Origin of the sequence: Prauserella sp. PE36 (assembly GCF_003311655.1) — a bacterium.
Taxonomy (GTDB): domain Bacteria; phylum Actinomycetota; class Actinomycetes; order Mycobacteriales; family Pseudonocardiaceae; genus Prauserella_A; species Prauserella_A endophytica.
In genome coordinates, this window is the sequence record NZ_QEQT01000046.1 from 1 (window position 1) to 56,254 (window position 56,254).

Here is a 56,254-nt window from a genome sequence, read left to right on the forward strand (position 1 = left end):
ATCTCGCCCTTGACGCGTTGGAGATGGGGATCTGGGCCAGGAAACGAGCCGGGCAAGACGTGACCGGACTTGTACATCATTCCGACCGTGGAGTTCAATATCGTGCGATTCGTTATACTGAGCGCTTGGCCGACGCAGAAGTGGTCGCCTCCGTTGGTTCGCGTGGGGATTCCTACGATAATGCGATGGCTGAGGCATTCAACTCGTTGCTCAAGGGCGAGTTGATCCATAACCCGATCGTTCTTGGTCGCGGATGGCAATCGATTCGGGATGTTGAGCTCGCCGTGGCCGAATACGTCGACTGGTACAACCACCGCCGCCTCCACGGCGAGCTCGGCCAACGCACCCCGGCGGCCATCGAGGCCGCCCACCGCACGTCAAGCTACGATCAACCCGTCCAGCCCGCCCGGGCTGGGTGACAGACAACAAGACCTGCACCAGACCCGGGGCGTATCAACCGATCGCTTGCAGGAAGCCGGGGCCCACTTCAGCCCAGCCGATCAGGAGTAGCGGGCCGACCGCGCGTCGAAATCGGCCGTTCTATATAAGACAGTTCGTCTGCGTCGCGACGACCAGGCCGCCTCACCCGGCGGAGACGGCCGACCCTAGGGCGCGCCGGGGAAGGCTGTGAGCGTGGCCAGGGCTTGTGGCTGTCGGGCTCGTGGAGTTCGTCGGACCAGTGTTCCGGCGTTGAAGCGGGCGGTAGCGGCTGCCGGTCCTCCCTTCATCGAAGCTGGTGCGGCAGCACGCTGGGGAGCCCGTGGAACCGACGAGGGATTGTTGTCCATGGTCCTGTCCATGAACTGGTTCCGAACTGTGCCCCCGGATGCGACAGCACGGCCAACCCTCGGCGCTCCTACCTGCGGCTTCTACTCCTGACGGGTGATTTTGCGGCCTCATAATCCCTTGGCCGCGGGTTCGAGCCCCGCCCGGCCCACCCTTCTGACCAGGCGAAATTGGTTGCGGGACGTTCGTGGTGCGATAGTCTCGGCTCGTGAGCATAAGGTCGGCCAGACGTTCCGGTTGTGCACCCGACAACGCCTCGCCTACATCTCCCAATGAGTCGATCATGGCATAGATCTCTGCGTCCGTGATGACGTCCGGCCGTGACGATCCGTCCAGCTCCGCACGCGCCGCCGCGCGTTGAGCCTGCGCCTCGTTGATCGACTCGACCAAGGCGACTGGATCAACCCCGGCCTCGATCGTCCTCGAACGACCCGAGCATCCGGTAGCAGTGCACGTGCAGCTCCCGCCGGTGCCGCTCCGCCAGCCCCGAGAACGCCGGCTCGTCGACCTCGTTCAGACCGCTCACGCCCAGCTCCTCCAGCCGCATGTCCGCACTCATCACGTCATCCTCCCGCCTCGTCGTGTCCCGTCGTAGGTGCGACGGATGCGGGCGCGACTCCCAGCGCGGCGAGGACGGTTCGGCGGGACGGTGTCGCGTGTTCGGTCATGCTGTTGGCTTCCTTCCACAGATCACGGTCGGTCGGGAGTCTGCGGTTGGCTGGTCAGGATCTGGTCAGGATTCGCATCGCCGCCCTCTTGGCTGACTCACAGGTCGCACGGCTGGTTCACCGGCTCAGGACTCTCATGACCGGTGATGATCCCCCGCGAGCGCGTCGACGGCCCGCGTTGGTCCTCGTGCTTGCTGAGGACCGCGGCAAGAACCAGGCCCGAGCCGCCCGCGAACCTGACGGCGCCGGAACCGCTCAAGGCACGATGGGCGACGAGGCGGCAGCCTCCGTGCCCCAAGAGGGAAGTGATGTTGTGGCGTTCGGGGTTCACGGGTCCAGCTGGACAGAGCTGGCGGGCCGAGCTCTCGGGTGGGTGAGCTCGCGGAAGCAGCTGGCCTCCATGCGCCTCTCGGGTACGTGGAACGTCGGCAGAGTCCGGCGCGATCAGATTCGGTCCGGGGCGCGCTCGACGCCGAGCAGCACTCGGCGTTCCGCGGGACAGCACGACGTTGCCCAGTCGCAACCCGCGGCCAGGAGCTCAGGGCACGCACGCCCGAGACAGGTTCCTCGCCATGACTGCGCGACACCACGGTTGTGATGAACAGGCGCCGGCCGCCGAAGGTGGGCTCATACGCCCACCGGGCACCGGTCCCATCTCCCGGCACCCTGATTTCGGGACGCGTCTAGCGCGGGTGGCTCAATGCGCCGTCCATCCTCCGTCGACGTAGACGGTGCTCCCGGTGACGTAGGACGACGCGTCGCTGGCGAGGAAGACGGCGGCGCCTCCGAGCTCGGCGGGCTCGCCGGTTCGGCCGAGGGGCACCGAGTGGCGGATCTTCTCGCCCCAGTTGCTGTTCATCAGCGGACCCGCCAGATCGGTGTCGAAATAGCCCGGTGCGAGGGTGTTCACGCGGACCCCGCGCCCGGCCCATTCGACGGCGAGTACACGGGTGAGCGCCTCCACCGCGCCCTTGCTGGCCGCATACGGTGCGATCCGTTCGAAGCCGGTGGTGGCGTGCACGGAGGACACGTTGATGATGCTGCCCCCGCCCTGTTCCAGCATCCGCTTCCCCGCAGCGCGCGAGCAGTACCAGGTGCCGTCGAGGTTGACCCGCAGGACCTGCTGCCACTCCTCGTCGGTGACCCGCTCGCTGCGTTTGAAGACCGGGCTGATCCCGGCGCAGTTCACGAGGACGTCGAGCCTGCCCAGCCGGTCGACCGCCTCCTCGGCGAACCCTGGGTCGCTGACGGAGCCCGGGAGCACCACCGTGCCCTTCCCGAGTTCCGCGGCCAGGTTCTCCAGGTCGTCACGGGTGCGCGAGGTGACCGCGACGGTGGCGCCGGCCGAGGCGAGTGCCACGGCGATGGCCCGTCCCAGTCCTTTGCCGGCACCGGTCACCCAGGCGGTCGTGCCGGTGAGGTCGAAGTCTTTCATGCGATCACCGGAAGCGTCCGCAGGTCTCGCTTGAGCACCTTGCCCGACGGTGTGCGCGGTAGCTCGTCGATGAATTGGATCTCGGCCGGAACCTTGAACTTCGCGAGCCGTTCGCGGCAGAAATCCCTCAGGTCCTCGGCGTCGAGCGCGGCGCCAGTGCGCAGGACGACGAAGGCCTTGGGGACCTCGCCCCACCGCGAGTGGGGCATGCCCACGACCGCTGCCTCCACCACGTCCGGGTGCTCGTAGAGGACGCGTTCGACCTCCGGGGTCGCGATGTTCTCGCCGCCCGAGACGATCATGTCCTTCTTTCGGTCCTCGACGTAGAGGTAGCCGTCCTCGTCGAGCCGGCCGATGTCGCCGGTGTGGAACCACCCATTACGCAGGGCTTTCGCCGTTGCTTCGGGATCACGCCAGTACCCTGCGAACACCTTGGGACCGGAGAGGGTGATCTCGCCGAGCTGCCCCCGCGGCACTTCCTCACCGAGGTCGTCGACTATGCGCACCCGCAGGTGCACGACAGGCCTGCCCACCGATCCGACCTTCGAGAGCATGTGCTCGGCATCGTTGAAGGTGTCGCCGGAAACGGTCTCGGTGAGTCCGTAGGCGTCGGCGAACCAGGCCGACGGGAACGCGGCCCGGATCCGTTCGACGAGGGGAACCGGCATCTTCTCACCGCCGCCGATGATGAACCGGATCGAGGAGGTGTCGCGTTCGGTGATGCCGGGGAGGTGCAGCAGAGCGTTCATCATGGACGGTGCGAGCCAGATGTTGGTCGGGCGTTCGCGCTCGATGGTGTCGACGACCTCGTTCGCGTCGAACTTCCTGGTCAGGATCAGCGAACCGCCGGCGTGCAGGGTGGCCAGAGCGGGCAGGTCGAGTCCGCCGACGTGGTAGAGCGGACCGCACACCAGCGTGGTGTCGGAACTCGTGATGCCGAACTCCACGATGTGGCCGAGGTTCTTGTGAAGCAGGTTGGCGTGGGTGATGCACACGCCTTTGGGCCGCGACGTGGTGCCGGAGGTGTACATCAGGCGCTGGAGCGCGTCCGGGCCGACCTCCTCCAGCGGCACCGTCTCGCCGAGGTGCCGGGCGACGATGTCGTCGTAGGAGTGCCACCCGTCCTGCCCGCCGCCGAGGATCAGCCGGTGCCGCACCGGCATTCCGGCCGCTGCATCGGCGAACTCGGGCTCCGTCAGCACCGCGCTCGCCTCGGCGTTGCCGAGGATGAACTCCCACTCGGTGGGGGAGAGACGGTAGTTGAGCGGCAGGAAGGCGGCACCGAGGTGGTTGAGGGCGAGCACCGTTTCGAGGAACTCGATGTGGTTGTACAGCAGCAGGGCCACGATGTCGCCGCGCCCGATCCCGAGTTCGCGGAGGCCGGCCGCGAGGGCGTGGACCCTGGTCGACAACTCGCGGTTGGTCAGCCTCCGCTCGCCCTGGGTGAGGACGACCTTGTCCGGGTACCGGCCCACGTTGTGTTCGAGTACCGCGGCGAAGTTGTGCATCAGCGGTCCTCCGAGTGGAAGCTGTGCAGCTCTGCGCCCGCCTTGCCCCAGTGGATCGTGCTGATCATGCCGCCGTCGGCGACGAGGTCGGCACCGGTGACGAAGTCGGCCTCGGGGCCGGCGAGGAAGGCGACGACCCGTGCGATGTCGTCCGGTTCGCCGAGGCGGCCGAGGGGGATGTTGTCGACGGTGGCGGTACGGATGGCCTGGTTGCTCAGGGTGTCCCGGTTCAGGCCGCTCTCGACCACGCCGGGGCTGACCGAGTTGATGCGGATCCGGTGTTCGGCCAGTTCGGCCGCGAGCTGCTTCGTCAGTGCGAGCACCCCGCCCTTGGCCGCCGTGTAGGAGGAGAACCCGTAGCCGGTGTGGCCGGCGATCGACGCGATCTGCACGATCGATCCTCCGCCCGCGTCTGCCATGGCCGGGATGACGTTGCGGAGCAGGACGAAGTATCCGGTGAGGTTGACGTCGACGACCCGTCGCCACTCCTCGACCGAGCAGTCCAGCAGCTTCTTGCGGACGATGATGCCTGCTGCGTTGACGAGTACCCGCGGGGCGGCTGGCAGGCGCCCGATGACCTCGCGGACCGCGTTGTCGTCGGTGACGTCGACCGCGTACTCAGCGGCCTTGCCACCTCGCTCCTCGACCTCGCGGCGGGTGTCCTCGGCCCCGTTGACGTCCAGTAGCGCCACGGTCGCCCCTGTCGTGGCCAGGCGTAGCGCACAGGCGCGTCCGATGCCGGATGCGGCGCCGGTGATGACAGCACAGTCCATTGTGTTCTCTCCTCAGGCCATCGCGTATCCGCCGTTGACATCGATCACGGCGCCGGTCATGTAGCTCGCGGCGGGTGAGGCGAGGAACGCCGCCACCCGTGCTATTTCTTCAGGCTGGGCGAGCCGGCCCAGCGGGCAGTAGTCGGGCCGGTATCCACGGCCGGTGACCATCTGGGTGTCGACGACGCCGGGAGCGATGGCGTTCGCGGTGATCCCGTTCCCGGCTTCGGTCTTGGCGAGCCACTTGACGATCGCGTGCACGGCTCCCTTGCTGGCCACGTAGTGCGGCCCGGCCAGCACTCCGCCGACCTTGCCGGCGACGGAGCCGATGCAGACCACCCGCCCCCCGCGCTGTCGCAACAGCGGCAGCGCGGCCTTGATCGTCCACAGGGTGCCCTTCACGTTGACGCCCAGTACGAAATCGACCTCCGGCTCGTCCAGCTCGTCGATCGCGACGGTGTCGCCGTAGACCGCTGCCGACGTGACCAGCACGTCGAGCGCGGGCAACGCCGAGAGGATCCGGCGGACGGCGGCGAGGTCCGTCACGTCCACCGCGTGCCCGGAAGCGACCCCGCCCTCTTCCGCGATGGCCGCGACGGTCTCACCGGGATCGTTGACGTCGAGCACCGTCACGGCGGCGCCCGCGGAGGCCAGTTCCCTGGCGATCCGGGCGCCGATGCCGCGGGCGGCGCCGGTCACGACGGCCTGCTGGCCGTGCATCCCGGCAGGTCCGCCCGCGGCGAGAACGCCATTCACGAGTTCTGACCGTTGCGCTGCTCGTGGGCTTCCAGTTCCTCCATCAGCACCGGCACACCGAGGGTGCAGGTGTGGATGCCGAGCACGCTGGTCAGCTCAAGGACCTCCATGATCTCTTCTTTGGTCGCCCCGTAACCCAGTGCGTTGCGGATGTGCTGGCGCAGCCCCGGCTCGTACAGATGTGTGGTCGAGGCGTCGATGGCGGTGTAGATCAGCTCCCGCACCTTGGGTTCGAGAACACCCTTGCGCCACGGCACGGCGGAGAAGTTGAGATACGCCTCGAAGAACTCGGGGTCGAGGCTGAGCAACCCCTCCCAGAACTGGTTCCAGTACCCGCGTTCGGACAGGAACTGCTCGCGTAGTTCACGCTGACGCTCGGTCAGTTCGACGGAAGTCATGCGATTCCTCCTCCTTACCGAGCGGCCATCTCGGCCCGCCGCTTGCGCGTGGCGGCCTCGTCGACCTGCAGACCTTCTGGATCGGTGAGCGGATCGCCCGTGATGACGACCCCGTAGTCGCGGTAGGCACCTTCGATCGTGACGTACTCGTCGCGCACGTCCCTCTTGACTCGTTCAGGGTCACGTTCGGTCGGGTCGCCCCAGCCTCCGCCGCCGTTGGTGAGGTAGCGGAACACGGCGTGTGGCTTGGTGTGCCAGACCGGCGTACTGGCGAAGTAGAAGTACTTCCCGTCCGGGTCGATGCATTTCGTGTCGGGGTTCAGCATCCCGGCGACCGGGGTCGCCTCGGCGTAGACCTCGTCGGCGGTCCCGATGAGTTCCTTGCGTCGCACGACGTCGCCGCGGTCGGCGTGGAAGACCCACGTCGCACCCAGGCCACCGCTCTTGCCGCCGTAGACGCCCAGTCCGCTGGGGCTCTTGGTGTGCAGCGGGCTGGACCAGTGCTCGGCGGCGGTCAGGTACAGCGTGTCCTTGAGGACGGCCGCACCGCCGCGGTTGGTTCCCGCGCCGCCGCTGTCCGGTGTGTACTCCTTGCGCAGCACGACGGCCGGCAGCTCGGACTCGATGGCCTCGGTCGCCGGGTCGAGGTTGTTGGCCTGGTACACCACGGAGTAGCTGTCCGCGTCGCCGGCCTCGGTCGCACCCCACGGGCCGTGCTCGCCTCCACACTGGGCGGTAGTGACCCACGGAGTGCCGTCCTCGAGGACGCCGTTGGCGTTGTGGATGTTGAGCGAGCCGTAGTCGCCGCCGACCGCCTTGCGGCCGAGTGCCTTCTCCAGCGCCCGGAACACCGCCAGCAGGACGGGCCCGGTGCTCTCCCAGTAGAGGAACACGGCGCCGTCCGGTGGGGTGGCGCTGATGAACGTGCCCGCGGGCAGCACGATGTCGATGTCGCGGTAGGCGCCGGAGGTGAACGGTGTGGCCGGGTCGATGAGGAACTTCAACGCGACCCCGACGGCGGTCTTGGTGTCCAGGATGCCCGCGTTGATGCTGGTGCGTGCCTGCGGCGAGGTGCCGCTGAAGTCCAGTTCCATGCGGGGTCCGGACTTGGTGATCTTCACTTTGATCCGGTAGTCGATCGTGTCGTCGATGCCGTCGCAGTCGATGCCCTCCTCGGCCTCGTACACGCCGTCGGGCAGCTCGGCCAGCGCCGTGCGCATCGCCTCCGCGGACACGTCGGTGCTGTACCGGATCGCGCCCAGGTACGCCTCGACGCCGTAGCGCTCGACGCTCTCCAGGATCAGCTGTTCGCCGAGGAGCAGGTTCGCGTAGATGGTCTTGATGTCGGGCAGCAGCAATGCGCAGTAGCGGGCGTTGTCGAAGATGAGATTGAACGCCGACTTGATCGGCTTGTTGTCGCGGTAGAGCAGTGTCGGCGCGATCACCAGGCCGTTCTCGTACACGTTGCGCTTGGTGCCGCTGAACCCGGCGGGAACGACGCCGCCCATGTCCAGCTGGTGTGCTCGCAGGGTGACGAACGAGATGAGGCGGTCGCCGGCGAAGACCGGCCGGATGAAGCAGATGTCGTTGACGTGGTTGCCCGCGCGGTAGGGGTCGTTGCAGATCACCACGTCGCCGGGACGGAGGTTCTCCGGGCCGTACTCCTCGACGGTGTTGCGCACCGCCTCGGACATCGTGCCGAGGAACATGGCGAGGCTGTTGCTCACCGACGACATCGGGTAGTTCTGCTCCGGCGGACCGGAGATCGTGGCCGCGAAGTCGTACCAGTCGCGCAGGATCAGCGAGAACGCGTTGTTGAGCAGGCCCGTGCACATGTGCTGCACGATGTAGCGCATCCGGCTGGCGAGGACGGTCGCGGTGAACCGGTCGGCGCCGTATCGCTCGGTGAACTGCCCGTCGTCGAGGTCTTTCAGCGAAACAGTCATGGGTCTTCCCTTCACGCCTTGCGGATGCGCAGCTCGCCGTGGGCACCGACGTGGGCGGCCTGGCCGGGCACGAGGAACGTGGTGGACAACGGTTCCCTGATGACCGCGGGGCCGGGGATCGTGTCACCGGCGCGCAGGTCGGCCCGCTGGTACTCGTGCGCGGGCAGGTCCTCGTCGGTGAGGTAACGGATGGTCAGCGTGCGCGTCGGTTCCGGACGCTCGCCCTCCGTCCTCTCGGGCAGCACCGGGTACTCGACCTTCTCGGCGTGCACGACCGCCTGGACCCGGTAGGTCACGCCCTGTACCGGCAGCGCTTCGAACTTGTTGCCGGATCGCTCGGCGTAGGCCTCGTGGAAGTTGGCCACCATCTGCTCGACGCCTTCGGCGGTGATCTCACCGTCGGGCACCGCGATGAACGGCGTCTCCCAGGTCTGGCCCGCCAGCCGTCCGTCGAAGCTGCGGACGAAGGTGACGTTGCCGCGGTCCTTCTCCTTCAACCGCTCGGACAGTCGCTGCTCCATCGAGCGGTAGACCTTGTCGATGGACTCGGCCGCCTCGGCGGTGAGCAAGGTGTAGGCGCTGCGGCTGTCGGCGTAGACGAGATCGGTGCTGACCAGGCCGAGCGCGGAGAACAGACCCGGGTGCGGTGGCACGATCACCTCGGCGGCGTGCACCAGGTCGAGTACGGCTGGCAGCAGCATCGGCCCGGCCGCGCCGTAGGCGACGAGGCTGTAGTCACGTGGGTCGACGCCGTGCTGGATCGCGATGTTGGTGACGCCTTCGGCGATGTTGTTGATGCCGATGTTGAACGCGTACGACACCCGCTGCTCGAAGGAGAGCTTCGTGTCGAGCGCCTCGAACGCCTGCCGCGACAGCTCCGGGTCGAGCTTCATCCGGCCGCCCGCGAACCCTTCCGGGTCGATGATGCCCATGAGCAGGCAGGTGTCGGTGGTGGCGGGCTGTGTGCCGCCGATGCCGTAGCAGGCGGGCCCCGGGTCGGCGCCGGCGCTGCCCGGCCCCACCTTCAGCTCGCCGGCCGCGTTGATAGTGACGAGGCTGCCACCTCCGGCGCCGATGCTGGAGATCTCGTTGGACAGCGCGTTGACGATCAGGTCGTGTTCGAGCTCGAACGTGGTGTTCACGAACGGTTTGCCGTCGCTGACGATGCTGATGTCGCAGGAGGTTCCGCCCACGTCCGCGCAGAGCAGGTTCTTCGCGCCGATCAGGCTGCCGAAGTGGGCACTCGAGACGGTGCCGGCTGCGGGACCGGCGAAGACGATCCGGAACGGGTGCTCCATCGCGACGTCGGAGCGCACCAGCTGGGCCGCGCAGTCGGCGAAGTTCAGGTCGCCGGTGAACTTCAGGTCGCGCAGACCGGCGTCGAGGCGCTTGGTGTAGTCGTCGTAGATCAGGCGCATGAACACGTCGACCACGGTCGTGGAGGCGCGGGCGAACTCCTTCGCCAGCGGCGAGACCTCGCTGGAGATCGACACTGGGACGTCCCCCAGCTCTTCGTGCACCAGCTGCCGCAGGCGCTCCTCGTGGTGGTCGTTGACGTAGGCGTTGAGCAGGCAGATGGCCACGCCCTCGACACCGCAGCGGCGTAGCACCGCCAGCTGTGCGCGGGCTTGCTCCTCGTCGAGCGGGATCAGCACCCCGCCGTCGGCGGTGAGCCGCTCGCGGATGCCGCGACGAAGGTAGCGAGGCACCAGGGGCCGGTTGGCGTCACCGTAGGAGCGGCGCCATGCCGGGTTCATGAGGCCCTCGACCGGCCGCCAGGTCCGTCCGATGTCGAGGATGTCCCGGTGGCCATCCGTTGTCAGAAAGGCGATCTTGGGCAGCCGGCGGGTGATCACGGCGTTCAGGCCGTGGGTGCTGGCGTGGTTGAAGACCTCGGCGGTCTCGACGCCGATCTCCCCGGCCCCCTTGAGCACGCCTCGTTCGGTGGTGCGCACGTCCGTGGACACCTTGACGGTCTTGATCTTCCCGTCCTCGATCGCCACGACATCCGTGAAGGTGCCGCCGACATCGACTCCGATCATGGTGACTTCTCCTCTCTCAGTTCACGTCGAGACCGTCGGAGGCCAGAATGATCGGGCCGAGCAGCGGACCCGGCTCGCGGGCGACCGACTCGAGCGTCCGCTGGTGCTTCACGGCGATGAACCAGCCGCCCTCGGACAGGACCGGGTACCGGCGGAAGTCGGCAGCGGTGCTGCCGGGGAAGTCCCGGGCGAGATCGACGCCCAACGCGTGCAGGTCCTCTTCGGAGACTTCCTCCCGCGGCACGGCAAGGCCTCGAGGAGCAGGGGACTTTTCATCACTCACGGGCCATCACTCCAGTGTGTTGTGCCGGTGGCGGGTTTCGTGTACCAGTCGGTCTACGAAACGGTGACGGGAAGCACTTTAAGGCTCGTGTCCTGACCTGACAAGCCCGGACCGGGTGAGAGTGGAGGAAGCGAGACGGCGGTTCGCCGAGGCACCGCGCGCGCGGCGGGGAGCGCCGCATAGGCTCTGGACTTATGCCAAGACCACCGGGGCACGGGCCGGGTTACGAGATCAAGCGGCAGGAGATCATCGACCAGGCGGCACAGCTGTTCGCGAAGCAGGGCTACGCGGCGACCGGCATCGCTGAGATCGGTCAGGTCGCCGGCCTGGCAAAGGGCGCGTTGTACTACTACATCGGGTCCAAGGAGAACCTGCTGGTCGAGATCCAGAACCGGGTTCTCAACCCTTTGCTGACCGCTGCGCGGCGGATCGCCGGCCTGGACGAGGACCCGGTGCTGCGGCTGCGTCTGCTGTCGCAGACGCTGCTGGAGCTGATCCTGGCGCGCCTGGACCACATCTGGGTCTACGAGCACGACTACCGGCACCTGCGGGGCGCCAACCGTACGCGGCTACTTCGCCAGCGACGCGAGTTCGAGAAGATCGTGCAGGACCTGCTCGTGGAGGCCATGGAGTCGGGCGCCTTCCGGAAGCTGAACGCCCGCCTGGCGATGCTGCAGTTCCTCAACATGCACAACCACACCTACCAGTGGGCCAAGCCCGACGGCGAGTGGGACGCCGAGTTCCTGTCCCGCGAGTACTGCGCGACGTTGATCTCCGGCTTCAGGAGCCCGTCCTACGACGCCGATGATCTGGAGGAGCGGGTGCGCTCTTTCCGGGAGCGCGAGGGGGCTTAGCTGCGGCCCCCGGAAGCGCGCACGCTAGCCGAGAACGGACTTCCGCACGGCTGTGGCGATCCTGTCCCGGTCGGGAAGCCAGGCACGCTCCAGAGATGGAGCGTACGGCGCGGGTGTGCGAGCCGCGCCGACACGGACCACGGGCGCGTCCAGGGTCCAGAATCCGTGCTCGGCGGCGACGGCGGCGAGCTCCGAACCGACGCCGAACGACTCGACGGCCTGGTGCGCCACGACCAGCCGGTTCGTCTTGGCCAGAGACCGCAGCACCGTCTGGGTGTCCAGCGGCGCTATGGTGCGCAGGTCGATGACCTCGACGCTGATCCCCTCCTGAGCCAGCTCCTCGGCGACCGCGACGCAGTCGTGGATCACCTTCGAGTACGACACCAGGGTGACGTCCGTGCCCTCGCGCCGTACCGCCGCCCTGCCGAGCGGCACCAGGTGACCGGGCCGCGGTCGCGGGCCCTTGCGCCCGTACAGGAGCCGGTTCTCGACGAAGACGACCGGATTGGGGTCGCGGATCGCGGACCGGAGCAGGCCATAGGTGTCCGCGGGGGTCGAGGGCATGACCACGGTGAGTCCGGGGATGTGTGCCAGCAGTGCCTCGAGGCTTTGTGAATGCTGGCTTCCCGACGACTTGCCCGCGCCGAACTGGGTGCGCACCACCAAGGGCAGGCTCACGGCGCCGCCGGTCATGAAACGCAGCTTGGCCGCCTGGTTCATCAGCTGGTCGAGGCACACGCCGAGGAAGTCGAAGTACATCAGTTCCACTACGGGACGCAGGCCTGCCATCGCCGCCCCCACGGCCGCCCCGACGATCGCGCTCTCGGAGATCGGGGTGTCGCGAACGCGGCCGGGGTACTTCTCCGCCAGCCCTCTCATCAGCCCGAAGACGTTGCCTCCCGCCGCGACGTCGATGCCGGCCAGGAACACGTCCTCATCGGCGGCCAGCTCGTGGTCGAGCGCCTCATGGACGGCGTCCATGGTGCGGAAGATCTCGCCGTCGGGTTCGGGCGGCTCTGGCACCGGCTCGCGCGGGACGCCGACGAAGTGATACAGGGTCTCCGGCGCCGGCTCCTCCGCGGCCTGCGCTTCCGTGACCGCCGCGTCGATAACCGCGTCCACCTCGAGGTCGATCTCGGATACGCGGCCGGCCTCCAGGTGCGAGGCGAGAAGGGTGAGTGGATCACGCGTCTTCCACTCTTCCAGCTCCTCGGGCTCTCTGTAGCGCTCCGGGTCGCCCTCGTAGTGCCCGTGCCAGCGGTAGGTCTCCGCTTCCAGCAGCACGGGACCGCCGCCCCGGCGAAGGTCGCGGACCAGTTCCGTGGTCGTTTCGGCGACGGCGAGCACGTCGTTTCCGTCGACGTGGGTGTAGCGGATGCCGTATCCGCGAGCCCGGTCGGCCAATGTGGCCCGGTGCTGGTCCTTCGCGGCGGAGAACTCGGCGTAGTGGTTGTTCTCGCAGCAGAAGATGATCGGCAGCTGCCAGACCGCGGCGAGGTTGACCGCTTCGTGGAACATGCCCTGGGCGACCGCGCCGTCGCCGAAGAACGCGAGCACCACTCCGCCGCGGTCGCGCAACTGCGCCGCGGCACCGGCACCGGTGGCGATGGGCAGACCGGCCGCCACGATCCCGTTGGCGCCGAAGATCCCCTTCCGGGGGTCGGCGATGTGCATCGAACCGCCCCGGCCCTGGCACGTCCCCGTTCGCCGGCCCATCAGCTCGGCGAACATGCCGGTCACGTCCAGGCCCTTGGCGATGCAGTGCCCGTGGCCGCGGTGGGTCGAGGTGATGACGTCGCGGTCGTCGAGTGGCCAGCACGCTCCCACCGCCGTGGCCTCTTGCCCGATCGACAGGTGCAGAAAACCGGGAATCTGGTTGGTGCGGTACAGCCGGGACGCCCGGTCCTCGAACTGGCGGATCAGCCGCATCCGCCGGTACATCTCGGTCTTCTCGGCGACGTCGACGCCGACGTCGCTCGCCTGAGTGGAAGTCATCGCGTTCTGCCCTTGTCTTGCTGGGGTTTCGGCCCGCCCCCTTGACATCTGGCGGGGAACCACGATTCTTGTACCGATTGTTCGAAAAAACAACTCTGACGCGAAGGTGGGTCGGATGCGATCGTTGCGGTGGCACGGCAGAGGGGACTTGCGGCTCGACGAGGTACCCGAGCCGCAGGCTCCCGGACCCGGTGAGGCGATCGTGGAGGTGTCCTACACCGGCATCTGCGGGACGGACCTGCACGAGTACACCGCGGGCCCGAACCTGATCCGGACCACCCCGCACCCGCTGACCGGGGCCACGCCCCCGCTGACGCTGGGACACGAGTTCAGCGGCCGCGTCGCAGCACTCGGCTCCCCGGTCCCGGGAATCGAAGTCGGCACACGGGTGGCGGTCGACCCGTGCCTGCGGTGCGGCACCTGCCGCTGGTGCCGCCACGGCGAGTACCACATCTGTGCGAAGGGCGGCTCGGTCGGCCTCGCGTCGCCGGGGGCGTTCGCGCCGCTGGTCACCGTTCCCACCGTCGGACTGGTACCGGTGCCCGACGGAGTGCCGGACGAGCTGGCGGCGCTCGCCGAGCCCCTCGCGGTCGGCCTGCACGCCATCCGGCGGGCCGGAGTGCGACCGGGCGACACGGCATTGCTGATCGGCGCGGGCCCGATCGGCATAGCGGCGCTCATGGCCCTCAAGCTCGCCGGCGCCGCGGGCATCTACGTCAGCGAGCCGGCACCCGACCGGGCGAAGCGTGCCGCCGAGCTGGGCGCGACGGAGGTCTACGACCCCGCTGTCACCGACGTGCGGCGCGAGGTGTTCCTGCGCACGGGAAGGGTCGGGCCGGACGTCGTCGTCGAGGCCACGGGACGGCCCGAACTGGTCGAACTCGCCATCTCGACGGTCAGGCGAGGGGGGCGCGCCGTGCTCGCGGGAATCAGCGGGGGCGCCGCCTCGATTCCGCTGACACAGATCGTGCCCTTCGAGCGGACCGTGCTCGGATCGCTCGGCTACAACTTCGACATCCCACGCGTGCTCGACCTGATCGCCACCGCGCGCCTCGACCCCACACCATTGCTGACCGGCGTGTATCCGCTCACTCAGGGGCTCGACGCGTTCCGCGAACTCGGCTCGGGTTCCCACCTGAAGATCCTGCTGGACCCCAAGGAGCACTGACATGGATTTCGACCTGCCAGCGGAAACCGTTGCCCTGCAACGAATGTGCCGCGACTTCGCCGCCAAGGAGATCGCGCCGTACGCGGCCGAGTGGTCCGAACGGTGCTACTTCCCGGCGAAGGTGTTCCGCAGCCTCGGCGAGCTTGGCCTGATGGGCATGCTCGTCGAAGAGACTTACGGTGGCGCCGACGCCGGGCTGGTGTCCTACGTGGCCGCCATGGAAGCCCTCGGCGAGGCCGACCAGTCCGTCGCCGCCGCCTGGAACGCGCACTCCACGATCGGCATCCTCCCCTTGGCGCGGTTCGGCACCGATGAGCAGAAGAAGCGCTGGCTCGTCCCGCTCGCGACCGGCGAGAAGCTCGCCGCATTCGGACTCACCGAGCCCACGGCCGGCTCGGACGCGGCGGGCATCCGCACCCGGGCGCGCCGGACCGAAGACGGCTGGGTGCTCAACGGCACCAAGATGTTCATCAGCAACGCCGGCACCGAGATGAGCCTGGGGGTGACCGTGCTCGCGGTCACCGGCACCGACGACAACGGCAGGAACAGGTACGGCACCTTCTTCGTGCCGGACGGCACGCCCGGCTACGACAAGGGCCAGCCCCTACGCAAGCTCGGGTGGCATGCCCTCGACACCCGCGAGCTCGTCTTCACCGACTGCTGGCTCCCGGACGACCATCTGCTGGGGGAGGAGGGCAACGGGCTGCGCCAGTTTCTCGAGGTTCTGGACGCAGGGCGAGTCAGCGTCGCCGCGCTCTCCCTGTCGCTCGCGCAGGCCGCACTCGACCTCGCGATCCGCCATGCCGAGGATCGCGAACAGTTCGGGCGCCCGCTGAACAAGTTCCAGGCCGTGGGGCACAAGCTCGCCGACATGGCCACCGAGGTGGAAGCCGCGCGCTGGCTGGTCTACCGTGCCGCGTGGCTGGGTGACCAGGGACGTCCCTATGCCCAGGTGGCGGCCATGGCGAAGCTGTACGCGTCCGAGGTCGCCAACCGCGTCGCCAGCGAGAGCGTCCAGATCCACGGCGGCTACGGCTTCATCCGCGAATCCGCGATCTCGCGCTTCTACGCCGACGCGAAGATCCTCGAGATCGGTGAAGGGACCAGTGAGGTCCAGCGCAACGTCATCGCGCGAAGCCTCGCGCCATCGGGAAAGGAGCTGCCGCGGTGAGCGACGAGGTACGGGTCGACGAGCAGGATCACGTTTTGATCATCACGATCAACCGGCCGCAGGCTCGCAATGCGATCAACGCGGCGGTCACCGGCGCCGTCAGCGCCGCACTCGACCAGCTGGAGGTACGCGAGGACCTGCTGTGCGGAATCCTCACGGGCGCCGGCGGCACCTTCTGCGCCGGCATGGATCTCAAGGCCTTCCTGCGCGGTGAAAGTGTCGTGATACCCGGCCTGGGTCTCGCGGGCATGACGGAACGCAGGCTGCGGAAGCCGGTGATCGCGGCCGTCGAGGGCTACGCGCTGGCCGGCGGATGCGAGCTCGCGCTGGCGTGCGACCTGATCGTCGCGGCCGACGACGCGCGCTTCGGGATTCCCGAGGTCAAGCGCGGTCTCGTCGCCGCGGCCGGTGGCCTGCTCCGACTGCCGCTGCGAATGCCCTACCAGCTGGCCATGGAACACGCACTCACCGGCGATCCGATCGAGGCGGAGGCGGCATATCACCAGGGGCTGGTCAACCGGCTGGTAGCGCCCGGGCAAGCGGTCACCGAAGCACTCGCGCTCGCGCGCCGGATCAACGCGAACGCGCCAGTGGCCGTCCGGGTGTCCAAGGAGGTCATCAGCCGGTGCCTCGACTGGACCACGGACGAAGCTTTCCGTGAGCAGGAGGCGTTGGTCCGCCCCGTCTTCGATTCCGAGGACGCACGGGAAGGTGCGCGTGCTTTCGCGGAGAAGCGAGCTCCCGTGTGGCGGGGTAAATGACCGGCGTGCGGCCACGATCCCAGTGCACTCCGGTGACCTTGCCGGAGCTGGGTGAGTCATCGACGCCGCTGCTGAGTTCTCCATCGACAAGGTCGACACCGAGGTTCCCTCGCCGGTCGCCCGCACGCCGGCCGTGATCGGTGGTACGAGCCCTCCGCTCGCCGCGCGGCACACGGTCCTTCAGCCCGCGCCGCAAGAGCGGCCCGCGAGTCGGCGCCGAGTGACGGCAACGGCCCGTACGTCGCCCCCTGGCGCGCAAGCTCGCCACCGAGTAACCCAGGCTCGTCCACGTGTCAGCGAGTTCGTAGTCGTCCCGGCATTTGGCTCGTATCCCCAAGCGTTGCGCGTGCTTCTCGGAGATCGCGTCCACCAGGGCACGGGCGACACCGGTGCCGCGGGCATCAGGTGCTACGCACCAGTGCGCCAGTGATACTCGTTGCGCGGCAACCGGCGCAGCGCATAGGCCACGACGGGCCCCGCAGCTGAGTCCCTTGCGATCAGAATCCGCCGGCCGTCGCGTGCATCCTCGAATGCAGCGTAGGGCAACTGCCCCAGGCGATCGCTGAACCGTCCATACGGCCACCATTACCGATCACTCGCCGTGTGTTCTATGGAAACAATGACTATTTCACCCGGATGGCATAGCCGACCACAATTGTGGGCTCCTCAGGGTTGTTTCAAGATCGTTTGTGTCGTGAGATGCTGTGATTCGAGCGGAGGTCAGACCGTCGTCGGCTGCCTAGAGACCCTGCCGCTGGCCGCGCTCGCCCAACGTCCAAGGCGTCGTCGACGTCACCATCGCGATCGCGGGAGCCACCGGGGGCATAACCTCCGGACTGGTCACCGCGGCCACCAGCTGCCCAGTGTGCGCCGTGCCCGCGGACTTCTCGCCCTGCCCGTACTGCCGCTGATTGCCAAGGAACGCTGACGCGCAACGGCCGGTGCCCGCGGATTGAGCTGGTGTGGCTGTCTGCCCGGATCACGCGCCCGAAGCCAGCTCGGTGAACCGCTGCAGGTAGAGCGGCCAGCCACCCTCGGAGGCCACGCCGTCGCGCCCGCGCTCCCAGCCCGGGCCGTGGCGGTCCAGGTGGCGGTGCTCGAGTTCGACCCGGGTCCGGTCCGGTCCTGTGGCGATGAAGCGCACTTCGACCTCGCTGCACCGGTCAGGGTCGCTCTCGATCTGCCACTGGGGATCGATGTCCCAGCTGATCACAAACCGGTGCGGCGGCTCGAACTCGAGCACCCGCGCCCAACGGCACACCGACCCGTCTTCGCCGCGGTCGTAGACCGAGCCGCCCACGCGGGTCTCGAACACGGTTTCGGCGATCGGCACCGCCAGCAGGTTGTGCTCACGGGGCTTGATCCGGTCGAACTTCTCGGTGAACACCGCGAAGGCGCGCTCGACCGGGACGGCGACCTCGGTCTCGCGCCGTACGGACGTTTCGGTGGACGTGCTGGTCATGGTTGCTCCGTTTCCTCTTCCACTAAGCGCTTGAAGTTCTCCAGGGCCTTGCCCCAGAACTGGTCCAGTTCCTCGCGCAGTGTGGCGAGGCCCTGAAGATCGACCTCGTAGATCCGCCGGGTGCCCTGCGGGCGGACCAGCACCAGGCCCGCCTCCTTGAGCACCCGCAGGTGCTGCGACACCGCCGGCCGGCTGATGGGCAGCTCCTCGGCGATCTCGGTGACCGAACAGGGCCGCTCGGCGAGGCGGCGCAGGATCTGCCGCCGACTCGGGTCGCCGAGGGCGGTCCACGCGTCATCTACGTAAGTGGCCACTAACGTAAGTTACGCCTTACGGAACCCGATAGTCAAGGGCACTCTCGTCGAACGATCCGGTCAGCTCAACCGGATGCGGCAGAGCGAACATGATCACCATCGTGATGATCGAGGCACCCAGTAGAACGGCTCGCCGAATGGCCTTCGCCCGCGCGATGGCAGATTCGCCCGCCGCGCGAGCGGGACTATGCGCGTGGGACTGCTCGTGATGTCGGTGGCCTCCGTCGTGGCCGTTGCCCACAACGCCGCGACGATCTTCACATCCCCGCGTTGTTCACTCGTCGGCGAGCGCGCACTTCGACCGTGCGGCGACCCGGACGTCATCCCGCGGCGACGCGGTCAACGTGCTGGATGTCGGGTAGGTGGGCGTTTGGGTTCTCGCGGTTGATCCGGTGCCGTAGTAGGCCGGCAAGGGCGTGTTCGTGGAGCGAGGCGAGGCGATACACCGAGCGCGGGTCCCCGAGGTGTTGGGGCGGCGGCGATCCCGAGTCCGATGGACAGGTGGGTCTTGCCGGTTCCGGGTGGGCCGAGCAGGACCACGTCTGGGTTTGGCGATGAACTGGGCGGTGGCCAGATGGGCGATGGCGTCGCGGGTGCAGCCGACCGCCGCGGCTCGCTCTGCATCCGGTTGGTGAGCCTCACCAGCGCTACAGACACGTAGCCGGTTACCGCACAAGGGGACAGGGGCAGCCGGACCCTGCCACGGTCCGCCTTGGTCAGTTGTAGCTGACCCCGTAGCGTGCCGGACTGGCAAAGCGTGAGCCTTCTCCGGCATGGTGTCCGTCGATTGTGACCCTGTGTGAACCACCGTGTTGCAGTCACGTGCGCACGTCGCCGTGCCTAGTCCTGCCAGTCCTTCGCGAGGCCGGTTGGGCGATGAGGAGCAGGTCGGCCTGCGGATCGCCTTCAAACGCCGGACGCCCACCCTACTGACGTCGCATGCTGCCCATGCCCCGGCTGAACAAGGCATTGGGTGCTGGGACACGTGTGCTGTCCGGCTGAGCGAGCGCGCCAGGCTTGGCTTGCCGGAGGTGGTGATGATCTGGGCGGCGTGCTTGTCTCGCGAGTGTCCTTACTCCCGAGGGGGGATGGGGCGGTTGTTGAGGTCGATGGACAGGAAGATCTCGTTGGCGACTGGTGTGTGGAGTTCTTCCGCGAGTTGGCCGATGAGTCCGGCGGTTCTGGCCAGCAGTGCGAATCCGCGCAGTAGCTCTAGCGGGAGGTTCAGGTCGGCTAGGGCGGCGCCGCAGACACCGGCGCCGTTCAGGGGCAGGGTTTTGCCGAGGACCTGTGGGTGTGTGCGGCCGATGGCCTCGAACAGCTCCAGGTGGGGGCCGAACTGGTTCTCCTCGCGGGCGATTTCGAACAGGCGAGGGGTGCGGGGGTCGCCGTTCTTGTGGACGTGGTGGCCCAGTCCGGGAATTATGCGGTTGGCTGCGCGTTCGGCTCGCACGGTCCGCAGGGCGAGCTCGTCCCAACCGGCTTCGTTGTTCGGTTGTTGGTCCGCTGCGGCGAGTACGTCGTGGAGGAACCGGCCGGTGTCCTCGGTGACGCCGAGGAAGCGTGAGCCGCCGCCGAGCAGTCCGGCGGCGAGTGCGCCCTGAATCGAGTCGGGGGCTGACAGGTGGGTCAGGCGGGTCACGATCGCGGTGGGTGTGAAGCCGTGATCGGCCAGGGCGGCGAGTACCGCTTCGAACACGCGAACTTCGCTGGGTTGGGGTTTGCGCTGGGTCGCCAGCCAGAATGCCAGCTCACCAAAGGAGGTGTTGCCCATGATGTCCTGGGCCAGGTCCTGGCCCAGCAAGGTGATCTTTTCCAGCGACGATGCGCCTAGTGCGGTCGGGTACTCAGGCATCGGTCTCCTCCAGCCACGTGCGGATCTCTGCGCCGTGTTCGTCCAGTTCCGGCGGTGGCAAGCGGTAGGACGCCGGTGTTTCGGAAAACCGGATCGGGTGCCGCGTGGTCGGCACGGCGCGCTCCCCGTCGCCGACCTCGACAATGGGGTCGAGCTCGAACCGCTCGGCCATCGCGAAGCCACCATCGATGGTGTTGATCGGCCCGCTGGGGACGCCGGCCTCGGTGAGCAGCCCGAACCACTCCAGTGCGCCGCGTTCGCTGAGTTTCGCGGTGAGGATCGGGCGCAGTTCTTCACGGTTGGCGGTGCGGTCGGCGTTGCGGGCGAACCGGGGGTCGTCGGCGACGTCGGGAATCCGGAGCACATCGCACAGCTTGCGGAACTGAGCGTCGTTGCCGGCGGCGACGACGAGATCGTTGTCCGCGGTGGGCAGCGGCTCGTACGGAAAGACGCTCGGATGTGCGTTTCCCATCCGGTAGGGCACCGTGTTGCCTGCCACGTAGGCGGAGCTGTGGTTGACCAAGCCTGTCAGCGCCGAAGACAGCAAGTTGACTTCGACGTGCTGGCCAACACTGGTCGCATCGCGGTGGCGCAATGCTGCCAGGATGCCGATGGCCGCGTGGTTGCCGGCCATCACATCGAACACCGAGATCCCGGCCCGATATGGTAAGCCGTCGGGCTCACCGGTCAAGCTCATCAGACCGGACATCGCTTGGACCATCAGGTCATAACCAGGCACGTGCTTGCCCGCACCCGAGCCGAAACCGGTGATCGACGTGTAGATAATGCCCGGATTGGACTCGCGCACGGTGTCGAAGTCCAGGCCATACTTACCGAGGCCACCCGGCTTGAAATTCTCGATGAGCACATCCGCGCGCTCGGCCAAACTTCGCGCGACCTGCGCGTCGGCCTCGTCACCCAGGTCCAGTGCGATCGACCGCTTACCTCGGTTGATGCCGAGATAGTAGGTGGACACCCCGTCGCGAACCGGAGGCATCCAGCTGCGCGTGTCGTCACCGCGTGGCCCTTCGACCTTCACCACGTCGGCACCCATGTCGGCGAGCAACATCGTCGCGTACGGGCCTGCCAAGATCCGCGAGAAATCCGCGACCAGCAGGCCCTCGAGCGGACCAGTCATCATTTCATCCTTCTTGCGTCGTTGTCTGAGGTGTGGTCAGCGCGTCGCCGTGTCCCCGGTGGGCTCGAGGACGAAGTCGTAGGTGGCGTGCAGGTAGGGTGTGTCGACCTGGCTGCCGTCCGGTGCCGTACCGGGCTGCTTGGTTTCGAACCGGACGATCAGCGCGTCCTTCACGCCGAACACCACGTCGGACTCGAGATAGTCGGTTCCTTCCTGGAACAGGTGGGTGATGAGCTTGCGGTAGCCGGGTTGGTCGATGAGGAAATGGATGTGGGCGGGCCTGAACGGGCTGATCTCGGTTTTGCCGATCAGGTCGCCTACGGGGCCGTCGAGGGGGATGGAGTAGCCCAGCGGGGCGATGGTGCGGACGCAGTAGGTGCCGTCTTCTCGTGTGCGGTACTTCGAACGAAGCCGTGCCTCGTCGATTTCGGACAGCTGGGCCTCGTAGTATCCGTCGGAGTCGGCCTGCCAGATGTCCAGCAGTGCATTCGGCACGGGCTTGCCGTCGAGGTCGGTGACGCGGCCGGTGATGAACAGGGGAGTCCCCGGAAGCCCGTCGGACATGTCCTCGCCGTAGGACAGTGCGGGCGATCCGTCGATGTGGAACGGGCCGAGCACGGTGGCGGGCGTCGCCGAGGCTGAGAACTGGTTGTTCATTTGCACGACCAGCGTGCTGAGACCGACGACGTCCGAGGCGAGGATGAACTCGTGTCGTTTCTCGTCGCTGATCCGGCCAGTCGCGGCCAGCCAGTCCATCGCCGCCTGCCATTCCTCCTCGGAGAGGTTCACCTCGCGGGCGAATGCGTGGACATGGCGGACCAACGCCGTCATCACCTGGGCGAGGCGGGGTGATTGGGCTGTGGCCCAACGCGCCGTGGCCAGTTCGGTGAGGTTGTCTTCGTTGACGAAGGCCATGGTTGGTGCTCCTCGGTTTGTGGGGTTGTGCTGAGCAGCGCGAAATACTGCTCAGGTGTGGGTGAGAAGCTCGAGGGAGTCAGCGACCTGCAACCCGTACGTATGTCCAAATTGGAGGGCATTGTCGTAGTCGAGCAACTCCGCGGAATCGGGATGCACGAGGTGGGTCAGCGCGGCGGCCGGACGCAGTCCGCTCGTGCGCACTAGTTCGAGGGCGACCGTCGCGCTCGATGGTGCCGATGGTTGGCCGCAGGAACAGCAGGAAGGCGGAACTGCGGTCGTCATGACGTGGCCGGGGCGGTGGAGGTCGTCAGGTTTGGTCTCAGGACGGCCGAGAAGTCGAACGGTGCGCGCTCGGTCAGTGGCCGAGATGCCAGTGCTGATGCCCTCTGCCGCGTCGACGGTGACCCGGCCATCGCGCAACGAGGAGTGACAGCCGGCCCCGATCATGCGCGTCAGTCCGAGACGGTCGCAGTCCTGCTCTGGAAGTGCCACGGTGAGTAGGCCTGATCCGTGCCGCACCGCGAAGGCGATCACATCCGCTGAGGCTGTGGCTGCGGCGATGACGAGAGTGGCCGCGCACTGCTCGCGGTCGTACAGCACGACGGGCTTGCCCGCGGCGAGGTCGGCGACCACCTGCAGGTCCTTGATCATCAAGGCCTCCGCGGAAGCCACGGCGGTCATCGTGACCTCCCCGCCTGGATCGTGCCTCCGGAATGGGAGACCTGCTCGGGATCCAGCCTCGTCATCCTGCCCTGGAAGTACACGAGCGGATGCCGCGAACGATCGCCCTCGCGAAGGGACATCACCTTGGCGGTCACGAGGTCGTGATCGCCGATGCGGACGACCGAGTCGTTGATCGCCTCGATGGTGATCATCGCGCCCCTGATCAACGGCGTGCCGAAATCGGAGACATCCCAGGTGAGTGCGGAGAACCTGCTTTCCGGCGGCCCACGGAAAGCCTCGGCTGCCAAGGCGTCGTCCTGATGCAGGACGCTGAAGCTCCAGCGATCGGCGGCTGTGATCTCTGTGAGCGTCTTGGAGCGGTGATCACCGAAGAAGCCCACGAGCAGCGGGTCCATGGAGATCGCTGTGAACGTGCCGACGACCATGCCGATCGGCTGGTCGCCGTTCATGGTGGCCACGACGGTTACCGTGGTGGGGACGTTGCGCATCGCACGTCGGAATTCGCTGGGGTGCACTGTATCCGGAGCGGTGTGTGAAGGGGTGTTCATGAGTCCTCCTGAGCTTGCCGCCTTTGAGCGAGTGTCGTTTCAGCGGGGCGGAGCGCTCCACAAGGGCTCGACTTGGAAGCGTTGGAACGACCACTGTCCCTCCGCTTCGATGAAGCGCGCGGAGTAGTCGCCCATGCTGAGCAGTTCGGGTTGCGGTTCGTAGCTCCACCGGGTGTATCGGCACGTCGCCGAGCAACTGATCGCGCCGGCGGTGTCCACGGCCTCCCATACCCTGACGTTGCTCACCAGGTGGCGTACGCGCGGAGCGTTCGCGAACAGGTCACCGAACAGGCTCGCCACGAACTCCGCACCTGTGCCGGCGCGGCCTGCGAAATTGACCTGAGCCTCGGACAGCAGCTCGGTCAGGGTCTCGATGTCCAGTTCGTCGGCGGCAGCGGCGTAGGTGTAGAGGAGCTGCTCCGCCACCGCCCGGACCTCCGCACGGGCCGTTGTTTCGCGGATCCGATTCATGTCGGCCGATGCCTCCCGCGTGAGTCTGAGTGCGTTTGACCAGCAGCAGATCGTTCTTCTCCTCAGATCAGAGGTGTGATCTGGTCCTGCTGGCCGAGCAGCTCGCGTCCGTAGATCTCGGCGGCGATCGAGGGGTTGACGACGGCGTGGCGGCTGCCGGTTTCCTGGTCTCGCCAAATGCGCTGCAGCGGGTTCTTCTCGCCGAACGAGCTCGCCCCTGCGATGCTCACCAGCAGGTCGATCGCCTCGCGGCAGCGCCGGGCGATGTATCCGGTGTCCATCCGAACCCTGGTGCGCGTGAGCCGGTCCATGTATTTCAGAGACGAGGCCCACTCGTCGACGTCGGATGCCGCGCGCATCGCGTGAAGGTGTGCGGTGTCGATCAGCTGCGTGGCCTCGGCGAGGTTCAGCTGCGTCGTGGGCGCCGCGGCCGAGTCCTCGTAGAAGGTGTAGGAGATCGGTTTGTGCTTGGCGAGGCTCTCGGAGACGACATCGAGCGCTGCGCGTGCCATCCCGATCTGCGGCCCGACGAGGATGAGCGCCAGGACAGGGACAAAAGCGGAGTGGTAGAGCGCCTCTTCCTTGTGCTCGGTGCCGTACTCACCGCCAAGGGCCTTACCGACCGACAGGATGCGGTGGTCGGGCACGAACAGCTCCTCGGCGACCAGGGTGTTGCTCGCGGTTCCCCGGAGGCCGGCGACGAACCAGGTGTCCTTGACCGTCAGGTCGCTCATCGAGATCAGGGCCAGACCTTGATCGACCTGCTGTCCTGAAGCATCGACGACGGGAATCCCGAGTAGCGCCCACGCCGAATGCGCGGATCCCGAGGCGAACCCCCACGATCCCGAGACGATCTGGCCGCCGTCGACGGCGCGGGTCTCCGCTGTGGGGGCGACTACGCCGCACGCACGGGCCTCGGGGTCCACGCCCCACACCTCGCGCTGAGCCTGCTCGGGGTACAGCCCGATCAACCAGCTGCACACGTTCATCAGTGCACTGACCCAAGCGGTCGAGCCGTCACCCCGGCCGATCTCTTCGCTGATCTTCATGAAGGTGGTGAAGTCGGTCTCGAGCCCGCCCCAGCGGCGCGGTTGCATGATCCGGAAGACCCCCGCCTCACGCAGGACCTCGATGTTCTCGTCCGGCACCCGTCGGTCGGCCTCCGCCTGAGCGGCGTTGGCACGTAGCAGCGGCTGTAGCTCGGCGACTCGACGCACCAATTCCTGGGTGTTCGGTTCGTCGACGCTCACCACGGGCGCGGATTCGGCAGAGGTCGTCATCAGGCTCTCCTCTTCGAGTAGCTGTGACCGGTCGTGAGGGCCGCGGTGCAGTGACCGGTGAGCTGCACAACGGGTTGCGACGTAGTACAGGGCTCCGACCCGTCCGCGGGCTTGTCCCGGGGGATCAGATTCCGGCGCGGGCGTTGTACTGCTGTTCCTGTTCGCCAGTTGACTTGAACGCGGATACAAGCGGTCGCGTGAGCTTTGAATCGGCAGACCAAGCGTGCTCGCCGGATCGCGCCCTTTACTGGGCGCCCAGCGCATCCAGGTCCAACGAGGGAGCAGGAGCCACCATGAACGCCGAGCCGTCGCTGTACGTCTTCACTCGCGGTATTCCTCCAGAGGAGGCCGGCTGGCCGGGAGCTGAGCCGAGCAGCTCGATGGAGAACGGGATGCGCATCGAGCGCAACGTCTCCGTTCCCATGCGCGATGGCCTGCGGCTACTGGTCGACCGGTACGCCCCCGCCGACTCCGACGAACCCACACCGGTGCTGATCGCCTGGTCGCCGTACGGCAAGCACGGTGCGCTTGAGTGGCGCAACTGGCCCGGTCACGACATCGACCTCGAGCGGCTCTCTCCCTACACCGCGTTCGAAACGCCCGATCCGGCGTACTGGACCGCGCACGGCTACACGGTCATCATCGCGGACGCGCGCGGCGCCTGGGGATCGGAGGGCGACGTCGAGATGTTCGGCCCCGGCGAAGCCGCTGCCTGCTACGACCTCATCGAATGGGCCGGCGTCCAGCCGTGGAGCACTGGCAAGGTGGGCATGTCGGGGGTGTCCTGGTATTCGGTCATCCAGTGGAACGTCGCCGCACTGCGCCCGCCGCACCTCGCCGCGATCAACCCGTTCGAGGGGTTCCACGACCCCTACTACGAAGTGGCTACCCACGGCGGGATCCCGGAGACCCAATTCTTGCCACTGCTCGGCCCGCTCATCGCCAAGACCCACGGCCAGGTCGAGGACGTTGCCACCAACGCCATGAATCACCCGTTCTACGACGACTACTGGAAGTCCAAGGTCGCCGATCTCGAGAAGATCGACGTGCCCGCCTACGTCGTGGCCAGCTGGTCCGATCACGGGCTGCACACCCGAGGCACCCTCGAAGGTTTCCGCCGCATCTCTTCGCCGAACAAGTGGCTTGAGGTCCACGGTCGCAAGAAATGGGCCTACTACTACTCCGAGGACAGCCTGCCTCGTCAGCTCGCTTTCTTCGACCACGTGCTGAAGGGCAATGCCACCGAGGTCGCGCAGTGGCCCACGGTCCGTCTCGAGGTCCGGGACCGGGCCTACACCGGAGAGGTCCGAGCTGAGAGCGAGTGGCCACTCAAACGCGTCGAGTACACCCCGCTGTACCTGGACGCGGACAGCGGAGGCCTGCTCTCTCACGCCCCAGCTTCGAGGGGCCGCCTCGAATACGATGCCCTCGAAGGCCGAGCCGTGTTCGACCACCGGTTCGACCAGGACACGGAACTGGTCGGCGGAATGGCACTCCGGCTCTGGGTGGAGGCCGACGGCGCCACCGATATGGACCTCTTCGTCGGCGTGGAAAAACTGGACACCGACGGCAACGAGGTCAACTTCCCCTTCTTCTCCACCTTCGACGACGGCCACGTCGCCTTGGGCTGGCTACGGGTGTCGCGGCGCGAGCTCGACGAAGCCGTCTCCACCCCCGAGCGCCCCGTGCTGCGCCACCAGCGCGACCTACCGCTGAGTCCCGGGGAGGTCGTGCCCGTCGACATCGAGATCTGGCCTTCCGGCACGCTCTTCCATGCAGGCGAGACCCTGCGCTTGGTCGTCCAGGGGCACGACCTCAACGCCTACGACGACGGCCTGTTCGCGCAGAGGCACGCTGCCCTGGTCAACACCGGCCGCCACGTTCTCCACACCGGAGGCGACCGGGCCTCACGTCTGTTGATCCCCCGCGTCCCGCCGACTGCCTGACCAGGACGCGTCCCTCCGGGCCTCGCACGAAACGATTCGACCGTTCATCGTGCGAGGTCCGGCTGTTGTCAGTCCCTGCTCCCACCGCGATTCACACGGGCGTGTAAATCGCAGCCGCCCGGTACCGTGCACCCTGTTGTAGAGAACTGACCAGCGACTCTGTCCCAGGGAAGAAACGCGCGGATGCCCGGGGAACGTGGCGCGCCTATGCTACAGCTGGTCAGGCTACGTGTTCGTGGGCGCCTGGATGAGCGGAACCGCAAGTTGGAGGCCGACATGGTCGAAACGCCCTCGGTCCAGAGAGTCTCGAAGCCATGACAACACAACGTCCTGCGGCTGGTCGGGAATGGCTGCTCGATCTGAAACCCCGCGGTCCTGACATGACCAGCGCCGCAGCGAGCTCACCCGCGACAATCGCCGAAACGATCTCGCACGTCGGCGAGTCCCCGGTCTGCTGGGCCATCGAGGTGGGCCGGGAGATGGCCACGACGATCACCCGGGAGATCCCTGCCTTCGGAGGTGGCGAAGGGCCCTTTCAAATCCTGCGCAAAGGTACCGAGTCCTCCACCCTGCGCGCAATGGTGCTACTCGCGTTCCCTGACGTACAGCTGAGCCCGATCACCGAGGAAGCCCTCGAGGGCGACCGGGAGTTCGTGCGCCGCGGCATCGCATTGGACAAGGTCCTTCGCGGGATCCGACTCGGCCACGCGGGCATGGCCCAGGCATTCCTCACCGCCTGTGAAGCACTCGTCGACCCGGACCGTGTCGCCGATGAGATGAAAGCCGTATCGGAGGACCTCTTCGGATACATCGACGCCTTCTCCGGCTCCATGGTCACCGAGTTCCTCGCCGAGCGCGACCGCTGGATTACCAGTGCCGCGGCGGCCCGCGCGGAAACCGTCAACCAGATCCTCGCCGGTGACGAGCTCGAGGTGCGCGCAGCCTCCTCGGTACTGGGCTACGACCTCGACCGCTGCCACCTCGCGCTCGTCGCCTGGGCCAACTCGCCCGGCGAGGTGTCCGCCCTGGAACGCATCGCCGAAGCCCAGCTTCGCGCTCGGGGAGCTACGGCCACGCTCGCCGTGCCGATCGGGAGCTCCGCGCTCTGGGCCTGGGGCACCATCGCCAACGACGCGGACCCGGCCACCCTGCCCGCGCCACCGATCCACGCCGACATCCGAATCGCACTGGGCCTGCCCGGGCGTGGGGTAGACGGCTTCCGCCGCAGCCACGAGCAGGCTACCCGCGCAGAGCGGCTGGCCCGGCTCGCCGGCGACCGAGCCGCCCCCGTGACCAGCTACGCGGAGATCTCTGCCATTGCCTTGCTGGCCGAGGACATCGACAGTGCCCGAAACTTCGTAGAACGCGAATTGGGTCCGCTGGCCGACTCGACGAGCCAGGTCACCGCCGCCCTACGCGAAACCCTCCTCCAGTACCTGGAGCAGGAGCGCAGCATCAGCACCGTCGCCACGCACCTACATCTAGCACGGGGAACGGTCGCCTATCGCGTCAAGAAGGCCGAGGCCATGCTCGGCCACGAAGTAGGGCAGCGGCGCTTCGAGCTACACGCCGCCCTGCTACTCGCCCAGGCACTGGGCGATGCCGTCCTGCCGGGACCGCGATGACAAGCTCGAGAACGAGCATCCAGGATGTGTTGCTATGGGGAAGGTCGCGGACGAGGATTGGCCACTGGTCTGCGCTGGCCGGCCGGTCTCCACTGTGGACATCTCGCTCGATGTCGTGCGGGAGCGAATGGCGCACCACGGAGCCGAGCCCGCGGCGGTCGAGACGGCCGTCACCGGCATGTCCTGGGCTCGCGCGGGAGGCAATGCCGTACTCACCGACGACGTGACCACGATCCTCGGCCGGCCCGCCACCACGTTCGCCGCGTGGGTGGAGGACCACCGGGACGCCTTCACTCCGGACTGATGTCCGGACGTCATCCGGCCAGGACTTCGCGGACCGCCTCGACGATCGTCTCCGGCTGTTCGTAGGGCACTTGATGGCTCGCGTGCTCGGCCACCAGAACACGTCCTTGCGGGGACCGTCCGGCCAGGGCCTCGTGATCGGCGGTCAGGTGGTCGAGCTGCGCGCGGGGCATCCGAGGCCGCTTGCCCGCGGCGATCACGCGGATCGGCACGGGCGGCAGTCCGTACTCCTCGCGTGTGCTCTTGGCCTCGGCCATCGCGTCCTGCATCCCGCCCAGTGTCACGGCCAGTTCGCGCAGCGCACGTGATTTCCGGCCCCCGAGTGCCGCCCGCGCACGCAGCAACCATGCCGCGACATCGAACGAGAGACTCCGCACCAGTGCGGAGCCCGGAGGTGTTCCGGCGGCTGTCGGGTCGACGAAGACCAGCCCCGCCACGTCGTCGGGATGCCGGGCCGCGTACACCTGGGTGACGAGCCCGCCGTACGACCAGCCCACGAACACCGCGGGCAGGCGGAGTTCCAGACCGCGAAGCATCCGGCGTAGGGCGTCGGCTTGCTCCGCGAGAGACCGCGCCTGCGTGCCGCCAGACCGGCCTACCCCGGCCCTGTCGTAGGTCACCACCGTGGCGAAATCGGCGAGCCGCTCCGGTACCGGCCCCCAAGTGCCAAGCCCCTGACCCGCTCCGCCACCGTCCAGCACCACCGTCGGCCCGGAGCCCAGGATTTGCGCACAGATCTCATGCCCACCAACGTCGACCATCTTCTCGATCACCATGATGTCAACATACGTTGACGTCGGTACGCTCGTCAACGTATGTTGACATCGGCGCGGCGCAGGGCGAGCCCGGTCGGTACCGAGGTCCTCGCCGAGCCATGTCTGCCAGCTCTGGATGTTGGCCTCACGGCTCCACATGCAATGCCACCGCGGCGCCCAGGCAGCCACCCGCGCTGGGGCCGACAACGTCTGTTCAGGACTGCGTCGACGTCGTCGACGCAGTCCTAAACTCCATTCATGCGTGCAACCGAACGGGCTACCGAGTCACCACCTGATTGCGGTGCTGCTCAACCTCCGCTACCGACAGGGTCGGAGTCGTTTCGCGACTGGCCAGGTGCTGTGCTGTCGGCGGCTCGATCAGGCGAGGTGATCTCCGAGGTTGCGTCCGGTGCCGGCCTCGGGGCGCACAGCAGGGCGAGGACCGTCAGCGCCTGGCAGGCAATGACGAAGATGATGACAAGGGTCGCCTGGCCGTCGGCTGCACTGACTAACGCCGCCGCGATGAAGGGCGTTGTGCCACCGAGAAGCATCGCCGTCGTTTCTCGGGCGGCTGCCACGCCGGTGAAGCGATAGCGCGTTGGGAACAGCTCGGTGAGGAAGGCTGATTGAGCTCCGGCCATCGCCCCGTAGCCGACCGAGTAGGCGACGGTCATGCTGACGATCACGAAGGCTGGGGTTCGGGTTCCGAGGAGCATGAAGAAGGGTGCCGCGAAGGCGGCCGCGAAGACCGCGCCACCGATGTAGACCGGACGTCGGCCGATGCGGTCCGCCAGGGCTCCGAACAAGGGAATCGTGATGAGACTGAGTCCGGCGGCGACCAGCAGGCTCACCGTTGCTGTCAGGGCCGGAAGCTCCAGCGTATCGGTGATGTAGCTCAGCGCGAACGTGTTGACCAGATAGCCCGCGTTGACCAGACCGAATCCGGAGACGATTCCGACCAGTAGTGCTCGGGGCCGCTCCCTGAGTACTTGTGTGATGGGCAACTTCTCTGAGGCGCCGTGTCGTTCGGCGGCCCTCTTGGCTGCTTTGAAGGCCGGGGTTTCTTGCACACGCCGACGGATGTACAGCGCGACCAGGAAGATCACTGCGCTGGCCAGGAAGGGCACCCGCCATGCCCAGGCGTGCAGGGTTTCGACTGGGATCAGCGAGAGGACTACGAAGGTGCCGGTGCTGAGGATGAACGACAGCGCCACCGCGGCCTGACTGATGGAGGTGAAGAAGGCTCGCCGCCCAGGAGGGGTGAACTCTGACACGGCTGTGACCGCGCCGGCGAACTCGGCTCCCGCGCCCAGACCCTGGAGCAGGCGGGTCACCGTCAGCAAGATGGGTGCCCAGATGCCGGCAGTGTCGTAGGTCGGGAGTAGACCGATCACCATTGTCGCGCCGCCCATCAGGCAGATCGTCGCGATCAGGATGGGTTTGCGCCCGTACCGGTCCCCGAAGTGAGCGGCGAGTAGCCCGCCGAGTGGCCGGGCCGCGAAGCCGACGGCGAACACCGCGAACGAGGCAAGCACTCCGGCCACCGGGTTACCTGATGGGAAGAACAGTGGTGCGAAGATCAGTGCCGACGCCGCGCCGTAAAGTGCGAAGTCGTACCACTCGACCACCGTGCCGATCGAGCTCGCTGCCGTGATGCGGATGATGGCGCGTCGGTTCTGCGGAAGTGCCGGGTCAAGATCGGTCATTTCGCGACTCCCCTGTGGAATGGGCTTCGATCCCGGCGTCGGTTGGATAGCGCGCGTCAGCCGATGTCACCGCGTCACCGCCACGCCGGCCTTCTCGCGATCCCACGTGTCGCCAGTGACTGCCATGTCGCGCAGCACGTTCTTCTGGATCTTCGAGGTCGGGGTCTTGGGAAGCTCGTCCATGATCCGGATGTAGCGGGGGACCATGTAGTAGGCCATGCGCGGTTCGAGGAAGCGGATCAGCTCGGCGAGATCGATCGTCTCTCCCGGGACGGGAGCGATCACCGCCATGACTTCGTCTTCGGAGATCTCGCTGGGGACCGCGATGACGGCTGCCTCTCTGACCTGAGGGTGCGCCATGATCTCAGCCTCCACCTCCATGGAGGAGATGTTCTCGCCACGGCGCCGGATGGCGTCCTTGAGCCGGTCGGCGAAGTAGTAGTTGCCGTCCGCGTCCTTGCGCGCGGTGTCGCCGGTGTGAAACCAGCCGTTGCGCCACGCTTTGGCTGTCGCCTCGGGCATCCGGAAGTATCCATGGGAGAGCGCCCATGGAGCGTCCGTGCGGATAATGATCTCGCCGACGTCACCGACCGGCACCTCGCGATCGGCCTCGTCGACCAGTCTGATCTCCACACCCGGACGGGCCTTGCCGCAGGTTGCCTTCTGTGTGGGATTCGGACCGGAGATGATCGGAGCGGACAGCTCGGTCATGTTGTAGATGGTGTAGACGTCCACTCCGAAGCGTCGTGAGAATGCGGCGATGTCGTCGAGGAGGGGAACGATGAAGACCTTCTTGAGCGTGTTGTTCGCGTCGTCCGCGGTCGGCGGGCGGCGCTCGACAAAGCTGGCCATCACGCCGAGGAGAAACACCATGGTGCTGTCGGTCTCGCGGATCTGCCGCCAGAACTGCTCTCCGCTGAAACGTTCGACGACGGCCACCGAGCCACCGTTGAGCAGCATCGCGTAGAGCAGGGTCGAGCCGCCGGCGTGGAATGCCGGCATGTTGATGAGGAAGCGATCGTCGGCCGTCATGATCGGCATCGTCTCCGGGCCGAACGCCGACCACGCCTGCATGTAGGAAGTCAGGACTCCTTTGGATGGGCCTGTCGTGCCCGAGGTGTAGAGGATCGCCTGGGTGTGCCAGGGTTCCACCGGACTCGGTGGTCCTGACGGCTCGCCTCGGCCGATGGTGAGTTCCTCGGCGCGCACGACCGTGATGCCGTCGACATCGAGCCGGTCATCACCGCCGACCTGCACGGCGCGATGGATTTTGCCGCGTCGCTCGATGTCCGCGAGTCGCGGCAGCAGGTTCGTGTCCGCGATGATGAGTTCGGCGTCGGAGTTGTCGAGCACGTGCGCAAGCAGGCTGCCGCGATATGCCGTGTTGATCGGCACGAACACCGCGCCGAGATAGTTGATGGCGAACCAGAACCGCAGAACGTCCGGCCCGTTGGGCAGCCAGCAGACCACATTGTCGAACTGCCGCACGCCCAGTTCCTCCAGGGCCGCTGCCGTCTGCCGCACCTGACGCAACAGTTCTTCCCGGGTCCAGGTCGGTCCGCCGTCGAAGATCGCGAAGATCTTGTTCGGGTCCTCGGCGGCTCGGCGCTCGAGCAGATATCTCAGGACAAGCTCCTCGCGGGGAGGGACTCTCGGATCCACAGACACGGTGTGCTCCTTTCCGCCCGCACTCCCACGGCATATTTGCCGAATGACCGGTACAGTTACATGTGCGATACACGCTCGTCAAGCCCGTGCTACCGCTCCGGGTGTGCTGGACTCTGTACCGGATGACCGGTACAGTTTTCCGCGGCGTCTGATCAGGCTGCCCACAATGACGTGCGAACCTGGAGGTTGAGCCATGCCTGAGATCGTGAAGTTCGAGATGCCGCGGGTCGAGACTGTCGTGCAAGGTGCCGGGGCCGTGCGCGAGATCAGCGCCGAGCTCGAGCGGCGGGACCTGAGGCGTGTGTTTCTCGTGACCGGCACGTCCGTCGGGTCGGGCAGTGCGTTCGCGAGGCTGGCCTCTGACCTGGGTGATCGGGTTGTCGGAACGTTCGACCGCGTCAAGGCGCACAATCCGGTCGCGTTGATCGTGGAGTTGATCAAAGAAGCCCGGACCGCGAACGCGGACGCCTTCGTCGCGGTGGGGGGCGGTTCACCGTGCGATGCCGCGAAGCTGGCCGCGATCGGCATCTGTGAGGGTTCGGACTCGGTTGAGGATGTCGCGCGCAACTATTTGGAGTTCGAGTACCCGAACACCATCAGGCAACGTCCGCTCACTGGCACCCCCATGCCGGTTTTCGCCGTCCCGACGACATTGTCGGCGGCCGAGTGGGACGGCTTCGCAGGATCTGTCGACGAGTCCGGCGATACCAAGGACCTGACCGTCTACCTCGAGGCCACGCCGCGAGCGGTCTTCCTCGATCCTGAGTTCTGTGCCCACACGCCGCGCGACCTGTGGGCCACCACCGGCGTTCGGGCCCTGGATCACGCTGTCGAGACCGCCTACGCCAAGAATGCCCACCCGTTCACCACCGCACTGGCCAACGGCGCACTGACGATCCTCGCCGAGTATCTTCCGCGCTCCGTCCGAGATCCTCAGGATCACGAGGCGGCGCTCAACTGCCTCCAGGCCGCTTGGATGTCGATCATCGGGGTCCACAACGTCTCGCTCGGCCTGTCCCACGCCATCGGTCATCAGCTCGGTGCGGTCGGGATCCCGCACGGGGTGACCTCCTGCATCATGCTGCCCCACGTGATGCGCTTCTTGGAACCGGTGACTTCCGAGGAGCAGGCTCGGATGGCACGGTCGCTGGCGCAGGTCCAGGGCGACGGCCTGGATCTCCCCGCGGCCGATCGCCTGGAGCGGATCCTCGACGAGCTCGGGGTGCCCCGGCGAGTCTCCGACTTCGGTGTCGGACGCGAGAAGATGAAAGGTGTCGCGCGGGCAGCGCTGGGGGACATCGTGGTCCGCGAGTCGCCCCGGACGGTCGACGAAGCGGTGATCTATGAACTTCTGGAGGCCGTCTGGTGAGGTCATGGGCATCGACGGCGTGAGCAGCCGATGAGACAACAGCGGGGCCGGCAATCAGCCGGCCCCGCTCTTGTTCCTGTCCGCTACGCGCGATCCGATTCGTGGGTGGCCGAAGCCTTGCCGCCGGGATCGAGCACGCCCTTCAGCAGCGTGTCGGTGAACAGATCCGCGATCTCCTCGGGGGTACGCTCGCCGTCCGGCCGTATCCACGCATACGAGTAGTTGTAGTGGCCAAGAATGCCCTTGGTGACAAGGGGGTCCAACGGCCGGAACTCACCCGCCTTGGCTCCACCTTCAAGGATTTCGGCCACCATGTTCTCGTACCTGTCCCGCGCGTCTTGGATCACAGCGCGCCGCTGGCCGGTCAGCGCCTTGAACTCCTGGAACGAAACCGTCCATTCCAGCGCGTGCTCGGCGAGGTTGCGCATCGTCGACCTCATCAGTTCGCGGAACCGTTCCTCGTAGGTGGTGTCCATCGCCACGATCCGACCTGATTGCGTCAGCAGGTCGGACATCCGCGTGTGGCAGATCTCGAACAGTAGGGCCTCTTTGCTGCCGATATGGTGGTACATCGCCCCGCGGCCGATCTGGGTCTCGTTGGAGATCATCTCGATTCCGGTGGCGTGGTAGCCGTTCTCGGCGAACAGTCGCACGGCGGCTTCCATGATGCGCTGCCTCGCTTCTACGCCCGCGCGGTTCGAGCGCCGCGACGTCATGCCGGCTTTCACAGCCATGTAGCGCTTCCTTCGCTGATCGATCGAGGAGCCGACACGTCGCTCCGGACGTGGCTATTCAATGGTACCTACGTCGAGGACGACCTTTCCGGAAGTGGTGCGGTCCTCCATCGCGTGCAGCGCCTTCGCGGCATCGGCCAGCGGATACACACCGCCCACGACCGGGCGGACGAACCCGTCGCGGGCGAGCCGGGTGAGCTCCGCGGCGGAGGTGGCCGCGATGGTGTCGTCCTGCTCGATGAAGCCGCCCCAGTACACACCGACGACCTCGATGTTCTTGAGGAGCAGCCGGTTCACGGCGATCTCCGGGATCCCGCCGGCGGCGAAGCCGATCACCAGGTGACGTCCTTCGGGACGCAGCAGCCGGATCGAATCCGCGAAGTATTCGCCTCCGACCGGATCCACCGTCACATCGACGCCACCGGCGGCATTCGCTCGCACTGCGTCGGCCCAGCGATCTCCAGCCACCACGACGTGGTCGGCGCCGGCGGACTCGGCGACCGGCACGGTGGCCGTCGAATCGACGACAGCGGTGACCGTCGCGCCAAGGCCCTTCGCGACCTGTATCGCCGCCGTGCCGATGCCTCCGGCGGCGCCGTGTACCAGCACGTGCTCACCAGGCTTGAGCCGACCACGGCGGACGAGAGAGAAGTGCACGGTCTGGAAGTTCATCGCGAATGCCGCACCCTGCTGGAACGACAGCTCGTCGGGCAGCGCAAACGTCACCGCCGGCCTGGCCACGACGACCTCTGCATACCCGCCGCGCGGCACGTAGGCGGCACACCGATCACCCGGCTTGACCGATGCGCCGCGGGGAGCCGAGCGGACGACACCGGCCACCTCGACCCCGGGGATGAACGGCAGCTCTGGCCGTATCTGGTACTGGCCACGTGTCATGAGCGCATCGACGAAGCTGACGCCCACGGCTTTCACGTCGATGGTGATCTCGTCCTCGGCGGCTTCCGGCTCGGGGACCTCGACCAACTCCACCGCAGCGGGGCCGTCGAGTGAGGAAATCTGGATCGCGCGCACTGTGCTCCCTAGCGTTTGAAAGTGTACCGTCCGTACGGTTTTTTTGGCGGTCGCTGAAAGTTGTGGACCCAACCTCCGCGAGACTCTGTTACTGTACCGACTGTTCAGTTCTCGAACAAGCTCGTCGACCGCACGTTGCCGCTGCGGCCGCCGGAGGAGGAAGCCCACAGACATGAGCGGAGACAACGTCGAGGTTGTCGGACTACCTCGCGGCCGGCTGGACCGATGGCTGGCATCGACCCTTGGAGACCGTTTCGAGTTCGGCCACTGGCGCGCCGAGGTGATCTCGGGAGGACTTTCCAACTTGACCTATCGGCTGACGTTCGGAGACCAGTCCGTGATCCTGCGCCGGCCCCCACTCGGCGGCGTCTTGCCCAGCGCGCACGACATGCGCCGCGAATGGCGGCTCCTCACCGCACTCCACCCCACGAGCGTGCCCGTGCCGGAACCACTGGCGCTGTGCACCGACGATTCCGTCATCGGCGTCACCTTCTACGTGATGTCCGACGTTCATGGAGTTGTGCTCCGCTCCGCCGAGGACACTCGTGGGCTCGAGGTCCATCAGCGGACGAAACTGTCAGAGACGTTCGTCAGCACGCTCACGCGGTTGCACGCCATCACGCCGGACGAGGTCGGGCTCGGGGATTTCGGCCGAGGTAAGCAGTTCAACGAACGCCAGGTGCGCCGGTGGGGCCGTCAATGGGACCGCGTGCGGCAGCGGCAGGTGGACGATATGCACCGGCTCATGGACGAGCTCACGGAACGAATCCCGCCGGTCAACGACATCTCCATCGTGCACGGCGACTACCGGCTCGACAACATGATCGTCGGTCTCCAGGGCGGCGACCCACGCGTTGAGGCCGTCATCGACTGGGAGATGTCGACTCTCGGCGATCCCCTCGGCGACCTCGGTCTCGCGCTGACCTACTGGCACGACCTGGATGACCAGGAGCGGGCACTCATCCCTGCCGCGGCAGGGGTGACGGCTCGTCCGGGCTTTCTGACAGCGGCCGAAGTCGCTGACCGATACGCCGCGCTCAGCGGCAGAGATCTCCACCACCTGAACTTCTACCTGGGCATGGGCGCGATGAAGCTGGCCGTAATCCTCGAGGGAGTCGGTGCTCGCTTCCGGGCCGGACACATGGCGAAGCGGGACGAGCTGGGGCTCGACGACGCCGTTCGAGCTCTGGTCGGGCGCGGGTTACGTCAGCTCAAGAGCAAGTAGGGACGGACGCTGTGACGTTGACAGATCACGTAATCCGGGTGCTGAGCCCGGACAGCCCTGGGCTGCTTCGGACAGCCGAGCACCGCATCGACGAACGCTGGCTAAGAGCCTTCACGGTCGCGGTCGGCGACACCCGCGCAGAGTTCTTCGACCTCGACCACGACGGCGGCATCGTCGGCCACCCCGTGTTCCCCGTCTGCGTCGAATGGCCGCTGATCGAGTACGGGGCCCCGGGAATCGACCTGTCGGCGGCAACCCTTCGACTGGGCTTGCACGTGTCACACCGGATGCGGATGTACGCACCATTGCGGCCCGGCCAGGTAGTACGCACGGAAGCCCGGTTGTACCGGGCGGAGGCCGGTAGCACTTCTGTGCGTATCACCACCGAGTTCCGCACCGTAACTCTCGATGGGAAACCGATCGTCACCACCCAGCTGGGCACACTCTATCGCGGGGCCCGGCTCGAGGGCGTGAAAGAACCCAGCCCGGAACGAGAACCCGGGTTGGACGTCACGGCCGGACTTACCCGCGTCGCGACCTTCGTGGTCGACGCGACCAACGCCGTCGTGTACAGCGAATGCACCAGAATCTGGAACCCCATCCACACCGACGTCCGAATCGCCCGCGCCGCGGGACTACCCAACACGGTGCTCCACGGCACGGAAACCCTCGCCCGAGCGGTTTCGGCTGTCACACGCGCCGCCGTCTTTCCGAGGACCGGTGACATCACCGGCATCGACTGCCGCTTCACCAGCCCGGTCTTTCCCGGCATGACGCTGGCGGTGAACGCCGCCCGGGTAACCGACAACTCCATCGCCTTCGACGTCCGCGCAGCGGACGGGACGCCGTCGATCTCGGACGGCCTCATCACGTTCGACAACCCATGAACAACAGCGAAGGTCGAGGAGAGCGGCATGCACTACGGCAGGACAGCCCTCGACGGGCTACTCCGCCTGCTGACGCCCCTCACCGCAGCGCACCAACACGACGTCCCATTCAGGAGGCTGACATGAACGACCTCTTCTCCCTTTCCGGCCGGACCGCCGTCGTCACCGGGGGCACGCGCGGCATCGGCCTGATGATCGCCCGCGGACTGCTGTCGGCAGGCGCCAGAGTGATCCTGAGCTCACGCAAGGCAGAGGCGTGCGAGGAGGCGGTCCGCACGCTGTCCCCACTGGGCCCGGTGTCGGCGGTGCCTGCGGACCTGTCCCGCGAAGACGAGTGCCTGCGGCTGGCCGAGGTGGTCAGCCGGCGCGCCGATGATCTGCACATCCTGGTCAACAACGCCGGGGCGGTCTGGAATGCGCCGTTGGACGAGTTCCCGTCCTCGGGTTGGGACAAGGTCCTGGACCTCAACCTCAAGGGTCCCTTCTATCTCACCCGAGCAATGCTGCCCTGCTTGACGAGGACCGCGAGCCTCGACGACCCCGCACGCGTGGTGAACATCGGATCCATCGACGGCCTGCGGCCCCCCGGCATGCCCACCTACTCGTACTCGTCGAGTAAGGCCGGACTGCACCAGCTGACCAGAGTCCTCGCCGCCGAACTCGGGCCACGTCGCATCACCGTCAACGCGATCGCGCCCGGTCCGTTCGAGTCCAAGATGATGGCCAGGACACTCGAGGAGCGGACCGACGAGTTCGTCGCCAGCTCAGCACTAGGCCGCATCGGCAGGCCGGACGACATGGCCGGTGCGGCCGTCTTTCTGACCTCCCGCGCCGGCTCCTACGTGACCGGAGCCGTGCTGCCCGTCGACGGCGGCATCTCCACCACCCGCTGACCAGACAATTCGTGAACCTTTCCCGCGGAGGTATGAGTGTCCTTCTTCGAGATGACGGAGCGCACCAAGTGGTACCACACCGAGCTGCTCGACTTCATGAGTACGCACGTCTATCCGGCCGAGGCCAGCTACGAGGAGGAGATGCGCCAGGCCGGGAACCCCCACCACTATCCACAGATCATGGAGAAGCTCAAGGCCGAAGCTCGTCGACGTGGACTATGGAACTTGTTTCATCCACACAAGAGCGAGGAATGGGGGTCGCCGGGGCTCACGAACGTGGAGTACGCGCCCCTTTGTGAGATCCTGGGCCGCAGCCACCTGGCGCCCGAAGCCTGTAACTGCTCCGCGCCGGACACCGGGAACATCGAGATCCTCGATCTCTTCGGAACCGACGAGCACCGCGAGAAGTGGCTCAAGCCGCTCCTGCAGGGGACCATCCGCTCGGCGTTCGCCATGACCGAACCTGCCGTCGCCAGTTCGGACGCAACGAACATCGAACTACGCATGGTCCGAGACGGCGACCACTACGTCCTTAATGGACACAAATGGTTCGCGACCAACGCCATGCACCCCAACTGCAGGCTTCTCATCGTCATGGGCAAGACCGATCCACATGCGGCCCCGCATCGTCAGCAGTCCATGATGGTCGTTCCGATCGACACGCCGGGCGTCGCAGTGGTCCGTAGTCTTCCCGTCTTCGGCTACACCGACCGTGAGGGCCACGCCGAGATCCTGTTCGACGACGTCCGCGTTCCGGCGACCGATCTGCTGAAGGGCGAGGGCGAGGGATTCGCCATCAGCCAAGCGAGGTTGGGGCCTGGACGTATCCACCACTGCATGCGCACGATCGGCATGGCCGAACGCGCGCTGGAGGCAATGTGCCGCCGAGCGGACTCCCGCACTACCTTCGGGCTGCCGATCAGCGAACGCGCCAATGTCCAAGACTGGATCGCCGAAGCACGCATCGATCTTGAACAGGTGCGGCTACTCGCCCTCAAAGCGGCGTGGATGATGGACACCGCCGGGAACAAGGGCGCCCGCACGGAGATCGCCGCGATCAAGGTAGCGGCCCCCCAGGTCGCCCTCAAGGTCATCGACCGGGCGATCCAGGTACACGGTGGCGCGGGCGTCACCGCCGACTTCCCACTCGCGCAAGCCTATGCGCACGTGCGCACCCTCCGCCTCGCCGACGGCCCAGACGAGGTCCACAAGCGAACGATCGCCCGCCAGGAACTCCGCAGACATCGATCGTGAACATCCACAGTGCCGCGCCGGACGCATCGACACACCAATGCGCCCCAGACCCCTCGAGATCGGGAAGATCGTCGCCCTGCGGGCAGGGGTGAGCCACGGCACGCTCTACAACCTGTTCGGCGCTCGCGGTGCCCTTGGAAAAGTTGCATCGCACCACCGTGCTCGACGCAGCCGTGGAGCTGTGTCCCGCGCTCCTCCGGCCTTGCCGACGACCGTCACCCGCCAGCCGCGCCGAGCAGGTTCCAGCGCGATCGAGGCACCCACGACCCCCGGACCCGATCACGACGACATCCGTGGCCATAGACCCACTCCCTCGCGTTACAGAATGCGCGACGCGGACCACGCACGATGACACCCATTGTGGAGACGCATGGAGCCGCGCAGCATCAAGCATTTGTCGGATCTCTCCAGGCCAAACGACGTCATCCGTCGAAGACGTGGACCGACCCTGTGGTAGCGCTGTATGGCAGCCAGACGGAGCGTGGCCCATGGGCCCTGCCGTGTCGGTGCCGGATGGGAGAGCTCTCCGACGTCGCTCTCGGCTCCCTCCGGCATGCCATCGAGTCCGTCGGGGAACTTCTGCCCCCGCGCTTGCCACGTCGGGGGGCTCGAACTATGGTAGGTCCATGGTCTTCGGTTTGATCATTATGTGCGGCGCAGGCTGACGAATCACCGCCTGCGCCTACCTCTCGTGCCATTCGCACGGGAGGTTTTTTTGTTGGTCCAGCACCCCGCCCTGCTGAGGTGGGGCAGTGTTGTCGGATGCCGCCGGCACCCTTCCGGCGGATCCTCCACTCCCACAAGGAGCCAAGAATGTCTGGTGTTGTCGAGTCCGCCGACCATGAACAGGTCGTATTCTGCCGCGATCGAGCCAGCGGACTGCACGCGATCATCGCGATCCATTCCACCGCGCTCGGGCCCGCCCTCGGCGGAACCAGGTTCCACCCGTACAGCTCCGAGGATGACGCGCTCAGCGACGTTCTCCGGCTCTCGCGCGCCATGACCTACAAGGCGGCGTGCGCGGGCCTGGATCTGGGTGGTGGCAAGGCGGTCATCATCGGTGACCCTGCCAAGCTGAAGACGGAGCCGCTGCTGCGTGCCTACGGCAGGTTCGTGGAATCCCTGGCAGGCCGCTACTACACGGCCTGCGACGTCGGCACCTTCCCCGACGACATGGACGTGATCGCCCGGGAAAGCCGGTTCGTGACAGGCAGGACACGCACACACGGCGGAGCAGGCGACTCCTCGGAACTGACCGCGTTCGGCGTCTTCATGGCGATGCGCGCGGCCGCCGCGCACACCTGGGCAACCCCGTCCTTGCGCGGCAGGAGGGTGGGGATCGCGGGCGCGGGCAAAGTGGGTCGCAGACTGGCCGAACACCTCATCGCCGATGGCGCGTCGATCGTCGTAGCCGACGTGGCGAATGCCGCCGTAGACCAACTCCGCGCCCGCCACCCGGACATCGAGGCCGAGGACCCGCAGAAACTCCTCGCCCGAGACCTGGATGTCTACGCGCCCTGCGCTCTCGGCGGAGTGCTCGACGACGAGACCGTTCCCGCTCTGCGGGCAGAGATCGTGTGCGGAGGTGCGAACAACCAGCTCGCCCACGCCGGGATCGCCACGCTATTGCGTGACCACGGCGTCCTCTACCTGCCGGACTATGTGGTCAATGCCGGAGGGCTGATCCAGGTCGCCGACGAGATCGCCGGTTTCGACGAACGGCGCGCCCGCGCCCGCGCGGAAAAGATCTTCGACACCTGCCAGCGCATCCTCGCCATGGCAACCGACCACGACATCACACCGGCCCGGGCGGCCGACCACCTCGCCGAACAGCGCATCGCCGAGATCAGCCGCCCGCGCGGCAGCTGGAGGCCGAACCAGGCCACCGCGCCGCAGCCGCGTGAGGTCGCGCCGTGAAGGCAGCCGACTCCGAGCGCAGCAGGACGACGGAGGACGCGTTCGTTCGGCAACGCCTCGCCATGCATGTCGCCGGATTCGGCGGGGTCCTGCGCGTCATCAGCCTGCTGCACCAACGGCGTTACGCCGTGCGCTCACTCCGCATGGAACCCACCGGTGTCCAGACCTGGATGCTCCACCTCGTCGTCGACACCACCCCACCCGACGCAAAGACGAACCTGCTCGTCAAACGACTCAACCGGCTACCAAGCACGCTCAAAGTCCGCCCCAAGGCACCCAAAGCGATCAGCTCGATCTGGGACTAGCCGCACTGCCCTGAGGGTTGCGAACGCGAGAGACACGTGAAGGGACGACCGTGGCGTGACCGAGGGCCTCCGGGTTCGGCGTGGACCACCACATCTGCACTGACGCCCGCGAGGCCCTCGTGTCCCACCGTAATGCCCTGCTGATCCCCACCGGCAGACTGCGTTCCGCCCGGTGTGCGGTGGGGGAGGGCTGGGCCACTGCGCCGAGCCGGGGAGCGGTTCAAGTCTCCGTCTCCACCGCAGCGCCGGGCGCGCGCTACCACGCCGAGGGCGAGGCGGGCGTGACCGGCGGTTCTTCGCGCCGCGGCACCGGTAGGACGGGAAATGCGGCAATCCGGAGCAGTCGGTCGTTCGCTGACGGCCGAGGGGCGTGCCCGGGCGGCGGTCGACCACGCCGTGTCCGCCCTGCGCCGTCCGCAACGTGATCGTCCGCTTCGGAATGGACTGTCCAGTAGGGACGCTGCCGGTTGCGTCACCTCGTCGCCCACACCGAACTCGCCGCGCGCAGCATGTCCTGCAGACCCATCACGGAAGGTATCCGTCTACGGGGCCGAACTGGTTCTCGACCGCGAGGGTTCAGCGGGTGATGATGGTGCAGGCGGCGATCCCCGGTGCGCCGTACACGTGGGTGAACCCGACTCGCGGCTCGCCGGCAATCTGGCGGGTTCCTGCCGTGCCCCTCAGCTGGCGGACGACTTCGTGTACCTGCCGCAGGCCCGAGGCTCCGACTGGTTCGCCGTTGGCCAGGCACCCGCCATCGGTGTTTATCGGAAGCGTCCCTTCGGGTGACGTCGCTCCGGCGTCGAGAAGTTCACGCTGCTGGCCGTGCTCACAGAGGCCGGTCTCGGCCATATGAATGATCTCGGCCCCGGCGTCGGTATCCTGCAGCTGGGCCACGTCGACATCGCGCGGGGTCACCCCCGCCTTGGCGAACGTGGCGCGGGCCGCGTCGACCGTCGGGCTCGCATCGGCTCCTGGCGGGAGCCAGCTCGCGAAGACCTCGAACGAGCCGAACCGGCGGGTGCGCATGGTGGCGGCAGCCAAAGTGACCGGCCGGTCGGTGAGGTCCGCTGCGCGGTCCGCGCTGGTGAGTACTACGGCGGCGGCGCCTTCGGCAGGAGAGCAGAGCATGTACTGGGTGAGCGGCGGGTTGATGACTCGCGCCGCCATGATCTCGTCGGGGGTGAACTCGGTACGCCGCCACGCGTCGGGATTGGCCGCCCCACAACGAAACGCCTTCGCGGCGACCTCGCCGAGCACCTCGTCCGGCAGCCCGTGGGCGTCGAGGTAGCGGCGTGCTTTCATCGCGAAGAACTGGGTGGTCACCATCAGCCCGCTTTGCCCGTACCAGTCACCGTGCCCGTAGTCGGCCGGTCGTGCCCCGAACGCGCCGCGCGGATGCTTGTCGAACCCGAGCACCAGCACGGTTTCCGCCTCGCCCGACCGGATCGCCTGCGCCGCGGTGGTCAGTGCGACGGTGCCCGTGGCGCAGCCGTTTCGGACGTTGACAAAGGGAATTCCAGTGAGGCCGAGGGATGACACGGTCGTGTCAGGCTTCCCGGAGACGTTGCTCCCGCCGACCGCGTAGTCGATGTCCTGCCAGGACAGTCCCGCGTCGGCGAGTGCCGCGCGTGCGGCGTCCACACCCATGTCCCGGCCCGAGTAGTCGGGGGAGTGCCTGCCGAACGGCGTCATGCCGATCCCCGCGATGGCCACTGCGCCGTGGTTCATGCAGATCCTCCCGTCGCAGGTGCGAACGCGTAGCCGATCACGGGCTGACCCCCGTCCACCAGCAGTGTCAACGGCACGAGGCGCATGCGCGTGCCGACGCGCAACGCCTCGGGGTCGGCCTCGAGTCGTGCCTCGACGATGACGTCACCGAGGTCGACGTAGCCGACCGGAAACGGCTCGAAGCCGGTGCTCGGCGCGGCGTACGGCGCCTTGGGCTGGAAGGTCTGCGTGGTCCACGTCCACAGCACGCCCTCGGTGGGAAGCTCGATCCGATTCATCGTCCTGCGGGCGCAACGTGGGCAGTCGGCCTGCGCCGGGAATGTCGTGGTGCCGCATTCCGCGCAGCGAGCCCCGGCGAGGCGGATCGGGTCCAGAGAGGCGATCACGTTCGCATCGATGGGCGGCGCCGGGCTGCTCACGACAGCCGCTCCGGCCCGATACGCACCAACGCCTTGCCGATGTTGCCACCGGTGAGCATGGACAGGAACGCGTCGGCCGCGTTCTCCAAACCGTCGGTGATGGTCTGCCGCGAGACCACCTCGCCGGTGCGCAACCAATTCGCGACGCGGCGCTCGAACTCCGGCCGGAGATCCTCGTGATCGCGGACGATGAAACCCTGGATCGTGAGCCGCTTCAGCGTCGCCTGGATCAGGTGAGCGATCGGCGGCGAGTCTGCGCGGCTGCGCAGGTCAGCGATCATCCCGCAGAGCGCGACCCTGCCGCCTTGGCGCAGCGCGTGGAGCGCAGCCACCAGGTGTTCGCCGCCCACGTTGTCGAAGTACAGATCGATACCGTCCGGCGCAGCGGCCGCCAGACCGCCGGGTAGATCCGCGCGGTAGTCGATACCTACGTCGAACCCGAGCTGAGACTCGAGCAGCTCGGCCTTGCGTGCCCCGCCCGCACTGCCGATGACGCGTTCGGCACCGAGCAGTTTCGCGAACTGCCCGGCCGCGCTTCCCACGGCCCCCGCCGCCGCCGAGATGAAGACGGTGTCACCTTCCCGCAGGCCACCGGTTCGGACGAGTCCGACGTAAGCGGTGAACCCGGTCTGACCGAGGATGCCGAGCCAGTCCGGCAGGGGCGCCAGGTCGGGATCCACGACTGTCGCGGTGGCCGCGTCGACGAGAGCATAGTCCCGCCACCCGAGCCGATGCCGGACGTAGCACCCGACCGGAAAGCCGTCGACGTCACCGGCCACGACTTCGCCAATGGCCGAGCCGTCCAGCGGGCCGCCGACCTCGAAGTTGGTGGTGTAGTGCTTCTCCGTGGTCTCCATGCGGCCCCGCATGGCGGGGTCCACGCTCATGTAGACGTTGCGGACCAGCAGCTGACCTGGCACGGGCTCGGTGATCGGCTGGTGGCCGATGCCGAAGTTCTCCGGACCCGGTTCGCCCGCCGGGCGCGAGGCCAGGCACACGACGCGGGTCGTGGCGGGGAAGGTGTCGAGCATGATGTACCCCTGGCGTTTCTAGAACTGCACCCGACTGACGAAGCCACCGTCCACGACGAGATTGACGCCGGTGCAGTACGCGGCGGCCGGGCTGGCGACGAAAGCAACGGCCCTGGCGACGTCCTCGGGAGTCCCCAGCCGGCCGAGCGGGATGCGAGATCGGACGCCCTCGTAGAACTCCGTGCGCTGTTCCTTGATCCGCTCCCACGTGCCGCCGGGGAACTCCACGGGACCGGGAGAGATGGTGTTGACCCGAATTCCTTGTGGCGCGAGGGTGCGGGCCAGCGCCGCGGCGTGGTGGGTCACCGCGGCCTTCGCGGCGCCATACGAGTTGGGACCGGTCGGGGGCAGTGTGTCGAAGGCGGACGTCGTGCCGATCGAGACGATCGCCGGTGCGTCAGAGCGTTCCAGATACGGCACGGCGGCTTCCGCGAGACGCACGAATGCGAGCAGATCGGCCTGGAAGCTCGTCTGCCACTGCTCCGGGCCCTTCTGGGTGCCCACCGACGCGTTCGACACCAGGATGTCGAGTCCGCCGAGCAGATCGGCGGCGCGCTCCACGAACGGCACGATGGCGTCCGTTTCGGACACGTCGAGCCGGGCGGTGTGCACGTTGACGCCGAAGTGCGCGAGCTCCGCCGCTGTCTTGTCGAGAGCTTCCTCGCCCCGTGCGCAGAGCACCAGGTCGACACCTTCGTCCGCGAGCTGCGCGGCGATCGCCCTGCCGATGCCACGGCTGGCTCCGGTCACGATCGCCTTGCGGCCCTTGAGGCCGAGTTCCATGAGGAACCTTCCTTCGGGATGGGAGGTAAAGCCAGCGGTGCTGACCCTTTGGGACAGTTTGTAAAGTACGAATATAGTTACTTGTCGTCAAGGCATTCGACGGCGGATGCCCATGTCCGTGTCGGGCGGAGCAGCCCAGATCCGCTCGGGAGATGCTTGGGTGGGCTACAGGTATTCACGCCGTGGCTCGTCGCGCCACCCGCTTCGCCAAGGACATGCGATGCACCTCAGAGGCGCCGTCGTAGATGCGGAAGGCGCGAACGTCGGCGTAGATCCTGCCGAGGATCGCCTCCTCGCTGGTGCCCATGCCCCCCGCGAGCTGCACCGCGCGGTCGACGACGCGGTTGACCGCCTCGCTGATGGCCACCTTGGCGAGTGAGGACTCCTGCCCGCCGCGTGAACCTTGCACGATGGCACAGCAGGCCTGCCACAGCAGCAGCCGGCTGGCGTGCAGATCGATCTCGTTGTCAGCGATCAATTGCTGGGCCATCCCGAGGTCGGCCAGTCGCGACCCGAACGCCTCACGCCGCACGGCATGCCGCACCGCGATGTCGTGGGCGCGGCGCGCCGCCCCGAGCCATCGCATGCAGTGGGTCAGCCGGGCGGGCGCCAAGCGTACCTGCGCATACCGGAAACCCTGGTGCACCTCGCCGAGCACGTCATCGACGGACACGCGGCACTCGGTGAAGGTCACCCGGCAGTGGCCGCCAGGCATGGAGGCGTCGATGGTGTGCGCATGCTCGCCCACGACCATCCCGGGATTGTCCGCGTCGACCAGGAACATGGTCGCGTGTTCGCCGGTGCGGGCCATCACGATGGCGAACCCGGCACCGTCGGCTCCGGTGATCAGCCACTTCTCGCCGTTGATCACCCACTCGTTGCCGTCGGGACGGGCCTGGGTCCGTAGCGCGGACGGATCCGACCCGGCGCCGGGCGGTGGTTCCGTCATCGCGAAGCAAGACCGGACGTCTCCCCGGGCCAGCGGCTCCAGGAACCGGGTGCGTTGCTCGGGCGTGGCCACCGTGTCCAGCAGATGGAGGTTGCCCTCATCGGGCGCGGCACAGTTCAGCGCGAGCGGGCCGAGCAGTGAGTAACCCGCCTCCTCCAGCAGGATCGAGCTCGAGAGCAGATCGAAGCCCCCGCCGCCGAGCTCCGCGCTGAGTTGCGGCGCCCATACGCCTGAGGCACGGCCGCGGCGCCGCAGCTCGGCGGTGAGCGCGTCGTCGACGCTCCTGCCGATGACGCGTTCCTCGAGTGGGATGACCTGCTCGGCAATGAACCGCCGGATCCGGTCCTGCTGCTCCGCGACCTCGTCAGGGATGGTGAAGTCGATCGTCATTCTTTGCCGCGCCTCCGTTGCCGGCTCGGTGGAATCACGCGGGGAGCGGGCGGCGACCGAGGAACGCCATGAGCCGCCGCGTCGGTCCATCACCGTCGGCGGGCTCGAGCGGGTCGCTGAACGCACGTGGCCTGCGCAGCACCTCGGCCGGCACCGAACGGAAGAACGACTCCATGAAGGACACCCAGGCGGCCGGCAGTTCCGCTTCCTCCCCGCGGGCGACCGCAAGGTCCCATCGGTGGACGGTGAAATCGCAGCCGTGGAACAGCAACTTGGCATGCGGAGAGTCGGACGGCAGCGGCCATCGGTCATCGAGGGCCGTCTCCGCCAGGACCTTGCGTAGCTGCCCGCCGGCCTCCGACCAACGCTCTCGCGCAGGCGAGGCTGATTCCGAGGCCTGCCACGCCTGGTCTCGCAGGAAGGCACTTGCCCGGTCGGCGGTGTCGGCGGCGTGGCGCACCAGGTCGGCGACGGTCCAATCGGCGCACGGCGTGGCGTTGGCCCAGTCGTGGGCCGTCACACGGTCGAGTTCGGACTCGAAGAGGTCCATTCCTTCGACCAGGACGTCTCTGATGGAGGCCGGGCCTTGACGGCTGTCGCTCACAGCGCGCTCCCTTCCTTGTGCGCTCCAGCGGTTTCGGCGTACCGCTTGCGGAGCAGCTTCTTGTCGATCTTGCCCATGGCGTTGCGGCTGACCTCGTCAACGAATCGGAACCGGCGAGGCACCTTGTAGCCGGCAAGCGACCGCTTCAGGAAGTCGACGAGCACGCGCTCGGCCGGTTGTTCGGCGTCCTCTGCGATCACGATCAGCGCGAGCAGCGACTCGCCGAGGTCGGTGTCGGGCACGCCGATGACGGCGGCATCGGCGATCGCCGGGTGCGTGAGCAAGACACGCTCGATCTCAGCGGGATAGAGGTTCACACCGCCGGAGATGACCATGTCCGCGATCCGGTCCGTGATGAACACGTAGCCTTCCTCGTCCACGTATCCCACGTCCCCGAGTGAGGCGACGCCGGGCGCGATGTGGGCGGACGCGGTCTTTTCCGGGTCGCGATGGAATTCGACGTCGTACTCCGCCGGTGCACGGAAGCCGAGGACGCCGACTTCGCCGGGCGGTAGCCGGTTGCCGTTCTCGTCGAGCACGACGACTTCGAACGGCGGGACGCAGCGGCCGACGGACCGCGGATGGGCCAGCCACTCCTCGGAGGTGATCCGGCAGACGGTGCCGATTTCGCTCCCGCCATAGGACTCGGTGAGCACCGGGCCCCACCAGTCGATCATCGCCCGCTTCACGTCGGGCGGGCATGCCGATCCGGTGTGCGCAACCGTGACGAGTGAGGACACGTCGTAGCGCGCACGGGTGTCGGCGGGGAGGGCGAGGAGGCGCTGGAAGTGCGTGGGCACCATGACCGACGATGTCACGGAGTGCCGCTCGATCAGGTGCAGCACCCGCTCCGAGTCGAAACGACCGAGTACCACCAGTGGCTGGCCAGAGATGATGTGCCGGAGGGCGGTCAACGGGCCGTTGTGCTGGAGGGGACCCACGATCAGATGCGCTCCGGACGGGAAGCTGGCCTTGGCGGCGAGCGCCGCGGCGTATTCCCGCGCGGTGGCGAACGATCTGGGCAGCCAGCGAACCTCCGTGCCCCGTGCCCGGCCTGTCGTTCCAGACGTGTACACGATCGGTGGTCGTGGCGGCCGTTTCGCCGCGTGGTCAGTCTCTTCAGTGCCGGGCCGGACAGCGGCTGACGCCACGTCGGCCCAGGTCGTGATGGCGCCGCCTGCTGGGATGTCCTGCCAGGGATCAACGTTGTGGGCGATGACGGTGGCGTCCACCGCGTCAGCGGCGACCAGACTCGCCGCGATACCGAGCGGGCCCGTGACCACGGCCACCGCACCGGAATCGGCGAGTTGGTCGGAGAGTTCCGTCTTGGTGAGCTGCCGTGAGAGGGCTACGGTGCCGACGCCGGACAACAGGCCCGCCAGGTGGGCGACCACCGTCTCTATCCGGTTCTCGCCGAGAACACCAATGCGCTGGTCGGGGTGTGGCGCCAGCGCCGCGAACCGGCCGGCGACAGCGGTGACTTCAGCCGCGAGCCCACGCCACGTGAGCGATCGCGCGTCGTCGACAACGGCCACGGCGTCGGGTTGCTCCTCGGCGCGCTCGGCGATCGGTCCCAGTTCCACCGTTCCTCCTGTCACCGACGGGCGAGTCGGTAACTATACTAGCCATATAGAAACAGTGGAAGTCAAGAAACTATCGCTGCGGCTGCGCCCAACTGCCGAGATCCTCAGGGGCAAGGTTTTCCTTCGAGCCCGTGGTCAGTCCGCCATCGACCATGATCGTCGTGCCGCTCACGAATCCCGCCTCGTCGCTGGCCAGCCATACGGCAGCCGCGGCGACGTCCCTGGGGAGACCGATGTGTCCTCGCAACGGCGTCCGCGACTTGAACGCCTCGGTGGTGGCCGCCAAGTCGTTCGAGTCGCCCGCGACCCGCCCGGCGGTCATCGGCGTGACGATCTTGCCGGGAGCGATGGCAACCGCGCGGATACCCCAGGTGGCCAGTTCGGCGGCGACATTGCGCGTCAGTCCAATCACGCCGGACTTCGCGGCCGCGTACAGGTGCGGACCCCAGCCGCCTTGCACGCCGGCGATGCTCGTCGTGGCGAGGATGACGCCTGACCCCTGCGGCTTCATGACGCGCGCCGCGTGCTTCGTACCGAGGAAGACGGAGCGCAGCAGAACCGACGTCGCCAACTCGAAGTCATCGACGCTGAGCGCGTCGATCGGACCGGATGCGCCGACGACGCCCGCGTTGTTGACCATGCAGTCGAGGCGTCCGTGCTGGTCGACCGCACGGTCGACCAGCGCGCGGATGTCGCTTTCCGACGTGACGTCACAGTGGACGAACTCCGCGCTGTCTCCCAGTTCACCGGCGACGGCCTTCCCTTTGCTGTCGGCGATGTCGGCCAGCAGTACGGACGCTCCCTCCTCGACCATCGACCGGGCGATCGCCTCGCCGATACCGCTCGCGGCGCCGGTAACCACCGCCACCTTGTTTCGCAACCGATTCGCCACGCGCCCGACCTCTCGTGAGTAGTTCCGCTGCATGGGTAGTTTCGATATACAAACTACTGAAACTTGCCCTGCACTATGGCACACCCTCGATCGGCTGACCAGTTCCCGCGCTACCGATCCCCGCCGTTGCGGGCACCCAGCGCACTGGGTCACGCTCCGCTGATCAGGCCACCCGGTAGAGCACGTTGATCACGCGGGCGCACTGCTCGTGGACCTCGTCGCGAAAGTGTTGCGGGCCGAGCGTGCGATACGCGGCGTCGAGAGACAGCTCCGCACGCAAGGCCGATTCGATAACGGTGACCAGGGACAATCCCTCCAGCGATGTGGAGGCACCCGGCTCCCGCCCTGTTGCTCGGCAGATGGCGGCCGCCGCCGCGGCGGATGTCCGCGACGTGGCGTTCTGCCTGATCTCCTCGACGGCGACCGAGGCTCCTCGTGAGTTCACGAAGTAGACCGAGGCCTTCATGCGATGCTCGTTCGCCCAGTCGAGCAACCGCTGGACCACCGCGAGAACATCGTCGGCCGACTGCGCATCGCTCCACAACCGTTCGGCCTGGTGGGTCCAGTCCTCGGCGAACTGCGTCACGAACTCCTGCAGGAGATCTTCCCTGGACGGGAAATGGTAGTAGAAGGCGGCCGGCGTCATGCCCGCTTGCCGCACGATCTCGGCGATCGTGACGAGGTCGACGGGCTTAACGGCGAAAAGCTCGACGGCGGCCTCGATGAGCTGGAAACGCCGGGAAGGGCGATGAGCCGGTCGACGCGCTTTTGATTCTGGCATGGGACTACAATATCCAGTGCTAAGGTGATGGCACAGGTGCGACGCCGAGCGATGAGCGGAGTGTGCCATGGGCAGTAGGGGCGATGCGGTCACCGACGAGATGGAGGGTGAACGCAAGCCCGCGCATCGTCCGTCCCGGCGTTCGGAGATCATCCAGGTCGCGACCGAGGTTTTCGCACGTCAGGGCTACGCGGAGTCAAGTATCGAGGACGTCGCGGCGAAAGCCGGCGTCGTGCCGACCGCGATCTACTACCACTTCGGCAGCAAAGAGGAGTTGCTGCACGAGGCCCTGAAGTCGGCGATGGAGCAGTTCAGCGCGTACGTCATGCGGCTACGCGCGTCCGGCGAGAAGGTGGGCGCCGACGTGCTCCGGCGGGTCGTGAAGGCCGGTTGGGAATGGTGGACGACGCACCCCGACGAGAGCGTCCTCATCGGCCGCTACTCGCAGTCGACGACCGGCCGGGCTCTGGAGCTGCGGGCCGAGTGGGAGGAGCGCCACCGCTCCCGCGCCTACGACTACCTCTCGAACGGTGTCCGTAGTGGCCGGGCCGCGCGCCAGCAGCACGCCCGCGACACCCTGCGGATCAGGGCGTTGCTCGACATCATCCTCGCCGCCGAGGCGGCCGTGCTGCCCGGCGGGGCCCTCACCGGGTATCCGCTGCCGGAACTATCCGACGAGCTCGCGGACGTCTGCGTCCGCCTGGTCGCGGCCAATGGGTGGGACGCGGACTCCTAACGCCGTTCCGGCTCCATGGCCTTCAGGTAGCGCAGCCGAGCGCCGCCGTCGTGGTAGTCGACCTCCTCGGCTATGCGGTCGCCCTCGAACACGACGAAGCTCATTCCATCGACCCGCCACGGCTTTCCGACGTACTCCGGGCCGAGGGACGAGTCCGTCTGCGTCGCCGACATCGTCCAGGTGAAGGCCACCCCGTCCGGCCGGTGCCAGAACCGTCCGGACGGTTCGAGTTTCAGGTCGGGGTACCGGTCGAGACCGTGACCGAAGTAAGCGCGGATCGCCTCCCAGCCTTCGTACCGGCCGCCGACCGAGTCCTCCAGTGCCGGGTCCTCGGTCAGAAAGCGCCGCGGCGCGTCGAGGTCACCGCTGGACCATGCCTTGAAGAGAGCCTGGATCGTGTCCTCTCGCGCCTGGCGAACCTGTTCCTCGTCCGGCATCTGTCACCTCGCGTCTGCTCGTACTGACCCGATAGATTCTGAAGTCAGATTATAGTATGGTGGCTGCGGTAGTCCACCGGCCGGGACGAAAGGGATTCGCATGCTCATCGGTCTGGACGAATACCCGTTTCATCAGATCGCGGAGTCCTTCGCGGGCGCCGCGACGGGCGACCCCTCCTGGAATGACGGTCACTACGTCGGGGTCGCCGACCACGCTGGACGGGTCTGTCTGACCGCGAGTCTGCGGCTCTACCCCAACAACGACGTCATGGACGGCTTCGTGTGCCTGCGCCACGGCGGCCGGCAGTACAACCTGCGGGTCTCCCGGCGGCTACGGCCGGAGCTCGACATGCTCCGGGTCGGTCCGCTCGCCATCGAGATCGTCGAACCGTTGCGCGAGTTCAGGTTGACCCTCGGGTCCAACGAGCTGGGCATCGCGCTCGACCTGCTGTGCCGCAGCACGACACCACCGTCGAGGAGCCCGGTGGAGACGACCCGAGTCGACGGCAGGCTGGTGAGCGAGCGGACGACCTACGAGCTCACCGGCACGTGTTCGGGCACGGTCGAGGTCGCCGGCGAGCGGTATGAGCTCGTCCGAGGCTCGGCGGACTTCTTCCGCAACCACTCCTGGGGAATGCACCCGGGGCGAGGCGGCCCGCGGCCGTACGCCGCGCCGGGAGCCGCCAAACGCAGGGTGCCCGGCGTGCGCCAATGGGTGCTGTTCAACATGCCAGACCACGGCGGGCACTTCTTCGAAGATCCGAGCGGCCGCCGCGCATCGGGTCGCGGGGTCATCATGCTGGCCGACCGGCTGGTCGAGGTGACCGGCGTCGAGCATGACCTCACCTTCTACGACGGCGGCCGCAGGCTTTCGGGTGGCTCGTTCGCTCTGACCGACGCGGAGGGCGGGCACCGCGAGTACCGCATCGACGACCTGGGATGGATCTACTGCCAGGGCGGCGGGTACTTCGGCGGCTGGGACGACGGTCTCGGGCAAGGGGTCTACCGCGGTGACGACTACCTCGAGGGCGAGGTCTGGGACGTCTCGCATCCGACCGTGATCGTCGACGCCGCGGGGAACGAGCGGACCTTCGACCACGACTGGGCGGAGAGCTTCGTCCGGCTGACCGGACCGGGCGGTACCGGCTCCGCTCACTACGAATGCGTCGTCATCAGGGAGGGCGAATCGTGGAGCGGCTGACCTCGACGGACGCGGAGCTTCGGCAGCTACGGGATCGGGCGGAGATCGCGGACCTGTGCACGCGCTACGCGTACGCCCTCGACCGCAAGGATTGGGTGGCCGTAGCGGAGACCTTCCTCGACGACGCGGTCTTCGAGCACCCGGGCGGACGGCTGCGCGGTGCGGAGGCGATCGTGCACCGGGCGCGCACGGCGCTGGAGCGACTCGACGCGACCCAGCATCTCATCGGCAGCATCACGGTGGCGGTCGACGGCGACTCGGCACGGGCACGCTGCTATTTCCACGCCCAGCATGTGCGTGCGGGCACGCCGGGCGGAGATCTCTACACCATCGCCGGCAGCTATGCCGACCGGCTCGTGCGCACGACGGCAGGCTGGCGCATCGCCGAGCGTCTGCAGGAGTACTCCTGGCGTAGCGGCAACCGCCAGGTCGTCAGCGGATGAGCCGAGACAAGGCCCGGCAGCGGGTTCACGCAACGCAGGACGGCAAGGAAAGGGGTCCGGTAATGGACCTGGAGGATCGAACAGTGCTGGTCACCGGAGCCAACCGGGGCCTTGGCGCGTCGTTGGTCGACGTCGCGCTCGACCGCGGCGCCGCGAAAGTCTATGCCGCCGCACGCGACCCGGAGTCGCTGGCGGGGGCGGCCGAGCGGAGCGGTGGCCGGGTCGTTCCCGTGCGGCTGGACGTCACGCGGCCAGAACAGATCGAGGCCGCCGCGACGACCGGCGATGTCGACCTGCTGATCAGCAATGCCGGCATCACCAGCCAGGCGCCGATCCTCGCCGCGCCGGACATCGGCGACTTCCGCCGGACGATGGAGGTCAACTATTTCGGGTCGATGCTGCTGCTGCGAGCGTTCGCCGAGCAGTTGAGGCAGCGTCGCGGCGGCGTCATCATGATCCTCTCGGTGGCGGCGGTCTCGCTGTCCCGGAGCGCGCCGGCCTACAGCGCCAGCAAGGCCGCCGCCTTGATGCTCGGGTCGTCCGTGCGGGAGGAGCTCCGCGAGCACGGCGTTGCGGTGACCGTGTCCCTGCCGGGCTGGATCGACACCGAGATGGCCGCGGGGCTGGCCGCGGAGAAGGCGACCCCTCGCGAGGTCGCCGAGCGTTCGGTCGACGGGCACCTGGCGGGTGACGACGTCGTCTGGCCCGACCGGTTCGCCACCCTGGTCAGGACCCAGGTCGACACCGGGATGCTCGATCTGCTCAGTCGGCCGCGCGCCGTGATGAACACGCTTGCGGCCGAGTTCGCCGGTGGCAGCCGATGACCGAGTTGCTGCTCGTCCGGCACGGGCGTCCCGAGTCGGGACGGATCGACCCGCCGTTGAACGACGAGGGCATAGCCCAGGCGCGGCGCTTGGCGAGGGCGCTCGAAGGCGCGGGCGTGACGGCGCTGGTCTCCAGCGATCTGCGACGGGCAAGGCAGACCGCCGACATCGTCGGTGCGGCCGTCGGTCACGCGCCGACCAGCCTTCCCGGGCTCCGGGAATGGGGGCTGCCGGCGGACGCGATGGAGTACGTCGCCCTGGAGCTCCTCGAAGGCGACGACCCACGATCGACGGCCATCGCCGAGGGCCGGTACATGGACTTCGTGCCCGACGTCGTAGACCTCACCGCCTTCCGGGCGACCGTGGTCGACGCGTTCGACGAGATCCTCGCTAGCCACCCGGCGGGCAGGGTGGCGGTCGTCTGCCACGGCGGAACCATCAACGCCTATGTCGGTCATCTGGCGGGCATCTCCGACGTCTTCTGGTTCCACCCGGACTACGCCAGCGTCTCCCGGGTCGAGCGCGTGCGGGGCGGCAAGGTGGTCATCCGCTCACTGAACGAGACACCCTGCGTCTTAGTGGAGTCGAACTAAAAAAAGTTGCCGGGATCTGTTCCT

The 56,254-nt window shown here is 67.3% G+C and carries 55 protein-coding genes; 20 read left to right on the plus strand and 35 right to left on the minus strand.

Annotated elements, in window-relative coordinates; all coding sequences use genetic code 11:
* On the plus strand, window positions 1-419 hold a 419-nt coding region (locus DI005_RS08265; protein ID WP_147263830.1), incomplete at its 5' end, for an integrase core domain-containing protein.
* Window positions 420-1,186: 767 nt separating this feature from the next.
* Here DI005_RS08265 and DI005_RS08270 read toward each other — a convergent pair.
* From DI005_RS08270 to DI005_RS08310, 9 genes are all read right to left on the minus strand, one after another.
* The gene (locus DI005_RS08270) at window positions 1,187-1,345 is read right to left on the minus strand and encodes a hypothetical protein (protein WP_228714346.1); all 159 of its coding nucleotides are present in this window, start codon (window positions 1,343-1,345) and stop codon (window positions 1,187-1,189) included.
* An 806-nt stretch (window positions 1,346-2,151) separates the two neighbouring features.
* Window positions 2,152-2,889 (minus strand): SDR family NAD(P)-dependent oxidoreductase, encoded by a 738-nt coding sequence (locus DI005_RS08275; protein ID WP_112267855.1) that lies wholly within the window; start codon window positions 2,887-2,889, stop codon window positions 2,152-2,154.
* Window positions 2,886-4,397, minus strand: a complete 1,512-nt coding sequence (locus DI005_RS08280; RefSeq protein ID WP_113641720.1) for a long-chain fatty acid--CoA ligase — start codon at window positions 4,395-4,397, stop codon at window positions 2,886-2,888. The genes DI005_RS08275 and DI005_RS08280 overlap by 4 nt, the downstream gene beginning before the upstream one ends.
* Window positions 4,397-5,170 carry an SDR family NAD(P)-dependent oxidoreductase gene (locus DI005_RS08285; protein WP_113641721.1) on the minus strand — a complete coding sequence of 258 codons (774 nt, stop codon included), beginning with the start codon at window positions 5,168-5,170 and terminating at the stop codon, window positions 4,397-4,399. Before DI005_RS08285 ends, DI005_RS08280 begins: the two co-directional genes overlap by 1 nt.
* A 12-nt stretch (window positions 5,171-5,182) precedes the next feature.
* Window positions 5,183-5,926: an SDR family NAD(P)-dependent oxidoreductase gene (locus tag DI005_RS08290; protein WP_233520049.1), complete on the minus strand. Its 744-nt coding sequence runs from the start codon at window positions 5,924-5,926 to the stop codon at window positions 5,183-5,185.
* On the minus strand, window positions 5,923-6,324 hold the full coding sequence (locus DI005_RS08295; RefSeq protein WP_110343667.1) for a carboxymuconolactone decarboxylase family protein: 402 nt from the start codon (window positions 6,322-6,324) through the stop codon (window positions 5,923-5,925). The genes DI005_RS08290 and DI005_RS08295 overlap by 4 nt, the downstream gene beginning before the upstream one ends.
* A gap of 14 nt (window positions 6,325-6,338) precedes the next feature.
* Window positions 6,339-8,270 (minus strand): hydantoinase B/oxoprolinase family protein, encoded by a 1,932-nt coding sequence (locus DI005_RS08300; protein WP_112267847.1) that lies wholly within the window; start codon window positions 8,268-8,270, stop codon window positions 6,339-6,341.
* A gap of 11 nt (window positions 8,271-8,281) precedes the next feature.
* On the minus strand, window positions 8,282-10,312 hold the full coding sequence (locus DI005_RS08305) for a hydantoinase/oxoprolinase family protein (RefSeq protein WP_113641722.1): 2,031 nt from the start codon (window positions 10,310-10,312) through the stop codon (window positions 8,282-8,284).
* A gap of 16 nt (window positions 10,313-10,328) precedes the next feature.
* Window positions 10,329-10,556, minus strand: coding sequence for a hypothetical protein (locus DI005_RS08310; protein ID WP_112267843.1), 228 nt, complete (start codon window positions 10,554-10,556; stop codon window positions 10,329-10,331).
* Between the two features lie 233 nt (window positions 10,557-10,789).
* Here DI005_RS08310 and DI005_RS08315 point away from each other — a divergent pair, with 233 nt between their 5' ends.
* Window positions 10,790-11,449 (plus strand): TetR/AcrR family transcriptional regulator, encoded by a 660-nt coding sequence (locus tag DI005_RS08315; RefSeq protein ID WP_110343663.1) that lies wholly within the window; start codon window positions 10,790-10,792, stop codon window positions 11,447-11,449.
* Between the two features lie 24 nt (window positions 11,450-11,473).
* Here DI005_RS08315 and DI005_RS08320 read toward each other — a convergent pair whose 3' ends face one another.
* Window positions 11,474-13,444: a pyruvate dehydrogenase complex E1 component subunit beta gene (locus DI005_RS08320; protein ID WP_112267841.1), complete on the minus strand. Its 1,971-nt coding sequence runs from the start codon at window positions 13,442-13,444 to the stop codon at window positions 11,474-11,476.
* Between the two features lie 115 nt (window positions 13,445-13,559).
* Between DI005_RS08320 and DI005_RS08325 the strand changes: the two genes are divergently transcribed.
* The 3 genes from DI005_RS08325 to DI005_RS08335 are packed head-to-tail and all read left to right on the plus strand — an operon-like array spanning window position 13,560 to window position 16,544.
* Window positions 13,560-14,612, plus strand: a complete 1,053-nt coding sequence (locus DI005_RS08325) for a 2,3-butanediol dehydrogenase (protein WP_228714348.1) — start codon at window positions 13,560-13,562, stop codon at window positions 14,610-14,612.
* A gap of 1 nt (window position 14,613) precedes the next feature.
* Window positions 14,614-15,783 (plus strand): acyl-CoA dehydrogenase family protein, encoded by a 1,170-nt coding sequence (locus DI005_RS08330; protein WP_113641724.1) that lies wholly within the window; start codon window positions 14,614-14,616, stop codon window positions 15,781-15,783.
* A complete protein-coding gene (locus DI005_RS08335) occupies window positions 15,780-16,544 on the plus strand; it encodes a crotonase/enoyl-CoA hydratase family protein (RefSeq protein WP_113641725.1) in 765 nt (254 codons plus the stop codon). Before DI005_RS08330 ends, DI005_RS08335 begins: the two co-directional genes overlap by 4 nt.
* A gap of 979 nt (window positions 16,545-17,523) precedes the next feature.
* Here DI005_RS08335 and DI005_RS08345 read toward each other — a convergent pair.
* The 10 genes from DI005_RS08345 to DI005_RS38915 all read right to left on the minus strand — a co-directional run bounded on the left by DI005_RS08345 (window position 17,524) and on the right by DI005_RS38915 (window position 25,638).
* Window positions 17,524-18,006: an SRPBCC family protein gene (locus DI005_RS08345; RefSeq protein ID WP_113641726.1), complete on the minus strand. Its 483-nt coding sequence runs from the start codon at window positions 18,004-18,006 to the stop codon at window positions 17,524-17,526.
* Entirely contained in the window at window positions 18,003-18,320 is a 318-nt protein-coding gene (locus tag DI005_RS08350; RefSeq protein ID WP_113641727.1) for a helix-turn-helix transcriptional regulator, read from the minus strand. The genes DI005_RS08345 and DI005_RS08350 overlap by 4 nt, the downstream gene beginning before the upstream one ends.
* A 1,072-nt stretch (window positions 18,321-19,392) precedes the next feature.
* Complete coding sequence (locus tag DI005_RS08360) at window positions 19,393-20,175, minus strand: citryl-CoA lyase (RefSeq protein WP_113641728.1); 783 nt, start codon at window positions 20,173-20,175, stop codon at window positions 19,393-19,395.
* The gene (locus tag DI005_RS08365; RefSeq protein ID WP_199542647.1) at window positions 20,168-21,313 is read right to left on the minus strand and encodes a CaiB/BaiF CoA-transferase family protein; all 1,146 of its coding nucleotides are present in this window, start codon (window positions 21,311-21,313) and stop codon (window positions 20,168-20,170) included. Before DI005_RS08365 ends, DI005_RS08360 begins: the two co-directional genes overlap by 8 nt.
* Before the next feature lie 36 nt (window positions 21,314-21,349).
* Window positions 21,350-22,228: a dioxygenase gene (locus tag DI005_RS08370; protein WP_113641730.1), complete on the minus strand. Its 879-nt coding sequence runs from the start codon at window positions 22,226-22,228 to the stop codon at window positions 21,350-21,352.
* 51 nt (window positions 22,229-22,279) lie between these two features.
* A complete protein-coding gene (locus tag DI005_RS08375) occupies window positions 22,280-22,912 on the minus strand; it encodes a 3,4-dihydroxy-2-butanone-4-phosphate synthase (protein WP_113641731.1) in 633 nt (210 codons plus the stop codon).
* Window positions 22,909-23,463: a flavin reductase family protein gene (locus DI005_RS08380; RefSeq protein WP_113641732.1), complete on the minus strand. Its 555-nt coding sequence runs from the start codon at window positions 23,461-23,463 to the stop codon at window positions 22,909-22,911. Before DI005_RS08380 ends, DI005_RS08375 begins: the two co-directional genes overlap by 4 nt.
* Window positions 23,464-23,502: 39 nt before the next feature.
* Window positions 23,503-23,934, minus strand: coding sequence for a nuclear transport factor 2 family protein (locus DI005_RS08385; RefSeq protein WP_112267817.1), 432 nt, complete (start codon window positions 23,932-23,934; stop codon window positions 23,503-23,505).
* 62 nt (window positions 23,935-23,996) lie between these two features.
* Entirely contained in the window at window positions 23,997-25,478 is a 1,482-nt protein-coding gene (locus tag DI005_RS08390) for an acyl-CoA dehydrogenase family protein (protein WP_228713981.1), read from the minus strand.
* Window positions 25,459-25,638 carry a hypothetical protein gene (locus DI005_RS38915; RefSeq protein ID WP_233520061.1) on the minus strand — a complete coding sequence of 60 codons (180 nt, stop codon included), beginning with the start codon at window positions 25,636-25,638 and terminating at the stop codon, window positions 25,459-25,461. Before DI005_RS38915 ends, DI005_RS08390 begins: the two co-directional genes overlap by 20 nt.
* On the opposite strand from DI005_RS38915, the gene DI005_RS08395 reads away from it, so the two are divergent.
* From DI005_RS08395 to DI005_RS08405, 3 genes are all read left to right on the plus strand, one after another.
* The gene (locus DI005_RS08395; protein ID WP_233520060.1) at window positions 25,637-27,160 is read left to right on the plus strand and encodes a CocE/NonD family hydrolase; all 1,524 of its coding nucleotides are present in this window, start codon (window positions 25,637-25,639) and stop codon (window positions 27,158-27,160) included. The two genes, DI005_RS38915 and DI005_RS08395, sit on opposite strands and share 2 nt — an antisense overlap.
* 380 nt (window positions 27,161-27,540) lie before the next feature.
* Window positions 27,541-28,785 carry a CdaR family transcriptional regulator gene (locus DI005_RS08400; RefSeq protein WP_158559787.1) on the plus strand — a complete coding sequence of 415 codons (1,245 nt, stop codon included), beginning with the start codon at window positions 27,541-27,543 and terminating at the stop codon, window positions 28,783-28,785.
* Between the two features lie 34 nt (window positions 28,786-28,819).
* Window positions 28,820-29,089 carry a hypothetical protein gene (locus DI005_RS08405; protein ID WP_113641736.1) on the plus strand — a complete coding sequence of 90 codons (270 nt, stop codon included), beginning with the start codon at window positions 28,820-28,822 and terminating at the stop codon, window positions 29,087-29,089.
* A 10-nt stretch (window positions 29,090-29,099) separates the two neighbouring features.
* Here the strand turns inward: DI005_RS08405 and DI005_RS08410 are convergent, their stop codons facing one another.
* The 3 genes from DI005_RS08410 to DI005_RS08420 all read right to left on the minus strand — a co-directional run bounded on the left by DI005_RS08410 (window position 29,100) and on the right by DI005_RS08420 (window position 33,217).
* Entirely contained in the window at window positions 29,100-29,864 is a 765-nt protein-coding gene (locus DI005_RS08410; protein ID WP_158559788.1) for an alpha/beta fold hydrolase, read from the minus strand.
* Window positions 29,865-30,151: 287 nt separating this feature from the next.
* On the minus strand, window positions 30,152-31,549 hold the full coding sequence (locus tag DI005_RS08415; RefSeq protein WP_113641738.1) for an MFS transporter: 1,398 nt from the start codon (window positions 31,547-31,549) through the stop codon (window positions 30,152-30,154).
* Window positions 31,550-31,615: 66 nt separating this feature from the next.
* Window positions 31,616-33,217, minus strand: coding sequence for an AMP-binding protein (locus DI005_RS08420; RefSeq protein WP_113641739.1), 1,602 nt, complete (start codon window positions 33,215-33,217; stop codon window positions 31,616-31,618).
* Window positions 33,218-33,410: 193 nt separating this feature from the next.
* On the opposite strand from DI005_RS08420, the gene DI005_RS08425 reads away from it, so the two are divergent.
* Complete coding sequence (locus DI005_RS08425) at window positions 33,411-34,586, plus strand: iron-containing alcohol dehydrogenase (protein WP_113641740.1); 1,176 nt, start codon at window positions 33,411-33,413, stop codon at window positions 34,584-34,586.
* 83 nt (window positions 34,587-34,669) lie between these two features.
* Here DI005_RS08425 and DI005_RS08430 read toward each other — a convergent pair whose 3' ends face one another.
* Window positions 34,670-35,320 (minus strand): TetR/AcrR family transcriptional regulator, encoded by a 651-nt coding sequence (locus DI005_RS08430; protein WP_199542649.1) that lies wholly within the window; start codon window positions 35,318-35,320, stop codon window positions 34,670-34,672.
* A 54-nt stretch (window positions 35,321-35,374) separates the two neighbouring features.
* The gene (locus tag DI005_RS08435; RefSeq protein WP_369973565.1) at window positions 35,375-36,526 is read right to left on the minus strand and encodes an NADPH:quinone oxidoreductase family protein; all 1,152 of its coding nucleotides are present in this window, start codon (window positions 36,524-36,526) and stop codon (window positions 35,375-35,377) included.
* Here DI005_RS08435 and DI005_RS08440 point away from each other — a divergent pair.
* From DI005_RS08440 to DI005_RS08470, 6 genes are all read left to right on the plus strand, one after another.
* Window positions 36,525-37,577: a phosphotransferase family protein gene (locus tag DI005_RS08440; protein ID WP_113641742.1), complete on the plus strand. Its 1,053-nt coding sequence runs from the start codon at window positions 36,525-36,527 to the stop codon at window positions 37,575-37,577. The two genes, DI005_RS08435 and DI005_RS08440, sit on opposite strands and share 2 nt — an antisense overlap.
* A gap of 17 nt (window positions 37,578-37,594) precedes the next feature.
* The gene (locus DI005_RS08445; RefSeq protein WP_199542653.1) at window positions 37,595-38,464 is read left to right on the plus strand and encodes a MaoC/PaaZ C-terminal domain-containing protein; all 870 of its coding nucleotides are present in this window, start codon (window positions 37,595-37,597) and stop codon (window positions 38,462-38,464) included.
* Window positions 38,465-38,586: 122 nt separating this feature from the next.
* Window positions 38,587-39,357, plus strand: a complete 771-nt coding sequence (locus DI005_RS08450; RefSeq protein WP_113641744.1) for an SDR family oxidoreductase — start codon at window positions 38,587-38,589, stop codon at window positions 39,355-39,357.
* 51 nt (window positions 39,358-39,408) lie between these two features.
* Window positions 39,409-40,611, plus strand: a complete 1,203-nt coding sequence (locus DI005_RS08455; protein WP_199542677.1) for an acyl-CoA dehydrogenase family protein — start codon at window positions 39,409-39,411, stop codon at window positions 40,609-40,611.
* 813 nt (window positions 40,612-41,424) lie between these two features.
* Window positions 41,425-42,528 (plus strand): Glu/Leu/Phe/Val dehydrogenase, encoded by a 1,104-nt coding sequence (locus DI005_RS08465; protein ID WP_113641746.1) that lies wholly within the window; start codon window positions 41,425-41,427, stop codon window positions 42,526-42,528.
* A complete protein-coding gene (locus DI005_RS08470) occupies window positions 42,525-42,833 on the plus strand; it encodes an ACT domain-containing protein (RefSeq protein ID WP_113641747.1) in 309 nt (102 codons plus the stop codon). Before DI005_RS08465 ends, DI005_RS08470 begins: the two co-directional genes overlap by 4 nt.
* Before the next feature lie 576 nt (window positions 42,834-43,409).
* Here the strand turns inward: DI005_RS08470 and DI005_RS08475 are convergent.
* From DI005_RS08475 to DI005_RS08515, 9 genes are all read right to left on the minus strand, one after another.
* Window positions 43,410-44,564, minus strand: coding sequence for a thiolase family protein (locus DI005_RS08475; RefSeq protein WP_113641748.1), 1,155 nt, complete (start codon window positions 44,562-44,564; stop codon window positions 43,410-43,412).
* The gene (locus tag DI005_RS08480; RefSeq protein ID WP_233520050.1) at window positions 44,561-44,983 is read right to left on the minus strand and encodes a Zn-ribbon domain-containing OB-fold protein; all 423 of its coding nucleotides are present in this window, start codon (window positions 44,981-44,983) and stop codon (window positions 44,561-44,563) included. Before DI005_RS08480 ends, DI005_RS08475 begins: the two co-directional genes overlap by 4 nt.
* Window positions 44,980-46,014, minus strand: coding sequence for an NADP-dependent oxidoreductase (locus DI005_RS08485; protein WP_112267783.1), 1,035 nt, complete (start codon window positions 46,012-46,014; stop codon window positions 44,980-44,982). The genes DI005_RS08480 and DI005_RS08485 overlap by 4 nt, the downstream gene beginning before the upstream one ends.
* A gap of 18 nt (window positions 46,015-46,032) precedes the next feature.
* Window positions 46,033-46,797, minus strand: a complete 765-nt coding sequence (locus DI005_RS08490) for an SDR family NAD(P)-dependent oxidoreductase (RefSeq protein WP_113641749.1) — start codon at window positions 46,795-46,797, stop codon at window positions 46,033-46,035.
* Window positions 46,798-46,972: 175 nt separating this feature from the next.
* Window positions 46,973-48,136, minus strand: a complete 1,164-nt coding sequence (locus DI005_RS08495) for an acyl-CoA dehydrogenase family protein (RefSeq protein ID WP_113641750.1) — start codon at window positions 48,134-48,136, stop codon at window positions 46,973-46,975.
* Window positions 48,137-48,170: 34 nt separating this feature from the next.
* Window positions 48,171-48,740: a TIGR03086 family metal-binding protein gene (locus DI005_RS08500; protein ID WP_137095466.1), complete on the minus strand. Its 570-nt coding sequence runs from the start codon at window positions 48,738-48,740 to the stop codon at window positions 48,171-48,173.
* Window positions 48,737-50,323 carry an AMP-binding protein gene (locus tag DI005_RS08505; RefSeq protein ID WP_113641751.1) on the minus strand — a complete coding sequence of 529 codons (1,587 nt, stop codon included), beginning with the start codon at window positions 50,321-50,323 and terminating at the stop codon, window positions 48,737-48,739. Before DI005_RS08505 ends, DI005_RS08500 begins: the two co-directional genes overlap by 4 nt.
* 70 nt (window positions 50,324-50,393) lie before the next feature.
* Window positions 50,394-51,215, minus strand: a complete 822-nt coding sequence (locus DI005_RS08510) for a glucose 1-dehydrogenase (RefSeq protein WP_199542655.1) — start codon at window positions 51,213-51,215, stop codon at window positions 50,394-50,396.
* A 163-nt stretch (window positions 51,216-51,378) separates the two neighbouring features.
* The gene (locus tag DI005_RS08515) at window positions 51,379-51,996 is read right to left on the minus strand and encodes a TetR/AcrR family transcriptional regulator (protein ID WP_233520051.1); all 618 of its coding nucleotides are present in this window, start codon (window positions 51,994-51,996) and stop codon (window positions 51,379-51,381) included.
* A gap of 67 nt (window positions 51,997-52,063) precedes the next feature.
* Here DI005_RS08515 and DI005_RS08520 point away from each other — a divergent pair, with 67 nt between their 5' ends.
* Window positions 52,064-52,732, plus strand: a complete 669-nt coding sequence (locus tag DI005_RS08520; protein WP_112267771.1) for a TetR/AcrR family transcriptional regulator — start codon at window positions 52,064-52,066, stop codon at window positions 52,730-52,732.
* On the opposite strand, the gene DI005_RS08525 is transcribed toward DI005_RS08520, so the two are convergent.
* Window positions 52,729-53,169, minus strand: a complete 441-nt coding sequence (locus tag DI005_RS08525) for a nuclear transport factor 2 family protein (RefSeq protein WP_112267769.1) — start codon at window positions 53,167-53,169, stop codon at window positions 52,729-52,731. The two genes, DI005_RS08520 and DI005_RS08525, sit on opposite strands and share 4 nt — an antisense overlap.
* A gap of 100 nt (window positions 53,170-53,269) precedes the next feature.
* On the opposite strand from DI005_RS08525, the gene DI005_RS08530 reads away from it, so the two are divergent.
* The 4 genes from DI005_RS08530 (at window position 53,270) to DI005_RS08545 (ending at window position 56,230) form a co-directional block, all read left to right on the plus strand.
* Window positions 53,270-54,370, plus strand: coding sequence for a hypothetical protein (locus DI005_RS08530; RefSeq protein ID WP_113641753.1), 1,101 nt, complete (start codon window positions 53,270-53,272; stop codon window positions 54,368-54,370).
* Window positions 54,358-54,813: a nuclear transport factor 2 family protein gene (locus tag DI005_RS08535; RefSeq protein ID WP_199542658.1), complete on the plus strand. Its 456-nt coding sequence runs from the start codon at window positions 54,358-54,360 to the stop codon at window positions 54,811-54,813. Before DI005_RS08530 ends, DI005_RS08535 begins: the two co-directional genes overlap by 13 nt.
* Before the next feature lie 83 nt (window positions 54,814-54,896).
* A complete protein-coding gene (locus DI005_RS08540) occupies window positions 54,897-55,637 on the plus strand; it encodes an SDR family NAD(P)-dependent oxidoreductase (RefSeq protein ID WP_158559790.1) in 741 nt (246 codons plus the stop codon).
* Window positions 55,634-56,230 carry a histidine phosphatase family protein gene (locus DI005_RS08545; RefSeq protein WP_113641756.1) on the plus strand — a complete coding sequence of 199 codons (597 nt, stop codon included), beginning with the start codon at window positions 55,634-55,636 and terminating at the stop codon, window positions 56,228-56,230. Before DI005_RS08540 ends, DI005_RS08545 begins: the two co-directional genes overlap by 4 nt.
* Window positions 56,231-56,254: the final 24 nt, after the last annotated feature.

What these genes read in the sequence shown, in the direction of transcription:
- DI005_RS08270 (WP_228714346.1), bottom strand. Translation starts at nt 1,345, where the DNA reads ATGAGTGCGGACATGCGGCTGGAGGAGCTGGGCGTGAGCGGTCTGAAC.
- DI005_RS08275 (WP_112267855.1), bottom strand. Translation starts at nt 2,889, where the DNA reads ATGAAAGACTTCGACCTCACCGGCACGACCGCCTGGGTGACCGGTGCC.
- DI005_RS08280 (WP_113641720.1), bottom strand. Translation starts at nt 4,397, where the DNA reads ATGCACAACTTCGCCGCGGTACTCGAACACAACGTGGGCCGGTACCCG.
- DI005_RS08285 (WP_113641721.1), bottom strand. Translation starts at nt 5,170, where the DNA reads ATGGACTGTGCTGTCATCACCGGCGCCGCATCCGGCATCGGACGCGCC.
- DI005_RS08295 (WP_110343667.1), bottom strand. Translation starts at nt 6,324, where the DNA reads ATGACTTCCGTCGAACTGACCGAGCGTCAGCGTGAACTACGCGAGCAG.
- DI005_RS08300 (WP_112267847.1), bottom strand. Translation starts at nt 8,270, where the DNA reads ATGACTGTTTCGCTGAAAGACCTCGACGACGGGCAGTTCACCGAGCGA.
- DI005_RS08305 (WP_113641722.1), bottom strand. Translation starts at nt 10,312, where the DNA reads ATGATCGGAGTCGATGTCGGCGGCACCTTCACGGATGTCGTGGCGATC.
- DI005_RS08315 (WP_110343663.1), top strand. Translation starts at nt 10,790, where the DNA reads ATGCCAAGACCACCGGGGCACGGGCCGGGTTACGAGATCAAGCGGCAG.
- DI005_RS08320 (WP_112267841.1), bottom strand. Translation starts at nt 13,444, where the DNA reads ATGACTTCCACTCAGGCGAGCGACGTCGGCGTCGACGTCGCCGAGAAG.
- DI005_RS08325 (WP_228714348.1), top strand. Translation starts at nt 13,560, where the DNA reads ATGCGATCGTTGCGGTGGCACGGCAGAGGGGACTTGCGGCTCGACGAG.
- DI005_RS08330 (WP_113641724.1), top strand. Translation starts at nt 14,614, where the DNA reads ATGGATTTCGACCTGCCAGCGGAAACCGTTGCCCTGCAACGAATGTGC.
- DI005_RS08345 (WP_113641726.1), bottom strand. Translation starts at nt 18,006, where the DNA reads ATGACCAGCACGTCCACCGAAACGTCCGTACGGCGCGAGACCGAGGTC.
- DI005_RS08360 (WP_113641728.1), bottom strand. Translation starts at nt 20,175, where the DNA reads ATGCCTGAGTACCCGACCGCACTAGGCGCATCGTCGCTGGAAAAGATC.
- DI005_RS08365 (WP_199542647.1), bottom strand. Translation starts at nt 21,313, where the DNA reads ATGACTGGTCCGCTCGAGGGCCTGCTGGTCGCGGATTTCTCGCGGATC.
- DI005_RS08370 (WP_113641730.1), bottom strand. Translation starts at nt 22,228, where the DNA reads ATGGCCTTCGTCAACGAAGACAACCTCACCGAACTGGCCACGGCGCGT.
- DI005_RS08375 (WP_113641731.1), bottom strand. Translation starts at nt 22,912, where the DNA reads ATGACCGCCGTGGCTTCCGCGGAGGCCTTGATGATCAAGGACCTGCAG.
- DI005_RS08380 (WP_113641732.1), bottom strand. Translation starts at nt 23,463, where the DNA reads ATGAACACCCCTTCACACACCGCTCCGGATACAGTGCACCCCAGCGAA.
- DI005_RS08385 (WP_112267817.1), bottom strand. Translation starts at nt 23,934, where the DNA reads ATGAATCGGATCCGCGAAACAACGGCCCGTGCGGAGGTCCGGGCGGTG.
- DI005_RS08390 (WP_228713981.1), bottom strand. Translation starts at nt 25,478, where the DNA reads ATGCGCTGGGCGCCCAGTAAAGGGCGCGATCCGGCGAGCACGCTTGGT.
- DI005_RS08395 (WP_233520060.1), top strand. Translation starts at nt 25,637, where the DNA reads ATGCGCGATGGCCTGCGGCTACTGGTCGACCGGTACGCCCCCGCCGAC.
- DI005_RS38915 (WP_233520061.1), bottom strand. Translation starts at nt 25,638, where the DNA reads ATGGGAACGGAGACGTTGCGCTCGATGCGCATCCCGTTCTCCATCGAG.
- DI005_RS08400 (WP_158559787.1), top strand. Translation starts at nt 27,541, where the DNA reads ATGACCAGCGCCGCAGCGAGCTCACCCGCGACAATCGCCGAAACGATC.
- DI005_RS08405 (WP_113641736.1), top strand. Translation starts at nt 28,820, where the DNA reads ATGGGGAAGGTCGCGGACGAGGATTGGCCACTGGTCTGCGCTGGCCGG.
- DI005_RS08410 (WP_158559788.1), bottom strand. Translation starts at nt 29,864, where the DNA reads ATGGTGATCGAGAAGATGGTCGACGTTGGTGGGCATGAGATCTGTGCG.
- DI005_RS08415 (WP_113641738.1), bottom strand. Translation starts at nt 31,549, where the DNA reads ATGACCGATCTTGACCCGGCACTTCCGCAGAACCGACGCGCCATCATC.
- DI005_RS08425 (WP_113641740.1), top strand. Translation starts at nt 33,411, where the DNA reads ATGCCTGAGATCGTGAAGTTCGAGATGCCGCGGGTCGAGACTGTCGTG.
- DI005_RS08430 (WP_199542649.1), bottom strand. Translation starts at nt 35,320, where the DNA reads ATGGCTGTGAAAGCCGGCATGACGTCGCGGCGCTCGAACCGCGCGGGC.
- DI005_RS08440 (WP_113641742.1), top strand. Translation starts at nt 36,525, where the DNA reads ATGAGCGGAGACAACGTCGAGGTTGTCGGACTACCTCGCGGCCGGCTG.
- DI005_RS08435 (WP_369973565.1), bottom strand. Translation starts at nt 36,526, where the DNA reads ATGTCTGTGGGCTTCCTCCTCCGGCGGCCGCAGCGGCAACGTGCGGTC.
- DI005_RS08450 (WP_113641744.1), top strand. Translation starts at nt 38,587, where the DNA reads ATGAACGACCTCTTCTCCCTTTCCGGCCGGACCGCCGTCGTCACCGGG.
- DI005_RS08455 (WP_199542677.1), top strand. Translation starts at nt 39,409, where the DNA reads ATGACGGAGCGCACCAAGTGGTACCACACCGAGCTGCTCGACTTCATG.
- DI005_RS08465 (WP_113641746.1), top strand. Translation starts at nt 41,425, where the DNA reads ATGTCTGGTGTTGTCGAGTCCGCCGACCATGAACAGGTCGTATTCTGC.
- DI005_RS08475 (WP_113641748.1), bottom strand. Translation starts at nt 44,564, where the DNA reads ATGAACCACGGCGCAGTGGCCATCGCGGGGATCGGCATGACGCCGTTC.
- DI005_RS08485 (WP_112267783.1), bottom strand. Translation starts at nt 46,014, where the DNA reads ATGCTCGACACCTTCCCCGCCACGACCCGCGTCGTGTGCCTGGCCTCG.
- DI005_RS08490 (WP_113641749.1), bottom strand. Translation starts at nt 46,797, where the DNA reads ATGGAACTCGGCCTCAAGGGCCGCAAGGCGATCGTGACCGGAGCCAGC.
- DI005_RS08495 (WP_113641750.1), bottom strand. Translation starts at nt 48,136, where the DNA reads ATGACGATCGACTTCACCATCCCTGACGAGGTCGCGGAGCAGCAGGAC.
- DI005_RS08515 (WP_233520051.1), bottom strand. Translation starts at nt 51,996, where the DNA reads ATGCCAGAATCAAAAGCGCGTCGACCGGCTCATCGCCCTTCCCGGCGT.
- DI005_RS08520 (WP_112267771.1), top strand. Translation starts at nt 52,064, where the DNA reads ATGGGCAGTAGGGGCGATGCGGTCACCGACGAGATGGAGGGTGAACGC.
- DI005_RS08525 (WP_112267769.1), bottom strand. Translation starts at nt 53,169, where the DNA reads ATGCCGGACGAGGAACAGGTTCGCCAGGCGCGAGAGGACACGATCCAG.
- DI005_RS08530 (WP_113641753.1), top strand. Translation starts at nt 53,270, where the DNA reads ATGCTCATCGGTCTGGACGAATACCCGTTTCATCAGATCGCGGAGTCC.
- DI005_RS08545 (WP_113641756.1), top strand. Translation starts at nt 55,634, where the DNA reads ATGACCGAGTTGCTGCTCGTCCGGCACGGGCGTCCCGAGTCGGGACGG.